Below are 57,671 nucleotides of genomic sequence, written 5' to 3' on the forward strand. Positions count from 1 at the left end.
CGCCGCACCCCCGCTCCACTCCCGCGCCCGTCGACGGAACGTTCCGGCGACGGGCGCGTCACATCCACGGATACCCTTGAGCGGTGACCGACGCCCAAGAGACCGCAGCAGACCTGCGCACCACCACCGGGGGCGGCCCCCCGGACGACGTCGAAAAGGCGCCGATTCCCTTGCTCGAACCCCGCGAGGGGATCCCTCCGGTGGTCGCCGACGAGGACGCCCTGGCCCGGGTGGTCGCGGCCTTCGCCGCGGGCACCGGACCCGTCGCCGTCGACGCCGAACGCGCCTCCGGGTACCGCTACGGCCAGCGCGCGTACCTGGTGCAGCTGCGCCGCGAAGGTGCCGGATCGGCGCTGATCGACCCGGTGGGCTGCCCCGACCTGTCCTCGCTGGGCGACGCCCTGACCGGTACGGAGTGGATCCTGCACGCCGCCACCCAGGACCTGCCGTGCCTGCGTGAAATAGGCATGACCCCCACCTCCCTGTTCGACACCGAGCTGGCGGGCCGGCTGGCCGGCTTCCCGCGGGTCGGACTGGGCGCGATGGTCGAGGGCGTGCTGGGCTACGTGCTGGAGAAGGGCCACTCCGCCGTCGACTGGTCCACCCGGCCGCTGCCCGAGCCGTGGCTGCGGTACGCCGCGCTCGACGTGGAGCTGCTGGTGGACCTGCGGGACGCGCTGGAGAAGGAACTGGACCGGCAGGGCAAGCTGGAGTGGGCCCGCCAGGAGTTCGAGGCCATCGCCTCGGCGCCGCCCGCACCGCCGCGCAAGGACCCGTGGCGCCGTACGTCCGGCATGCACAAGGTGCGCCGGCGCCGGCAGATGGCCGTCGTACGGGAGCTGTGGGAATCGCGCGACCGGATCGCCCAGCGCCGCGACGTGTCACCGGGCAAGGTGCTGGGGGACGCCGCGATCGTCGAGGCGGCCCTGGCACTGCCCGCGAACGCCACCGCGCTGTCCGCGCTGCCCGGCTTCGGGCAGCGGATGGGGCGCCGGCAGCTGGAGCAGTGGATGGCCGCGGTGGACCGGGCGCGGGCGCTGCCCGAGAGCGAGCTGCCGCAGCCCGGGGCGACCCCGGCCGGCCCGCCGCCGCCGCGGTCCTGGGCGGACAAGGACCCGGCCGCCGCGGCGCGGCTGTCGGCGGCCCGCGCGGCCGTCTCCGCATTGGCGGAGGGGCTGAACCTGCCGCAGGAGAACCTGATCGCCCCGGACACGGTCCGCCGGCTGTGCTGGGAGCCGCCGCAGCGGCTGGAGCCGGAGGCGGTGTCCGAGGCCCTGACCGGCTACGGCGCCCGCCCCTGGCAGGTCGAGCAGGTCACCCCGGCCCTGGTCGAGGCCCTCACGGCGACCGCGGCCTGAGCCTCCCGCCCCGTACGGATGTCCCGAGAGCCCCCGGCCGCCCGGCCGGGGGCTCTCCGCGTCCCCGCGGCGCCGGGCACTACACGGGCAGGGGCGAGTGGTTGTCGGCGTTGTCCACGTAGTAGCTGCCGCCCGTCAGCCCGGGGTCTGTGGCTGCGTCCCGTCCTCCGACCGGCCGCCGCCCGAGTGTGACCTTCGCCGCTGTTCGGGGTGGGGGTGTGCACATTGGTTACCCGCAAGTAGCATGGGCCGGGTGAGCGGCCGCTCAGTGAGCGGCGCACACGCGCAGTAGTGCCATCCCGCACCTGGAGGAGAGCCAACGTGCCTCGTACCGTCAGGGACGTCGTCTTCGTCGACGGCGTCCGCACCCCGTTCGGCAAGGCGGGCCCGAAGGGCATCTACCACGAGACCCGCGCCGACGACCTCGTCGTGAAGGCGATCCGGGAGCTGCTGCGCCGCAACCCGGACCTGGACCCGAAGAAGATCGACGAGGTCGCCATCGCCGCGACCACGCAGATCGGCGACCAGGGCCTGACGCTGGGCCGCACGGCCGGCATCCTCGCCGGTCTTCCGCAGTCGGTCCCGGGCTATTCGATCGACCGCATGTGCGCCGGTGCGCTGACCGCCGTGACCGCCGTCGCGGGCGGCGTGGCCTTCGGTGCCTACGACGTCGCCCTCGCCGGCGGCGTCGAGCACATGGGCCGCCACCCCATGGGCGAGGGCGTCGACCCGAACCCGCGCTTCGTCTCCGAGAAGCTGGTCGACGAGTCCGCCCTGTTCATGGGCATGACCGCCGAGAACCTGCACGACCGGTACCCGACGATCACCAAGCTCCGCGCCGACGAGTACGCCGTGCGCTCGCAGGAGAAGGCCGCCAAGGCGTACGCCGACGGCAAGATCCAGCAGGACCTGGTCCCGATCTCGGTGCGCAACACCAACGAGGCGGTGGGCGAGACGGGCTGGGGCCTGGTCACCTCCGACGAGCCGATGCGCCCGGGCACCACGCTGGAGAACCTGGCGAACCTCAAGACCCCGTTCCGTACCCACGGCCGGGTCACCGCGGGCAACGCCGCCGGTCTCAACGACGGCGCCACCGCCGCGATCATCGCGTCCGAGGACTTCGCCCGGGAGAACAACCTCCCGGTCAAGATGCGCCTGGTCGCGTACTCCTTCGCCGGTGTCGAGCCGGAGGTCATGGGCTACGGCCCGATCCCGGCCACCGAGAAGGCCCTCGCCCAGGCCGGTCTGACGATCGACGACATCGGTCTCTTCGAGATCAACGAGGCGTTCGCGGTCCAGGTCCTCGCCTTCCTGGAGCACTACGGCATCGCCGACGACGACGCCCGGGTGAACCAGTACGGCGGCGCCATCGCCTTCGGTCACCCGCTCGCCTCCTCGGGCGTGCGCCTGATGACGCAGCTGGCCCGCCAGTTCGAGGAGCAGCCGCACGTCCGCTACGGCCTGACCACCATGTGCGTCGGCTTCGGCATGGGCGCCACGGTCATCTGGGAGAACCCGAACTTCAACGCCGAGGGAGACTCCAAGTGAGCACCACCGCTGAGCTCCTGAAGGGTGCGGCCGAGCTGTTCCCGGACGAGGTCGTGACCCAGGCGCACGTGCGCCACCTGGACCTGCCGTTCGGCGCCGGGCGCTTCGCGCTCATCACGCTGGACAACGGTTTCGACCACACCAAGCCGACCACCTTCGGCCCGCAGTCCCTCGCCAACCTGAACGCGGCGATCGACCAGGTCGAGCAGGAGGCCACCGCCGGCTCCATCGTCGGCGCGGGCATCACCGGCAAGCCGTTCATCTTCGCGGTCGGCGCCGACCTCAAGGGCGTCGAGCTGCTCAAGAACCACGACGAGGCGCTCGCCATCGGCAAGGGCGGCCACGACGTCTTCAAGCGGCTGTCGGCCCTGGCCGTCCCCACCTTCGCGTACTACAACGGTGCGGCGATGGGCGGCGGCGTCGAGGTCGGTCTGCACTGCACCTACCGCACCGTCTCGAAGGCCATCCCGGCCTTCTCCCTCCCCGAGGTCTTCCTCGGCCTGGTCCCCGGCTGGGGCGGCTGCGCCCTGCTGCCGAACCTGATCGGCCCGGAGCGCGCCGTCTCGGTGATCATCGAGAACTCGCTGAACCAGAACCGACAGCTGAGGGGCAAGCAGGTCTTCGAACTCGGCATCGCGGACGCGCTGTTCGAGGGCGCGGACTTCCTGGAGCAGTCGCTGCTGTGGACCGCCCGCGTCCTGAACGGCGAGACCGAGGTCGTCCGCGCCGAGATCGACCGCGGCGACGCCTGGGACGCGGCCGTCGCCAAGGGCCGCTTCATCGCGGACTCCAAGGTGCACGGTGCGGCCCCGGCCGCCTACCGCGCGCTGGAGATCATCGCGGCCGCCAAGGACGGCGACCTCCAGGCCGGTTTCGACGCCGAGGACAAGGCGCTGGCCGACCTCATCATGGGCGGCGAACTGCGCTCGGGCATCTACGCCTTCAACCTGGTCCAGAAGCGCGCCAAGCGCCCGGCCGGCGCCCCGGACAAGTCCCTGGCCCGCCCGGTCACCAAGGTCGGCGTGGTCGGCGCGGGCCTGATGGCCTCGCAGCTGGCGTTGCTGTTCCTGCGCCGCCTGGAGGTGCCGGTGGTCCTCACCGACATCGACCAGGAGCGCGTGGACAAGGGTGTGGGCTACGTCCACGCCGAGATCCAGAAGCTGCTCGGCAAGGGCCGCATCAACCAGGACAAGGCCAACCGCCTGACCGCCCTGGTGACCGGTGTCCTGGACAAGGCCGAGGGCTTCGCGGACGCGGACTTCATCATCGAGGCCGTGTTCGAGGAGATGTCCGTCAAGCAGAAGGTGTTCGCGGAGGTCGAGGCGGTCGCCCCGGCGCACGCGATCCTCGCCACCAACACCTCGTCGCTGTCGGTGTCGGAGATGGCCTCCAAGCTCCAGCACCCGGAGCGCGTGGTCGGTTTCCACTTCTTCAACCCGGTCGCGATCCTGCCGCTGCTGGAGATCGTCCGCGGCGAGCAGACCGACGACGCCTCCCTGGCCACCGCCTTCGGCGTCGCCAAGAAGCTGAAGAAGACCGCGGTCCTCACCAAGGACGCCCCGGCGTTCGTGGTGAACCGCATCCTGACCCGCTTCATGGGCGAGATCCAGAACGTCATCGACGAGGGCACCCCGGTCGAGACCGCGGAGAAGGCCATCGAGCCCCTCGGGCTGCCGATGTCGCCGCTGGTGCTGCTGGAGCTCGTCGGCCCGGCGATCGGTCTGCACGTCTCCGAGACCCTGAACCGCGCCTTCCCGGAGCGCTTCACCGTCTCCCCCAACCTCAAGCGGGTCGTCGAGGCCGGCAAGCGCGGCTTCTACGTCTACGATTCCGGCAAGCCGGAGCTGGACCCCGAGGTCGCCGCCCTCCTGGTGCAGGGCGACTCGGTCCTGACCGAGGAGCAGGTGCGCGACCGCGTCCTGGACGCGGTGGCGCAGGAGATCGGCCTGATGCTGGAGGAGGGTGTCGTGGCCGAGGCCCAGGACATCGACCTCTGCCTCATCACGGGCGCCGGCTGGCCCTTCCACCTGGGCGGCATCACGCCGTACCTGGACCGCGAGGGCGTCTCCGAGCGGGTGAACGGCAAGAAGTTCCTGGCTCCCGGCCTGGCGAGCGTCCCGGCGTAACGGGTCACCCGTCGCGCGGACGGCCGATGCCGCACCACCCCGGCGGGGGTGGTGCGGCATCGGCCGTTGTCGGCGGTCGCCGCGCTCAGTGGTCGAAGAGCGCCAGTGCGTTGGCCACGGGCCGTTCCGTGACCGGCTGCCCCTCGGTCTCCCGGGGCCTGTTGCGCAGTTTCCCGCCCACGACCATGGTCGTGGATCCGCCGCCGTCGATGCCGACGGCGTTCTCGGCGCCGAGCGAGGCCATGAGGTCGGCGGCCTCGCTGAGCGTGGCCCCGGCGCTGACTCCGGATTCCCGGCCGTCGATCGTCACCAGCAGGAGGGTGCCGTCCGCGGTGACTCCGGCCGCCGTGCGCGGGGCCCTCCTGGTGAGCGCGGCGTCTTCCCCGAGCGCGGACACCCCGTCACGCAGCAGCCGGTAGCGTCCACCGACCGCCGTCTCGACGGGCCCGGGCACCATCCGCCCCGTCGGGTCCTTCATCTGCACCGAGCGCGTGATCACACTGCCCTTGGGTGCGTGGGTGCGCAGCCAGTCGACGCCGGACCCGATCGCGTAGAGCGTGCTGCCGTTCCTGGGCACGTTCCCGCCGGCCGGTTTGCGTACGCTCACCACCCGGCCGTCGGCGTCGAGCACCGCCTCCAGGCTGCCCGGGGGGCCGGCCGGAGTGCGCTCGCCCCACTCCTGCGTGAACGCCACGAGCTCGCTCGTGTCCGTGCACAGTCCGCCGTACGGCTCCTGCATCGGTTCTTCGGTGTCGGACAGCCGGTCGCCGCCGGCCCCTCCGCAGCCCAGTACGCGGCCCGGGACCCGGTTGAAACCGTCCAGTTCGTGGCCTTCACCGTCGTCCGACCTCACCTGGTCGTCGGTGGTGATCTCGTCGACCCGGGCGTCGAGCCGGCCGCCGGTGTAGCCGAGGAGCAGGGCCGGCCGGCCGTTCGTCGCCTCGCTGAGCACCTTGCCGCCCTCCGTGTAGAGGCCCAGCGGATCGCCTTCGTAGCCGCCGTAGTACTTGCCGGTGTGGATGTCGAAGTAGGAGGCGTTGACGGCGGCCAGCGCCCCGGCCGACTCGGCCATCTTCCGTACCGTCTCGGCGCGGGCGAGGTTGCCGCCGTGCAGGCCCCCCACCCGGGCCCGGGCGTCGGGGGCGATGGCCAGCACGTGGATGTGCGAGGGCGAGCGGCCGTCGAGTTTCCGGACGAACGCGCTGTACGAGACGCCCTGGGGCAGGGAGACGTCGTGGAGCTGCTCCTCCGAGGAGTTCCGGCCGTCCGGGGTGCCCGTCAAACCCGAACAGCCCGTCAGGGCGAGGGCCGTCGTCAGGACGACCGCCAGGGTGGTCCTTCTAGCCGTGGAAGACATTCAGCGCCCCCGGGGACGTGCCGAGGTCACCGATGTGGATGACCACCTCGGACGGATGGGTGTGCCCCGCGAGATCCTCGTAGGTACAGGTGAACCAGTCGTATCCCTGGAAGGACGCCGGTGCCTGGTAGGTGACCGACCCGTCGGGGGCGCAGCTGAGCATTCCGCGACGGGCGGGGGAGACCGCGCTCAGTTTCAGTCCGTCGGCGGTTCCTCCGGGGAGGGTGACGTGTGCGCCCGGGGCGAGGAGCAGGGGCCGGCCGGGGATCACCCGGCGGCGCACGTGGAAGCCGCGGTCCTCGATACCCGCGGAGGGGAGGAGCTTCTCGCCCTGGGCGGTCATGAGGCCGACCACGACGCGCGGCATCACGACGGAGCCGTCCGGGGCGTCGTCCCGCACCCTGACCACGCAGGTGGCGGTGATCGCCTGGGTCTCCGGGGCGAAGGCGGCGTACCGGCCGTTGGGCAGCCGGCGCAGTTGCTGCAGGTCCTCCAGGATCACCGCGTCGCCCAGGTCCTCGCCCAGGAGGTAGCCGTACGTCCGGTAGGCCCCGCCACTGGGCGTCACCGTCATGGCGAGCTGGAACCGCTGCCCGGGTACGAGCGCGAGCGCCGGGTCGGCGGTGGCCGCCAGGTCGAGCACACCCCCGTACGGGCCCTGCGCGACCCAGGCACGGACCAGCGGGAACCAGCCGCTCATCGCCTGCCTCCCGTGGTCCGGGTCTTGGTCAGGTACGCGAAGGCGGCGTCGTCGATGAACTCCACGGCCTGGTCGGGATCGAAGGCCGTCTCCAGGTTCCGGAAGCAGGCGGCCGGCAGCAGGACCCGCGCCCGCAGCTCGCTCGCGACGAAGCGGGCACACTCGATCGCGCCGGCGGCCCGCAGGTGGGTGTTGTCCGCCACGCCCTCCGGGTAGTTGGGGTGCTCTCCCGGTGCCAGGTGGAGGAAGATCGCCCTGGTTCCTTCCGGGCCGGCCTGCCGCCACCAGGCGACACTCCACTCGTTCAGGTCGATCAGCGGCACGGACAGCCGCACGGCCACCTCGCGCATCGCGGCCGGGTACAGGTGCAGCGGTCGGCGCATGTTGCCGAAACGGTCGAACACCCGCCGCTCGTGGGGAGTGACGAGCACCGGGTGCGCGCCCCGGTCCCGCGCCTCGTCCACGTAGTGCCGCAGATTGGACTGGAACCCCTCGAAGGGCGCGGCGAACACGTCCTCCTCCGGCTTCATGTCGTTGAGGCCGAAGGAGATCAGCAGCAGATCGCCGGGGGCGATGTGCTCCAGGATCCACCCCAGGCGCCCGCGCTGCACGAAGCTCGTGCTGCTCGCTCCGGCCCGGGCGCAATTGATCACCTCGGGCCCCTGGAGGAACAGGGGCAGGGTCTGGCCCCAACCGGCCATGGGGGCCCTGCTGCGCTGGCGACCGCACACAGTGGATTCGCCCGCCAGGAATACCGACGTCATGGTGCGACTGTCACGTACCTCTCAGAACTCCCCGAAGCCGCGTGCTCCGAGGTACAGCTGCGCCCGCTGGTCACCCACGGCGTTCGCATCCATCGTTTCGATCACCTGGTAGGCGCGCTCGCAGTTCGAGGTGTCGCGCAGGACGAAGAACTCCTCGGCGCGCTGCCGGTACCGGGGCTCCACCTCGAAGTCCCGCTCGATGATCGCGATGATCTCGTCGACCGCGTGGTCGACGGTCCGGCAGGCCGGACCGAAGCCGTCGCGCGCCAGGTCGAAGTAGCCCCGCTTGTAGTGCTTGCTGTAGAAGGACTCGTCGTCGAAGTTCGTGTAGACGATGGGCTTGCCCATGTAGGCCACGTCGAAGAAGACGGACGAGTAGTCGGTGACCAGCATCGAGCACTCCCGCATCGCGAGCTGCACGTCCCGGCCGGTCGAGGACACGGTGATCGACGGATGGTCGATCTTGAAGTGGTTGAGGTAGGGCCGGATCTCGTAGTGCGGCATGAACTCCAGCTCGGCGCCGTAGTACTGGAGCGCCTTCAGCAGCCGCTCGTTGCGCAGCAGCGAGGAGAAGAACCGGTAGTACTCGGACGCGGGGAACGGTATCTCGGGCTTGGCCGCCTTGTTGTAGGACGGTGCCACGATGTCCCGGCGCCAGGTCGGCATGACCAGCACCCGTCGCAGCCCGGGCACCGGCTCCAGGGCGTCGAAGCGGGGCAGGCCGGTCGCCGCGACGCGCTGGTATCCGTAGCCGCAGTGCTCGGCGTAGTAGGACCGCTCGCTGCGCCCGGTGGTGAGCACCATGTCGACGTTGGTGGCCTGGCCGTGGATCGAGGCGACGACGTCGTTGTAGACGACGCCGTGCTGGAGGAACACCCGCTTGTAGCGCAGCAGGTCGCCGTACCCCCGCAGGAAGGCGCGCTTGTGCAGGCCCGGGAAGCCGAGGTAGGCCTCCAGGTCGTAGGCGTTGATCAGGCGTTCCGCGTGGAGCAGGTACGCGCGGTGCTTCCACGACAGCCGGTCGATGACCTGCCCGTAGCGGGCGACCTTGTCCCAGTCGGGGGAGTCTCCGTTGATGGAATAGTAGATCTTGCACTTGGGCCGGTTCTGCCGGATCCACTTGAACAGGTGGTAGCTGTTGTCCTGCGCGGTGTCCTCGCGCTCGCCGATGATCCAGATGCCCCGGCCGTGCAGGCAGGGGTAGGTGAGCCAGTACATGAGGCGGGTGCGCCAGCCGGGGTGGCCCGGGAGCGAGTTGCCCACTTCCCAGCGGAACCGGCGCAGCTTGTCCTTGTGCCGGGCCAGGAAGCCGCGCACCCAGCGGACGGTGACCTGCTCGTCCGCGTCGATCGACAGGACGAAGCGCTGCCGCCCCGAGGTGTGCACCCCCTTGAAGCGGTGCAGCATCTGCCGGGCCGCCACGTGGATGTCGTGGTGGCGGTCACCGTTGAGCACGCGGATGGCCAGGGTCAGCTCCGCGTTGCGCAGGGTGTCGAGCGCCGACGGGCGGGCCGTGGCGCGCCAGCCGGAGAGCCAGTCCTGGTTCTTGCGGGTACGCCAGCGATCGCGCCGGTAGACCTGCTCCACGGGGACGGTCACCTCACGCACCCCGTCGGACAGCACCAGCTGGACGCGGTTGGTGAAGGCGGTGTCGATGTCCACACCGGAGAAGACGAGGAGCCCTTCGAAATGCATCTCGTCGTCGTCCCAGACGAACGTCTCCAGGACGGCGGTGGCCCGCTGGATGCGCAGCAGCTTCGTCTGGACCGGGTCGCTCGCGAGCCTGCGGTACATGCCCTCTTCGTCGAGGAAGAGGGTGGGCAGGTAGTCGGGTCTGCCGAGCGGGTCGGCGAAGAGGTCGAGGTTGCCCGTGACGAGCGCATGGTGCTGGACCTTGGACTGGGGGTGCGTCGCGTACTGCAGGATCACGTCGTCGGGGATCTGGCCGTAGACGGATCTCAGCAGGGGGAGGACCGCGGCGAGCTCCGGTCTGCTCATGATCCGGTGCATGTTGCGGACGTAGGGCTGGGTCGTACGGACCACGAAGCGCTGGGCCAGGCGCACGACGCGGGCCGGGGCTCCGCGGACCGAGTCCAGGACGAAAGCGGCCAGGCGGACCCGGTCCACCGCCTTGACGGGGTCGTTCCAGGGGTGGTCGAAGAGCGAGTCCTGCTTCTGCTCCTCGCGTTCGAAGAAGCGCGCGTCCGGTGCGATGGTCACCGACTTCGCGTACAGCAGGGCCGGGACGGTGAACCAGTCGTCCTCGGGGCCGGGGCCCGGGCCGCAGCGGAAGCCGTGCTCACGGACGTGGGCGGTCTTGAAGAGCTTCCCGCCGAGCAGCGTGGAGAAGACGAGGTACGGTGCGTCCGCCAGTGTGCGGACGGGCTGCTTCGCACTGAAGTACCGCTGCCACGGCTCGTCCGCGCCGCGCCACGGGCCCGGGAAGTTGTCCGCCTGGCCCACGACCACGTCGGCGCCCCGGACCCGGCGGGCCGCCGTGAGCAGCCTGCCGACGGAGTCCTCGCCGAGGATGTCCCGGGCGCGCGCGAACATCACGTAGGGGGCCGCGACGTACCGCAGCCCGTGGTCGAAGGCGGTGCGCACGCCGAGGCGGTGCTGGGTGACGACGACGGCGTTGCGGTAGTAGGCGGCGAAGGCAGCCAGTTGCTGCGCGGTGCTGTCGCTCGACCCGTCGTCGACGAACACCACCTGGGTGCCGGGGAAGCTGCGCTGGGCGACGAGCGAGGAGAGGAACTCGCGCAGGTGGTACTCGTCGTTGTGGCACTGGACCACGAGCGCCGCCTCGTACCGCTCGGGCGGTGCCACGGGGCCGGCCGGGGCGGCGTCCTGCCACCACAGCCAGGGGGTGCCCCGCTCGGATGTGGTGACCTGCCGCCGCTCGGTCTCCGGGCGAAGGCCCAGGTTGCCGCTGACGGTCTCGTAGACCTCCAGGACTCCGGCCTTGCCGGGGTGGCGCAGGCCGGTGACGTCGAGGCCGCTGATGTTGAGGGCGGTGGAGGCGCGTTCGCCGTCGTGGCGGAGCTGGACGAAGAAGTTCCAGTGACCCGCCTGGTCGGCCTTGTCCACGGCGGAGGCGAGGTCCACGGTGCTGTGGTAGCGGATCCAGTCCGCGTCGATCTCGACGCCGGAGACGGGGAAGTGGTGGTCCGTCTTGGTGCTGCGGCGCCGCAGCACCGCGATGAGCTCGACCTTGTCGTCGGGGCGGACCCGGCCGAACTGGTTGCGTATCGCGCCAGAGATGTGCAGTTCGCCGTCCACCAGCTCGACCGACGTCGCCTCGTTGTACAGGCGGGCGTCGGCGAGCTTCTGGCCGGTCAGCTCCAGCTCGGTGACCTCGAGGAACCGCTCGGCGTCGGGGCGGCCGAGCAGCGACGCCGACCAGAACACCCGGCCGTCCCGTTCGACGATGTCGGAGCTGATGACGCTGCGGCGGCGCATGTAGTCGGACGCCGAGACGGCGATGTCGACCCGGCCGTGCATCAGGCCGAAGGCGCGCACCCGCTCCATGGGTCCGCACAGCTCGAAGGCGGCGGGTTCGAGCGTGCGCAGGTACGGGGCCACGGCGGCCAGGAAACCGTTGTGGTAGGCGCGGTCGCCGGTGCGCAGCTCGGGGGTGTAGAGCCGCAGGTCGTGCGAGAGGAACTTGGCGGCCTTGCGGGCCAGCAGGTCCGGGCGGCCGACGCTGTACAGGAAGCTGTCGGTGTACTGGTGCACCAGGATGCGGTCGCGGATGCTGCGCAGCTCGCCCCGGCGGTTGGTGATCGAGGGCTGGTCCGACTCCCGCTCCCACATCCACCGGTAGACGGGGGTGGCGAGGACGGTGAGGGACCGGGCGTGGAAGTTCGCGACGGTGGAGAAGTACGTGTCCTCGAAGAAGACGCCCTCGGGGAAGCGGATGCCGAAGCTGTCGAGGAAGTCCCGGCGGTACAGTTTGCCGGCCGCGATCGGGTCCTCGAAGAGCTCCGGCATGGCGTCGAGGCCCCCCACCGTCTGCTCGGCGGGGTACAGCTGCGGCTGCCAGACGGTGACCTCGTCGGTGGCGAGGTTGATGCGCACGACACGGCCGGCGGTGACCTCGGAGCCCGTCGTGAGGGCGGACGAGAGCAGCGTCTCGACGGCCTTGAGCGGAAGCTCGTCGTCCGCGTCGAGGAACATCACGAACTGGCCGGAGGCGGCTTCGATGCCGTTGTTGCGGGGGGCGCCGCAGCCGCCGCTGTTGTGCGGTCGCTCGATGACGCGGACCCGGCCGTCCTGGCCGGCGAACTGGCGGGCGACCCCGAGGGTGCTGTCGGTGGAGCAGTCGTCGACGACGAGCACCTCGATGCCGCGGTGCGTCTGGGCCAGGGCCGACTGGAGCGCACGGGCGAGCGTGGCGCTCGCGTTGAAGGCCGGGATGACGATGGTGACGCGGTACTGCGAAGTGTCGACCGGGAAACTCATCTGGGGTGGCGCTCCGGTTCGGCGTAGTCACGTCGCGCCGACGGCTGGGACGGGATCTTGTGCAGCTGCATCGTGTCGGTCACACCGCCTGTGTACTCGTCCGTGTAGGGCCGCGGGTACGGCTGGAAGCCGGGGTCCTCGTACGGCTCGGGCGCGGGGAACATCTGGTCGGCCCGCATCGTGCCCGCGTCGTCCTCGCCGCGGCGGCGGTGGCGTCCGGCGTGCAGGTGCGGGGCGATGGAGCCGGCGCGCGAGGGGGTGTTGCCGGGGTCGAGCCGCTCCATCGTGCGCGTGAAGTCGCGGGTGGAGAGCCAGAACTTGAACATGATGACGAGCTCGAAGGCGCCCATCAGCACGGCCGATACGGCGGTGGTCCACAGCACGTGGCCGATGACCGGGCCGACGATGAAGATGAACATCTGGAACTCGATGCCGCTGATGAGGTGCGGCCGGATGCGGCTCTGCACCAGGGCGTGGCGGACCCGTGCGTACCAGGGGAAGCGCTCGCGGAACTGCTGGTGCAGGTCGATGACCTCGGCGTGGTCGGCCTCGGCCTTCTCCCGCTTGAGGGCGTCGGCCTCACCCAGGGGGTTCTCCCGCAGCAGGTCTTCGATGAAGACGACCTTCCGCTCCTCCTCCTCGAGCCCCTGCTCCGCCTGGCGGGCGAGGGTGACCGCCTCGATCTTGTTGCGCATGGACATGCGCATCTTGTAGATCTGGAGGGCGTCCACGTAGCGGAGCATGTCGAGGAAGATCACGGCGAGGGCCGCGAGCAGGTAGATCTCCTCGTCGTGGATCAGGAACTGACCGCCCATCAGGGCCAGCGCGCAGAAGAGCACGCGGATGCGGTCGAAGACGTAGTCGAGCCAGCCGCCGAATATGGTGCCGTTGCCCTTGAGGCGGGCGAGCTTGCCGTCGATGCAGTCGAGGATGAAGCTGACGTGGTAGAGGCCGGCGCCGATGCACAGGGAGGGCCAGTCGCCCTGGAGGAAGAACCAGGCCGAGCCCAGGCCCACGTAGAGCGCGGCCCAGGTCACTCGGTTGGGCGTCACGAAGTTCCAACGGGCGAACCGACAGACGAGGCGGGTCGCTATCGGGTCGACCAGAAGGACCGTCCACCAGGCGTCCCGTTTTTTGCAGGTCAGCTTCTGGACGGCCTTCAGTGACAGCTTGGACATAACCCCTCAGTCGTCAACGGCGTCGAACCTGGCCTACAGGGGCGCCAACGCTCGAACCCACGAGCACGGGCGACAGCAGGCGCCGCCACCGTGACGCCGAACGTTCACCTATGTTTTAGGTAAAGGGCGCTGAGCGACCATAACAAGTCACATGTGACGCCAGCCAGAGCGCAAGATGACAACTACTGACACCAAACCCCGTGTGAACCACCAGAATGGCCCTTACTGGACGTCCCAGCGAGTGAACTCCAAGCCAGATGGTCCCAGTTGCTGCCGGGCCACACGCAGTCTTCCGTCCGTTCCGACTGTGGCGATCACCACACGACCCCGGCTGTCGAATGCGGCTGCGGGTGGAACCAAAGAGGGCTCTCCGGACTCCGCCCACCACACGCCCGTGTCCGGCCGCCCGTCCGGGTGTGCGCCGATGGCCGCCACTCCCCCGGCGCCGCCGCGTACGAGGACCGTGCAGCCCCACCCCTGGATGTCCGCGCCCGTCACCCCGCCGATCGGACCGACCCCATCCGGTCCGCCGAGGCCGATCGGCGCCTGCGCACCCGGCCACCAGATGCAGACCTCGTTGCTGCCGGCGTAACGGAAGCGGATCTGGCCGGCCTCGGGGGCCGCGCAGAGGCTCCCCGGGTACGGGCTCACGGGGATCCGGCGGTCCTCCGCCCACCCCGAGGCCGCGTCCCGCCGGTACCAGTGCACCGCGGCCTGGGCGTCGCGCGCCCTCGCCACCATGTGCACCCCGCCGTCGGCGGCCGGGAAAGCGGTCAGTTCGTCGGCGGTCCGCATGCCGCCGAGCGTCTCCCAGCCGCTCAGGACACCCTTGGGCGACTGCCTCCGCGCGCTGACGCTGTGCCCGAAATTGCGGACGAAAAGGTGGAGAACGCCGACGGCGTCGAAGGTGGCCGCCGGAAAGCCGACTTCGCGGGCCTTCTGCCAGCTCGCGGCATTGGGATTGCCGATCGAGGTCCAGGGTCCGACCGGACGGCCCGTCTGGTACTGGGTGGCACAGACCACCTCGACCGCGAAACCGCCCTCCCTGCGCTTGGTCCGGCTCAGCCCTATCAGGTGCGCGTAGCCCTCGGGCCCCCGCAGCACGGTCAGCCCGGGCATCAGTTCCGGGCCCTCGAGCAGCTCCGGGCCGCGCCACCCCGCCGCTTCGGTGGCCCCCTCGGTCCAGCGGACGACGCCGGCGGCCGTGGGCAGGTAGGCGGACAGCCGGCCGTCCGTGCCGGCCACCAGCCACCGGGTGGGCAGCGGATAGCGGGTACACGCCTCGGCAGGCAGGCCGGCCTCCGCGCCGGCCCTGCGGCAGTCGACGAAGACCGGGGTGCCGGCGGCCAGCTGGTAGCGGCGGGCGGCCCTGAGCGCACTGCGGGCCACCCGGCCGCGCGCCTCCGGCTCGTTGACGACCGGCAGCTTGCGCTCCCGGTCGATGTCGTCGTGAACGGGATCCGGATCGAGGGTCCGCACGCGCAGCGGCCCGATGTCGTGGAGGGCGTCGAGGATCTGGCCGGTGAGGTTGCCCGCCTCGGCATCGAGGAAGAACGGTTCCCCGGGGAAGACGCAGCCGCGCCGCCGCGCCTGGGTGACGGCCGCTTCCAACGCGCGGTACTCGGCGTCGCCGCCGCCGTCGAGGCAGATGACCTCGATCACGGAGCCGGCCGGTTCGGAACGGATGAGGGGAACGGCATCGGCGGGGCCGGCCACGACGATCGCCACCGGCGCCGCGCGGCCCGGCCGCGGATCGGTACCCGGCAGCGGTTCGCGGGACGTCCCACCGCGTCGCGCACGGCGTCTGGTTGCTCGGGCCACGGCTTCCTCTCCTCCTCCCTGGCGCCTCGCGGACTCCGGGATCTCCGCTTCACGACCGACCAGGAGGACGATAAGCGCTCTCCCATTCGACTCGGAAATCTGCTTATAGTGCAGCGGCATCCGGACGTCCGCCCCACTGACGCCCGCCCCAGGCCCCGAGGATTCGAGCAGTATGACCCAAGACACCGCCACCCGCAGGCGCCGCCGGACCGCGGACCGGGGGGCAGGCCCGCGCAAGCGCCGGGTGTTGCGGATCGTCCTGCTCGTGGTCGCCGTGCTGATCCTGGGCACCGCGGGCGCCGGCTGGTGGGCGTACAGCCACCTCAACGGCAACATCGACAGCGTGGACCTGGACCGGGCGATCGGTGACAACCGCCCGCCCAAGATGGTGGCGAACGCCCAGAACCTCCTGGTCCTGGGCTCCGATTCCCGGGCCGGGGCCAACGGCGAGCTCGATCACGGCGACGTCAGCGGAGCCCGCTCCGATACCGCCATGCTGGTGCACATACCCGAGGGCCGCTCCAGGGCCACCGCGGTCAGCATCCCCCGCGACACCCTGATCAGCCGGCCCGAGTGCAAGGACAAGGACGGCGCCACCGTGCCGGCCGCGAACCGGGTCATGTTCAACTCCGTCTACTCGGTGGCCGGCCCGGCCTGTGTGGTCAAGACCGTCGAGCAGCTCTCCGGGATCCGGGTGGACCACTTCGTCGAGGTCGACTTCGCCGGTTTCAAGGAGCTGGTCGACGCCCTCGGCGGGGTCACCGTCACCCTCGACAAGCCGATGAGCGGGGCCAAGGGCGGCCTCAAGCTCGACGCGGGCACCCACCGGCTGAACGGCACCGACTCGCTCAAGTTCGTCCGCACCCGCTACGGCTACGGCGACGGCAGCGACCTCGGACGCATAGGCCTCCAGCAGAAGTTCATGCTGGCCATGCTGGCCGAGATGAAGAAGCAGGACGCCCTCGGCAACCCGGCCCGGCTCTACAAGCTCGCCGACGCCGGGACCAAGTCGCTCACCACCGACTCCCAGCTCGCCTCGCTGACCGCGCTGGCCGACTTCGCGCAGAGCATGAAGGGCGTCGACCCGGAGACGATGGAGACCATCATGCTGCCGGTGGCCTACGACAAGGTCGACCCGAACCGGGTCATCGTCGCCCAGCCGCAGGCGACCCAGTTGTGGGACGCCCTGCGCGCCGACCAGAAGATCCCCGCTTCGGCGAAGGACTCCCCGGCCAAGGGCTGACCCGTCGGTGCGGCCGTCGGGCACGACGGCCGCACCGCAGTGGCGTCCGTCAGTACTCGGCGTCCGCTCCCACCTTGGCCAGCCGGCTGTTGTGGCGCCCGTAGAGGAAGTAGACGAAGAAGCCGATCACCATCCAGACGGCGAACCGCAGCCAGGTCTCGGCCGGCAGGTTGAGCATCAGCCAGAGCGACGCGGCGATCGACAGGATGGGCACCACCGGCACCCACGGAGTGCGGAAGGACCGGTGCAGGTCGGGGCGGGTGCGGCGCAGGACGATCACGCCGAGGGCCACGACCACGAAGGCGAACAGCGTGCCGATGTTGACCAGTTCCGCGAGCTTCTCCAGGCTCGTGAAGCCCGCGACGACGGCGATGATCACGCCGAGCGTGATGGTCGCGCGGTAGGGCGTGCGGTACTTCGGGTGCGTGACGGAGAAGAAGCGGGGCAGCAGTCCGTCACGGCTCATCGCGAAGAACACCCGGGTCTGGCCGAGCAGCAGGATCATGCACACGGTGATCAGGCCCACGGACGCCCCGAGGCTGATGGCGCCGGAGAAGAAGGGCTGGTTCACGGACTTGAAGGCTTCGGCGAGCGGGGCGGTGGCCGACATCTCCGTGTACTTCTGCATGCCGGTGACCACCAGCGTCACGGCGACGTAGAGCACCGTGCAGATGATCAGGGAGCCGATGATGCCGCGCGGCATGTCCCGCTGGGGGTTCTTGGTCTCCTCTGCCGCGGTGGCCACGACGTCGAAGCCGATGAAGGCGAAGAAGACGAGGGAGGCCGCGGTGAAGATGCCCATGACGCCGAAGTTGGTGGGGGCGTAGCCGAAGAGCAGCTGGACCAGCGGCGCCTTCCAGCCGCTCCCGGCGGGCTGTGCCACGGCCGGCGGGATGAACGGCTTGTAGTTGTCGGCCTTGATGAAGAACAGGCCGCCGATGATGACCAGCAGCACCACCGTGACCTTGATGGCGACGACGATCGCGGTGATCCGGGCCGACAGCTTCGTCCCCACCACGAGGATCGCGGTCAGCACCAGGACCAGCAGGAAGGCCAGCAGGTCGAAGGTCCCTCCGCCATCCGGCCCGGACAGCGCGGCCGGCATGTCCCAGCCGAGGTTGGTGCTCATCAGCTGGCGCAGGTACCCGGACCAGCCGACCGCCACGACGGCGGTGCCGAGCGCGAACTCCAGCACGAGGTCCCAGCCGATGATCCAGGCGGGCAGCTCGCCGATCGAGGCGTACGAGAAGGTGTACGCCGAACCGGCGACCGGAACGGTGGAGGCGAACTCCGCGTAGCAGAGCGCGGCGAGGGCGCAGACGATGCCCGCGGCGACGAAGGCCAGGGCGGTGGCGGGTCCGGCGTTGTTCCGCGCCGCGATGCCCGTGAGCACGAAGATGCCGGTGCCGATGATGACGCCCACCCCGAAGACCGTCAGGTCCAGGGCGGAGAGGGACTTCCGGAGCGCGTGTTCCGGCTCTTCCGTGTCCCGGATGGACTGCTCCACCGTCTTGGTCCGGAAGGGACTTTTCAGATCCTTGCTCACCGACGCACCTCCGGCTGGTGACGAGGCACACGAACGGGCCGGGAGGCCCACCCCTCCAAGGGTGATCTCCCGGCCCGTCGCGTGCAACCGCGCGCGTCCCGCCCGTCAGTCGACGGTCGCGGCGGGTTCGCTGTCGTAGCGGCCGTCCAGCTTGGCGACCAGACCCGTCACCTGGCGGGCGATGTCGGGCGCGGTGAGCCCGATCTCGGCCAGGATCTCCTTGCGCAGCGCGTGGTCCAGGAAGCGCTGCGGGATGCCGAAGTCACGCAGCGGTACGTCCACACCCGCGTCGCGCAGGGCCTGCGCGACGGCCGCGCCCACACCGCCGGTACGGCCGTTGTCCTCGACGGTGACGACCACCCGGTGCTGCTCCGCGAGCGGGGCCAGCGCCTCGTCGACGGGCTTGACCCAGCGCGGGTCGACGACGGTGGTGGAGATGCCCTGCTTGTCGAGCAGGTCGGCGACTTCCAGGCACATCGGGGCGAGCGCGCCCACCGAGACGAGCAGCACGTCCGGCCGGGTGACTTCCGGGGCCGGGGTGCGCAGTACGTCCATGCCGCCGATCCGGCCGACCGCGGGAACGGCCGGGCCCACGACGCCCTTGGAGTAGCGCACGACGGTCGGCGCGTCCTTGACCTCGACGGCCTCCCGGAGCTGGGCGCGCAGCTGCTCGGCGTCGCGCGGGGCGGCCAGCCGCAGGCCCGGGACGACTTGGAGGATGGACATGTCCCACATGCCGTTGTGGGAGGCGCCGTCGTCGCCGGTGACGCCGGCCCGGTCCAGGACGAAGGTGACCCCGCACTTGTGCAGGGCGACGTCCATCAGGACCTGGTCGAAGGCCCGGTTGAGGAAGGTCGCGTAGACCGCGAAGACGGGGTGGACGCCGCCGGTGGCGAGGCCGGCCGCGGAGGTCGCGGCGTGCTGCTCGGCGATGCCGACGTCGTAGATCCGGTCGGGGAAGGTATCCGCGAACTTCTTGAGGCCGACCGGGTGGAGCATGGCCGCGGTGATGGCGACGATGTCCCCGCGCTCGTGGCCGAGCTTGACCATCTCGTCGGCGAAGACGGAGGTCCAGCTGGCGGCGGCGGTCTTCACCGGCAGGCCGGTGTCCGGGTGGATCGGGCCGATGCCGTGGAAGCGGTCGGCCTCGTCCTGCTCCGCGTGCGTGTAGCCGCGGCCCTTCTGGGTGAGGCAGTGCACGATCACCGGGCCGCTGAACCGCTTGGCGCGCTGGAGGGCGGACTCCAGGGCCTCGATGTCGTGCCCGTCGATGGGGCCGATGTACTTCAGGCCCAGGTCCTCGAACATGCCCTGCGGGGCGATGAAGTCCTTGAGGCCCTTCTTGGCGCCGTGCAGGGTCTCGAAGAGCGGCTTGCCCACGACCGGGGTGCGCTCCAGGAGTTCCTTGCCGCGGGCCAGGAAGCGCTCGTAGCCGTCCGTGGTGCGCAGGGTGGCCAGGTGGTTGGCCAGGCCGCCGATCGTGGGGCCGTACGAGCGCTCGTTGTCGTTGACGACGATGACGAGCGGACGGTCCTTGGCGGCGGCGATGTTGTTGAGCGCCTCCCAGGCCATGCCGCCGGTCAGCGCGCCGTCACCGATGACGGCGGCGACGTGGTGGTCCTCGCGGCGGAGCACCTCGTTGGCCTTGGCCAGGCCGTCGGCCCAGCCCAGCACCGTGGAGGCGTGGGAGTTCTCGATCACGTCGTGGTCGGACTCGGCGCGCGAGGGATAGCCGGACAGGCCGCCCTTGGAGCGCAGGTTAGCGAAGTCCTGGCGGCCCGTGAGCAGCTTGTGGACGTAGGCCTGGTGGCCGGTGTCGAAGAGGACCTTGTCCCTGGGCGAGTCGAAGACCCGGTGCAAGGCGATCGTCAGTTCGACCACGCCGAGGTTGGGGCCGAGGTGCCCGCCGGTCTTGGAGACGGCGTCGACGAGGAAGGACCTGATCTCGTCGGCGAGCTGAGTGAGCTCCTCCTGGCTGAGCCGGTCCAGATCGCGCGGTCCCTTGATGCGGGTCAGCAGCACCCGTGCCTCCTTGCAGTTGCTTGCTGGTCTGTCGAGTCTAATGTTCCGCTCGCGACGAGCATCATCGGGCGGTACCGGGGCGGTCACGCCGTTGTCATACCTGTACACGTCCTCGCACCCTCACACATCCCAAACGGGCGCATACCCGCACAGGCGTACGCACACATGTACGCACACGTGCCCGGCGCCACACGAAGTGGCACCGGGCACTGTGACGGTTCTTACCGCCGGGTCTCGGCCTCCGGCCGCGCCGTCAGGCGCGGCCGGCGGTCTTCTGGGTCTTGCGGGTGACCGAGTCGATGACCACGGTGGCCAGCAGGACCGCGCCGGTGATCATGTACTGGATCGGCGTCGCGATGCCTTCCAGGGCCAGACCGTACTGGATGGAGGTGATGACCATGACGCCGAGGAGCGCGTTCCAGGTCCGGCCCCGGCCGCCGAAGAGGCTGGTGCCGCCGATGACGGCCGCCGCGATCACGTTCATCAGCAGGTCGCCGGCACCGGCGCTCTGGTTGGCCGCCGCGATCTTGGAGGCCCAGAAGAGCCCGCCGATGGCGGCGAAGGTGCCCGCGATGGAGAAGACCGCGATGCGGATGCCGGTGACGTTGATGCCCGCTCGCCGGGAGGCCTCGACGCTGCCGCCGAGCGCGAAGATGTTGCGGCCGAAGGAGGTACGGCGCAGAACGAAGTCCGTGCCGACCAGCACGACCAGGAAGAGCACCACCGCGAGCGGGAGGCCCTTGTACTGGTTGAACACCACGGCAGGGCCGAAGGTGAACACCGCGAGCACGGCCGTGCGCAGCACGATCTCGCCGAGCGGCCGGGACGGGACGCCCGCGGCCTGCCGGCGGCGGTTGTCGAAGAAGGAGGCCAGGAAGTAGGCCGCCACCGCGATCGCCGCGAGGCCGTAGGCAGCCGCCACGTCCGTGAAGTAGTACGTGGTGAGCTTCCCGACGACGCCGTCGGGGTCGAGGTTGATCGTGCCGTTGCTGCCGAGGATCTGCAGCATCGCGCCGGACCAGAACAGCAGGCCCGACAGGGTGACGGCGAAGGCCGGGGCGCCGATCCGGGCGAAGAAGAAGCCGTGGATGGCACCGATCAGCGCGCCGCCCGCGACGGCGACGAGGATCGCGAGCCACTCGTTCACCCCGTGGGTGACGGCGAGGACGGCGACGATCGCGCCCGAGACACCGCTGACCGAGCCGACCGAGAGGTCGATCTCGCCGAGCAGCAGCACGAAGATGATGCCGACGGCCATCATGCCGGTGGCGACCATCGTGATGGCGATGTTGGTGAGGTTCTCCGGGGAGAGGAAGTTCGCGTTCAACCCCTGGAAGATGCCCCAGATGATGATCAGGCCGAGGACCACCGGGATGGAGCCCAGGTCGCCGGCCTTCATCTTGCGGCCGAACTCGTTGAGGTAGCCGGAGAGGCCCTGCTCGCGCACGAGCAGGCGGGGGTCGACGGCCGGGATGGCGTCCGCCGCGGCGGCCGGGTTGACCGGATCGACGTGCTGCGCCTGGCCGGCGGGACCCTTGTCCAGCGGACCGGCGGGAGGGTTCTGGGTGCTCACTTGCGGGCCTCCCCGGTACGGGCCGCCCGGCGGGTCACGGCGTTGTCCGTGGCCCCGGTGATGGCGGAGATGATCTCTTCCTGCGAGGTGTCGGCGACGCTGAAGACGCCGTTGTTGCGGCCCAGCCGCAGGACCGCCACCTTGTCGGCGACGGCCTTCACATCGGCCATGTTGTGGCTGATGAGGATGACGGCGTGACCGCGCTCGCGCAGCCGCTCCACCAGGTCGAGGACCTGGGCGGTCTGCTCGACGCCGAGGGCCGCCGTGGGCTCGTCGAGGATCACGAGCTTGGGCTCGCCCAGCATGGAGCGGGCGATCGCCACGGTCTGGCGCTGACCGCCGGACAGCGAGGCGATGGGGATCCGGACACTGGGGATCCGGATGGACAGGGTGGTCAGGAGCTCGCGGGCGCGGCGCTCCATCTCCACCTCGTCGAGGATGCCGCGGCGCTTGAGCTCGCGGCCGAGGAAGAGGTTGCCGACGACGTCGATGTTGTCGCACAGCGCGAGGTCCTGGTAGACCGTCGCGATGCCCAGGTTCTGGGCGTCGTGGGGCTTGCCGATGGAGACCGGGCGGCCCTCCCACTCGATGACTCCGTCATCGATCGGGTGCACGCCGGCGATCGTCTTGACCAGCGTGGACTTGCCGGCGCCGTTGTCACCGACGAGGGCGACCACCTCGCCGGAGTGGATCTCGAGTTCTACGTCGGTCAGGGCCTGAACGGCGCCGAACCGCTTCGAGACCCCTCGCAACGCCAGCACGGGCGCAGCGGACACATGAACCATCTCCTTCGCCGCCTGACCGGCGGGGATGTCGTGCAAAAGAGCAGGAACGCGAATGGGGCTATGGGGGAAATCAGAGGAAACGTTTCTGTACGGCGCCCCGCGGATGGCGGGGAAAGGAGGCGGGGCGCCGTACAGGCGCGGGGGCCGCCCCGTCCGGGGCGACGGGGGCCTTACTTCAGGCCGAGGCTGGCGCAGGCGGCCGCGTACTTGTCGGTGCAGATCTCGTCGGCCGTGTAGACGCCGTCCTTGATGACGGTGTCCTTGATGTTGCTCTTGGTGAGCGAGACGACCGGGATCAGCACGGACGGGACGCCCTTGGTGGTCGGGCTGTCGACGTTCTGGTTGACGATGTCGCTGGTCTTCTCGTGCTTGGCGAGGGCCACGGCCATCTCGGCGGCGGCCGAGGCCTCCGGCGCGTACGGCTTGTAGACGCTCATGAACTGCTCACCCGCGACGATGCGCTGCACACCGGCGAGCTCCGCGTCCTGGCCGGTCACCGGGGGCAGGGGGGACAGGCCGGCCGCCTTCAGGGCGGTGATGATGCCGCCGGCCATGCCGTCGTTGGCGGAGTAGACGCCGACCACCTTGTCCTTGCCGAGCGCCGAGAGCGCGCCCGCCATGTTGGTGTTGGCGTTCTCCGGCTTCCACTCCTTGGTGTCGTACTCCTTGCCGATGGTCACCTTGCCGTCGAGGACGGAGTGCGCGCCCTTCTTGAACAGGGCGGCGTTCGGGTCGGTGACGGAGCCGTTCATCATGACGATCTGGCCGTCCTTGGCCTTGTCGCCCAGCGCGTCGAGCAGCGCCTTGCCCTGGACCTTGCCGACCTCTTCGTTGTCGAAGGAGGTGTAGGCGTCGATCGGGCCCTCGGCGAGGCGGTCGTAGGCGACGACCGGGATGCCGGCGTCCTTGGCCTTCTTGACCGAGCCCGCGATGGCCTTGGCGTCGACCGCGTCGACGATCAGGACGTCCACCTTGTTGGTGATCATCGTGTCGACCTGCGAGTTCTGCGTGGTCGCGTCCTGCTTGGCGTTGGCGTAGACGACCTTGGCCTTGCCGCCGGTGAGGTCGGCGACCTTCTTCTCGATGAGCGGCTTGTCGAACTTCTCGTAACGGGCCGTCTGGTTCTCCGGCAGGAGCAGGCCGACGGTGATCGCGTCACCCTTGGCGGCGCCGGACTCCTTCGTCTTGTCGCCGGACTCCTTCGCGCTCCCACATGCGGCGAGGGAAACGGCCATGGCGCCGGCGGCGACGGCAACAGCGGCTCTGCGCATACGAGTGTTCATTGGTTGAACCTCCCTGACGAGGCCGCGACAGTGCGGCCGAGGTGGATGCGAGTCAACCCCGGCCACAGTTTGCCGTCAAGGAGTGAATCCTTAACGAGATGACAACGGTGCCATCCGTTATCTAACTGAAGACATCAGGGCGGGAGCCCGTACTCCGATTCCATTTTCCGCCAAAAGCGTCGAATCGCCCATCTCGCTCAGTACGAGAGCCAGTGCGCCGAGTACTTCCGCGCGGCCGCCCAGGGAGCCGGTGAGCACCGAGAGTTGCCGGGCCGCGCTGGGGATCGCGTACCTCCCCACTGATTCACGGATGGGGGCCAGGACGAGTTCACCGGCTTCCGCGAGCGAGCCGCCGAGCACCACCCGGCTGGGGTTCAGCAGGTTGCACAGGCTGGCCACGCCGCTGCCGATGTGCCGGCCGACGTCGGTGATGACCCGGCGGCAGCCGGGGTCGCCCTCGCGGGCCAGCTCGACCACCCGCTCCATCGTCAACTCCGCGCCGTGGCTGCTCTGCAGGAGGGGCAGGACGTAGCGGGCGGCGGCGAAGGTCTCCAGGCAGCCGCGATTGCCGCAGCGGCAGACCGGGCCCGATTCGTCGAGGGTGATGTGCCCGATCTCGCCCGCCGTGCCGCCGGGTCCGCGGTAGATCTGGCCGTTGATCACCAGGCCGGCGCCGACACCGCTCGCGACCTTGATGTAGGCGAGGTCCTTGACCCCCCGGCCGCTCCCCCAGACCAGCTCGCCGAGCGCGCCGAGGTTGGCGTCGTTGTCCACGTACACGGGTACGCCCAACCGGCCGGACAGCTCCTGGCGGGGGTTGATCCCGGCCCAGCCCGGCAGGATCGCGGTGGAGCCGAGGGTGCCGGACTCCACGTCGATGGGGCCGGGGACGCCGAGGCCGACGCCGATGACCTTGTCGCGGCTCACGCCCACGCCTTCGATCAGCCGTCCGACCAGCGCTTCCGCGCGGTCGAAGCCCTCGGTCCAGGAGGCGTCCACGTCCAGCGGCTCGGAGTCCTCGGCGAGCACCTGGTGGGCGAGGTTGCCCACCGCCACCCGCAGGTGGGTGTGGCCGAAGTCGACGCCGATCACGATGCCGGCGTCCCCGCTGAGCGAGACGCTGCGGGCGCGCCGGCCGCCCGCCGAGGTGTCGGTGACCTCGACGGTCCCGCCCTCCTTCAGCTCGCGGACGATGTTGGAGACCGTGGCCGCCGACAGTCCGGTGGCGCGGGCGATCTCCGCCTGCGTCAGTGAACCCGCGAGCCGGACGGCCCGCACGACGCGTTCGAGGTTCGCGCGATGCAGCGACGACTGCGATCCGGGAGTCTGCACGACTCATCCACTCCTGCCCATAAGCGACGGCCGGCCGTCGCCCCCCGGCCGGCCATCAGGGCTGAGTGCTCCGAGACACCGGCGTCTCTCCAACTTGTGAACCTTAAGTCGAGCCTTTGGCCCGTCAGACGTCAAGAGGCTGACGCAGCACGAATCGGTCACTAAAGGGCGTATGGAGTGAAACAAGTCCGGCTACATCGTGCGGGCGGTGCTACTTGAGGGTGGCGGAGGTCAGGCCGGCCTGGATCTGGCGCTGGAAGGAGAGGTAGACCACCAGCATCGGGATCATCGCGATGGTCACGCCGGCGAACAGCACGGGCAGGTCCGTCTCGTAGCCCATCTGGTACTGGAGCTGGATCAGGCCCTGGGTGAGCAGGTAGCGCTCTGGGTCAGATCCGCTCTGGGGCTGCATCAGCACGGAGGGCAGGATGTACTGGTTCCACTGGCCCAGGACATTGAATATCCCGACGCTGATCAGGCCCGGCTTGGCCATCGGCAGCATCACCTGGAAGAAGATCCGGGTGTCGGAGGCCCCGTCGATCACCGCCGCCTCGTGGACGGCGGTGGGCAGCGTCCGGAAGAACGAGTGCATGAAGAAGACGGTGAACGGCATCGAGTACGCCACGTAGACGAGGATCAGGCCCTGGTACGTGTTGAGCATGTCCAGGCGCTTGACCATGAAGAACAGCGGGACGAGCGCCAGGAAGACGGGGAACATCGCCCCGCTGACGAAGAAGTAGTAGACGACCCGGTTGCCCGGGAAGGGGTAGCGGGCCAGTACGTACGCCGCCATCGAACCGAGCAGCATGGTCAGCGGGACCGAGAACACCAGCACGATCAGCGTGTGGGCGAAGTAGTCGCCGATGCCCTTGTCCCAGGCGCGGGAGAAGGCGTCGAGGTGCCAGTGGGAGGGCCAGCTCAGGGCCGAGCCACCGATCTGCGAGTCGGTCTTGAAGGAGCCGAGCGCGAGCCAGATCAGGGGCAGGACGATCAGTATCGCCCAGACGGCCAGGAACCCGTGCGAGAAGACGTTGAGCACCGTGCCGTCGGAGCGGCCGGTGCCGCGCTCCTTGGCGCGGCCGGCGCGGCCGGCGCCGCCGGGCCGCTCGGCGGCGGCCTCTCCGGGAGCCTTGATCACTGTGGTCATGGGTGTCTCCCGCTCAGAACTCGATGCGCTCGCGGCGGGTGGCGCGCAGCGTGACGATGGAAAGGATCATGGTCAGGACGAGCATGACCACGCCCATGGCACAGGCGTATCCGCTCTTGCCGAAGTAGAGGAAGTTGCGCATCAGCACCGTGGCCATGACCTCGCTGTGGTGGTCCGGGCCGCCGCCGAACTGGCCCGAGGTCATGGTGGACACCAGGACGAACATGTCCATCGCGGCGATGCCCAGGTAGACGGCGGAGGTCTGCACCGAGTCCCACAGCAGGGGCAGGGTGACCTTGAAGAAGGTCTGGGCGCGTCCGGCGCCGTCCAGCAGCGCGGCCTCGTAGATGTCCTTCGGGATGGACTGCATCGCGGCGGAGAAGAGCACCAGGTAGAAGCCGACGCCGTGCCAGACGACCACCAGGAGCAGGCACCAGAGCACCAGGTTCGGCTCGTTGAGCCATTCGACGGGGCGGGTCGGGTCGACGAACCCGAGTTTGGTCAGGAAGCCGTTGAGCAGGCCGCCCGCGTCGCTGCGGTACACGGCGCCGAAGAGCACGGCGAGGATGGCCAGGGAGAGGACCTGCGGGAAGAAGTAGACGATCTTGTAGACGCCCGACCCTCGTACGCCCCGCACCCCGCCGGCGCCGCTGCGGCCGCCCGCGTTCACCATGAAGGCGAAGAACAGGGCGAGCAGGATGGTGATCACCGGGACGAACACCAGGAGCAGCAGGTTGTGCCACAGGGCGCCGCGGAAGACCTCGTCCTTCATCAGCGCCGCGTAGTTGTCCAGGCCGACGAATCCGAACGTCGGGGACTGCCCCGACCAGTTGGTGAAGGAGTAGCCGAACGTCTGGATGTAGGGCCAGATGACGAAGGTCAGGTACAGCGCGAGCGGCAGGATCAGGAAGCCGGTGATGAAACCGCCCCGTCCTCTGCTGCGGGCAACGTGGCTCATGGTGTCCGTCCCGTCCGGTGACGTCAGCTGCGGCGGTTGTTCTTCGCGTTCGGGTCCTTGGCAGCCTTGTCTACCGCAGCCTGGGCCCGCTTGATCCATTCCTTGGGCTGGATCCGCTGGGCCATCAGCTCATTGGACGCGTTCTGGATCTCGGTGTCCATTTCGCTGTACCAGTCGGGGTACAGGTAGTTGAAGGTGTTGGTCCCGGCCGCCTTGACCGCCGCCACCGCCGACGCGGTGCCCGGCCGCAGCTTGACGCCGGGGTCCACCCCGTCCTTGACGACGGTGAGGGAGTTGGCCTGCTGGGCGAAGGTGGTCGACCATTCGCGTGACAGCATCGAGCGCAGGAATTCGAGTCCGCCGGCCTTGTTGGCGGCCTTCTCCGGGACGATGAAGGGTTCCCCCGCCCCCGCCCGGATGGCCTCGAAGGGCAGCTTGCTGTCGGCCAGCAGCGGGACCGGCAGGAACTTCATGTCGAAGTCCTCCGGGGTCTGCTTGAGCTGCTCGTTCTCCAGCCAGGAGCCGGAGGGGATGAAGGCGGCCTTGTACTGGTTCCAGGCGGTCTGGGATTCCGTGTGGGTGAGGCCGTTGGTGCCCGGCATCAGCAGGCCCTTCTCCACGACCTCGTACACCGCCTCGACCGCCGCTAGGGCGGCGGGGTTGCCCTCGAAGGCGTTCGGTTCGAGGTTGTCGATCGCCTTCATCGCGTCCAGGCCGCCCTTCTTGGCGATCAGGTCCATGATGACGACGTTGATGTAGTACGGGTACTTGCCCTGGTGGGCGAGGCCGCCGAGGCCGGCCTCCTTGGCCTTCGTGCAGACGGCCAGGAACTCGTCCCAGGTCTTGGGCTCGGTCCAGCCCTTCTCCTTGAAGAGCTTGCCGGAGTACCAGAACCCGAACACGGTGTAGACGTAGTAGAGGGCGACGAACTTGCCGCCCTGGGTACCCTGTTCGACGGTGCCGGGGATCAGCATGTCCCGGACCTTCCTGGCCGGGTCGTCCAGGGAGGGCGCGTCGAGGACCTGGGTGAGGTCGGCGAGCTGGCCGCCCTTGGCGAGGACGTCGACCTTGATCTGCTGGGCACCCGAGTCGTCGATGACGTCCGGCGGGTTGCCGCCGTTGAAGCGCGGCTGGAGCTTCCCGGTGATCTCCTGGGTGCCCAGGTGGGAGCTGGTGGTGCCCCACTTCTTGTCGAAGGCGGCTTCCCACGCCTTGGCGTAGTCGTCGCCGAACCCGCCCTTGAAGACGACGACGTCCATCTTGCCGCCCTTGGCCACGCCGAAGGGGTTCTCCTTGGAGACGGCTCCCTTCGCGGGGCCGTTCGTCGTCGTGTCGCCGCCGGAGGCGCAGGCGGAAAGGAAGCTCATCGTCGGGACGGCGATCAGGCCGAGTGCCGCGGAGCGCTTGATCAGGTCCCGGCGGCCGAGGCCCTCACCGGTGCTGTGCTCGCCGTGGGCGGAGGTGGATCCCATGCTCAAGTCCTCGCCTTCGTCAGGAGTGTGAAGGAGGAAGGAACACCACGGCGGCTGCCGTGCCCGCGGCATCGCCGCAGGTCCCCACCGTCCCCCCGTCCGGGGCCGCACGTCTCGCGGCGGCCCGGACGGCCACAGGTATAGTCCACTTCCGCTCGGGTGAGCAAGATCGTGCACAAGTATCTGCCCCGGCTTTTCCGAGTTGAGACCTCACCGTCACCTGGCTGGCCGATACCCGACGGTCCGAAAAAGCGGAAGGGCCGTACCCCCTTTCGGGGATACGGCCCTCGGGTGCCGCTCGGCGTCCGCGTGACTAGCCGCGGATCAGGTTGCGGAGCACGTACTGCATGATGCCGCCGTTGCGGTAGTAGTCCGCCTCACCGGGCGTGTCGATGCGCACGACCGCGTCGAACTCCACACCGGTGTCGGTGGTCACCTTGACCGTGCGCGGGGTGGTGCCGTTGTTCAGCTCCTCCACACCGGTGAAGGAGAAGGTCTCCTCGCCGGTGAGGCCCAGCGCGGCCGCCGAGGCGCCCTCGGGGAACTGGAGCGGGAGCACGCCCATGCCGATCAGGTTCGAGCGGTGGATGCGCTCGTAGGACTCGGCGATGACGGCCTTGACGCCGAGCAGCGCGGTGCCCTTGGCCGCCCAGTCGCGGGACGAGCCCGAGCCGTACTCCTTGCCCGCCAGGATGACCAGCGGGATGCCGGCGGCCTGGTAGTTCTGCGAGGCGTCGTAGATGAACGCGACCGGCGCGCCGTCCTGGGTGAAGTCGCGGGTGAAGCCGCCCTCGGTGCCCGGCGCGATCTGGTTGCGCAGGCGGATGTTGGCGAACGTACCGCGGATCATGACCTCGTGGTTGCCGCGGCGGGAACCGTAGCTGTTGAAGTCGCGGCGCTCGACGCCGTGCTCCGTGAGGTACTTGCCGGCCGGGGTGTCGGCCTTGATCGCACCGGCCGGGGAGATGTGGTCGGTGGTGACCGAGTCGCCCAGCTTCGCCAGCACCCGGGCGCCGGCGATGTCGGAGACCGGGGTGGTCTCCATCGTCATGCCCTCGAAGTAGGGGGGCTTGCGCACGTAGGTGGACTGCGGGTCCCACTCGAACGTGTTGCCGGTCGGGATGGACAGCGCCTGCCACTGGGCGTCGCCCGCGAAGACGTCCCGGTAGGACTTGTTGAACATGTCCTCGCCGATGGCGTTCGCCACGACGTCGTTGACCTCGGCCTCGGAGGGCCAGATGTCCTGGAGGTAGACCGGCTTGCCCTCGGTGTCGATGCCGATGGCGTCCTTGGTGATGTCCACCTTCATGGAGCCCGCGATGGCGTACGCGACGACCAGCGGCGGGGAGGCCAGGTAGTTCATCTTGACGTCGGGGTTGATCCGGCCCTCGAAGTTGCGGTTGCCCGAGAGCACCGAGGTGACCGCGAGGTCGGCCTCGTTGATCGCCTTCGAGATCTCCTCGTCCAGCGGACCCGAGTTGCCGATGCAGGTGGTGCAGCCGTAGCCGACCAGGTTGAAGCCCAGCTTGTCCAGGTACGGGGTCAGGCCGGCCTTGTCGAAGTAGTCGGTGACGACCTTCGAGCCCGGGGCCAGGGTGGTCTTGACCCACGGCTTGCGGGTCAGGCCCTTCTCGGCCGCCTTCTTCGCCACGAGCGCCGCGGCGACCATGACGTAGGGGTTCGAGGTGTTGGTGCAGGAGGTGATCGCGGCGACGGTGACGGCGCCGTGGTCGATCTCGAACGAGGTGCCGTCGGCCAGCGTGACCAGGGTCGGCTTGGTCGGGATGCCGTTGGCGGAGGCCGGGGCGTCGGACGCCGGGAAGGACTCCTTGCCGGCCTCCTCGTCGTCGCTGACGTAGTTGCGCACGTCGACGGCGAACTGCTCGGCGGCGTTCGCGAGGACGATGCGGTCCTGCGGGCGCTTCGGGCCGGCGATGGAGGGGACGACCGTGGAGAGGTCGAGCTCCAGCTTCTCGGAGAAGTCCGGCTCGGCGGCCGGGTCCAGCCACAGGCCCTGCTCCTTGGCGTACGCCTCGACCAGCGCGACCTGCTGGGCGTCGCGGCCGGTCAGGCGCAGGTACTTCAGCGTCTCGTCGTCGATCGGGAAGATCGCGGCGGTCGAGCCGAACTCCGGCGACATGTTGCCGATGGTGGCGCGGTTCGCGAGGGAGGTGGCGGCGACGCCCTCACCGTAGAACTCGACGAACTTGCCGACGACGCCGTGCTTGCGCAGCATCTCGGTGATGGTCAGCACGAGGTCGGTGGCGGTGGTGCCGGCCGGCAGCTCGCCGGTCAGCTTGAAGCCCACGACGCGCGGGATCAGCATGGAGACCGGCTGGCCGAGCATCGCGGCCTCGGCCTCGATGCCGCCGACGCCCCAGCCCAGCACGCCCAGGCCGTTGACCATGGTGGTGTGCGAGTCGGTGCCGACGAGGGTGTCGGGGTAGGCCTGGCCGTTGCGGACCATGACCGTGCGGGCCAGGTGCTCGATGTTGACCTGGTGGACGATGCCGGTGCCCGGGGGGACGACCTTGAACTCGTCGAAGGCGGTCTGGCCCCAGCGCAGGAACTGGTAGCGCTCCTTGTTGCGGCCGTACTCCAGCTCCACGTTCTGGGCGAACGCGTCGTTGGTGCCGAACTTGTCAGCGATGACCGAGTGGTCGATGACCAGCTCGGCCGGGGCCAGCGGGTTGATCTTCGACGGGTCGCCGCCGAGGGCCTTCACGGCCTCGCGCATGGTGGCGAGGTCGACGACGCAGGGGACGCCGGTGAAGTCCTGCATGATCACGCGGGCCGGCGTGAACTGGATCTCCTCGCTGGGCTGCGCCTGCGAATCCCAGTTGCCGAGGGACCGGATGTGGTCGGCGGTGATGTTCGCGCCGTCCTCGGTACGGAGCAGGTTCTCCAGCAGCACCTTCAGGCTGTAGGGAAGGCGGGCCGCGCCCTCGACCTTGTCCAGCCGGAAGATCTCGTACGACTCGTCGCCCACCTGCAGCGTGCTGCGGGCGTCGAAGCTGTTCGCCGACACGACAGTCTCCTTCATGCATGATTTCGCGCGTATAACCGCATCCTGCCGCCACGCCCCATGGCCAATCCGCTAAGGTAAGGCTAAGTTAGGTAACCCTTACCAGCGGGGGCGGCTGCGGTACGCCTTCGGCAGATATCTCGATGTCGAGATAACTCTAGTACATGTCCGGGGGAAGGGACGAGGCACGCACCCGCAGTCCTGCCGCCACGGCCAGCTGGCCGGGCGGTTCCGCTTCCCCGGACTCGACCAGCGCCACCAGCGCGGACACCGCACGGACGGCGATCCGCTCCGGATCCAGGGTGACGGTGGTCACGGGCGGTTCGTTCTCGGCGTACGCGGGATCCTCGCTGGCGCAGACCAGCAGCAGGTCGTGGGGCGTACGGATGCCGTGGCGCGCGGCGGCCGCCAGCGCCTGCCGGCCTCCCGGGTCGTACACGCAGTAGACGGCGTCGGGCCGGGCGGCGGCCCCGAAGGCGCCGTCGAAGGCGTGACCTGCACGGTCGTCGGGATCGAAGGGGATCACCAGCGGGTCCGCGCCGCGCCGCGCGCACCACTGTTCGTAGGCGGATGTGACGGCCCCGGTGTAGAACTCCCGGCCGTAGCCGGAATGCAGCGCGATCCGGCGGGCTCCCGAGGTCGCGAGGTGGTCGAGCACCTCTCGCGTGGTGCTCGCGTGGTCGTTGTCCACCCATATGTCCGACGGCCACGGGTCCGGCGGGCGGCCGTCGAAGACCACCGGCAGGCCCCGGGCCCGCAGGGACCGCAGCACCGGGTCCCCGGCCGGGCTGTCCAGCAGCAGCATCCCGTCGACGGCGAGGGTGTGCCACAGCGGCTCGCCGCCGCGGTCTGCGGGCAGGGTGGTCAGGGCGTAGCCGCGGGCGTGCGCGGCGGAGGTGGCCGAGGTCAGCAGCCGGGAGAAGTAGGCGATGCCCGCGAAGTCCCAGGCGGAGCCCGCGTACGTGGTCACCGCCACCCCGAGGGTGCGGGTGCGGGGGCCGCGCCGGGAGCCGTAGCCGAGGCCGGCCGCCACCTCGCGGACCCGGCGGCGGGTGCCGTCGGCGAGGCGGCCGGTGCCGTTGAGGGCGTGCGAGACGGTCGCGGTGGAGACCTCCGCGGCGCGCGCGATGTCGGCGATGGTCGGTCCGGGGCCGGGCACGGGGTCATCGTACGGGTGCGGCCGGGCGGGCCCCCTGGCGGCGGGGTGCGCTCCGCTCGGGGGCGTGGTGCGGAATCCGTCGCTCGGGGCGGCTTCTGGTTAACGGGTTAATCACCCAATGTCCACGCCACGTACCGACACCGCCGTACCGATGTCTGGAGTGGCCATGACCCCTTCCCCCCTGTCCCGCCGAGGGCTCCTCGCGTCCGCCGGGGCCGCCTCGGCGGCGACGCTGCTCGGCGCCGGCGCGGCCTCCGCCGCCGCCTCCGGGCCTTCCGGGGGCCGGGGCTCCGCCGCCCTGGTGTTCCACAACGCCCGGGTGTACACGGGCCGGGCCGGCGGCCCGCCCGCGGACGCCGTCGCGGTGGGCCGGGACGGCCGGATCCTGGCCACCGGTACGAGTGCGTCCGTACGCCGGCACGCCGGGCGGGACACCGAGGTGGTCGACGCCCGCGGCAACACCGTGATGAGCGGGATCCACGACGGGCACGTCCACCCGCTGGGCGCCGGGGAGCGGTCGCTGCGCCCGTCGCTGGCGAGCGCGGAGACCACCGTGGCGGAGCTCACCGCCCTGCTGACCGGTTTCCTCGCCGACACCGGCGGGCCGGGCGCCGAGCCCGGCGGCTGGCTGGTGGTGGAGGACTGGAACCCGGTCGGGCTGCTGCCCGCGGGGACCGCCCCGCACCACGCGGTGCTGGACGCGCTGCCCACGCGGCGCCCCGTCGTCCTGGTCGGCGGCGACGGGCACAACCTGTGGGCGAACCAGCGGGCCCTGGACATCGCCGGGATCACCGCGGCCACCCCGGACCCGGTCGGCGGCAAGGTGGTCAAGGGGAACGACGGGCAGCCGACGGGCGTGCTCAAGGACGACGCGCAGGAGCTGGTGAAGCGGCACCTCCCGGAGCCGTCCGCGGCCGAACTGGTGGCGGCCTGCGCGAAGGTGCTGGAACTCGCGGCGGCGTCCGGGGTCACGACCATGATGGACGCCCTGGCCGGCCGGCACGAGCTGGAGCTGTACCGGGCCCTGTCGGCGGCGGGGAAGCTGCCGCAGCGGATCGTGCCCGCCATCCGGCTGGACGCCGCGCAGGCCAAGGACCCGGCGGCCTCGCTGGCGTACGCGCGCGGGCTGCGGCGGGAGTTCGAAGGCGTCCGGGGGCTCCGGTTCGGGATGATCAAGGTGTTCCTGGACGGGGTCATCGAGTACCCGGCGCAGACGGCCGCACTGCTGGAGCCGTACCTGGACGGAGCGGGCGGGCCGACCGGCAACCGGGGCGAGCTGTACACGTCGGCGGCGGACTACGGCCGGCTCGCCGCGGCGTTCAACGCGGCGGGCTGGCAGATGCACGCCCACGGCCTGGGCGACCGGGCGGTCCGTACCGCTTTGGACGGGTACGAGTACGCCAAGCGGGTGACGGGGCATCGGGACGCGCGCAACGCGATCGCACACCTCCAGATAGTCGATCCGGCCGATCTGCCCCGTTTCGCCCGGCTCGGCGTGGCCGTCTGCATGCAGCTCCAGTGGGCCTCGCGCGACACCTGGACGATGGAGGCGCTGCTGCCCTACATCGGCCCCCGCCGCCACCGTTGGATGTATCCGGCACGGAGCATCGAGAGGGCGGGGGCGCGGCTGACCGGCGGCTCGGACTGGCCGGTGGACGTCCTCCAGGTGTGGAACCAGCTGCGGACGGCGATCGACCGGCAGGGCGCGTTCGGCGAGGGTGAGCTGTACCGGGAGCTGGAGGGGCTGAGCCGGGACTCGGTACTGCGGATGCACACCTCGGGCACGGCCTGGCAGTTGCGCCAGGAGGAGCTGACGGGCACGGTGGAGGCCGGCAAGGCGGCCGACCTCGTACTGCTGGACCGGGACGTGACCCGCTGCCCGGTGGCCGACATAAGCGACACCGGCGTACGAATGACCCTGGTCGGCGGGCGCGTGGTGCACGACGCGGAGTCGGCGACGGGCCGGGCGGCCACCGCCCGCGCGCAGCGCGCCCGGTCGGCCCCGCGGCCGGCCTCGTACGCGGCGGTGCACGGCGGCCGGCACCACGCCTGCGGGCACTGAACGGGCCCGCGACCCGGGCCCGGTCGGCTGACTCGGGGTCAGCCGGCCGGGCCCCCGGCCACGGTGGGTAACACCCGTCCGCCACACCCCGTTCGGCCCCCATCTCATATCTGAGATACGGTGCACCCATGGCAGACGACTACCTCGTACGCATCGGCAAGCTCATCCGTGACGCCCGTCAGCACCGGGGCTGGACACAGAGTCAGCTTGCCGAAGCGCTCGGCACCAGCCAGAGCGCCGTCAACCGGATCGAACGCGGCAACCAGAACATCAGCCTTGAGATGATCGCCCGAATCGGCGAAGCTCTCGACAGCGAAATCGTCTCGCTGGGCTACGCCGGACCCATGCACCTGCGGGTCGTCGGCGGCCGCCGCCTCTCCGGTGCCATCGACGTCAAGACGAGCAAGAACGCGTGCGTCGCGCTGCTGTGCGCCTCGCTGCTCAACAAGGGCCGTACGGTGCTCAGGCGGGTCGCCCGCATCGAAGAGGTCTACCGCCTCCTCGAAGTCCTGAACTCCATCGGGGTGCGCACCCGCTGGATCAACGACGGCGTGGACCTGGAGATCGTCCCTCCGGCCCGCCTCGACATGGACGCCATGGACGCGGACGCGGCCCGCCGCACCCGCAGCATCATCATGTTCCTGGGCCCGCTGCTGCACCGCATGGACCAGTTCCGGCTGCCCTACGCCGGCGGCTGCGACCTCGGCACCCGCACCATCGAGCCCCACATGATCGCCCTGCGCCGCTTCGGCCTGGAGATCACCGCCACCGAGGGCATCTACCACGCCCAGGTCGCCGCCGGGGTCAGCCCGGACCGCCCGATCGTCCTGACCGAGCGCGGGGACACGGTCACCGAGAACGCGCTGCTGGCCGCCGCCCGGCACGACGGCGTCTCCGTCATCCGCAACGCCTCCTCCAACTACATGGTCCAGGACCTCTGCTTCTTCCTGGAGACCCTGGGCGTCAAGGTGGAGGGCATCGGCACGACCACCCTCACCGTCCACGGCGTTCCGAACATCGACGTCGACGTGGACTACTCGCCCTCCGAGGACCCGGTCGAGGCGATGAGCCTGCTGGCCGCGGCCGTGGTCACCGAGTCCGAACTGACCATCCGCCGGGTGCCGATCGAGTTCATGGAGATCGAGCTCGCGGTCCTGGAGGAGATGGGCCTCGACCACGACCGCTCGGCGGAGTACACCGCCGACAACGGCCGCACCCGCCTGGTCGACCTGACGGTCCGCCCGTCGAAGCTCGAAGCGCCGATCGACAAGATCCACCCGATGCCGTTCCCCGGGCTGAACATCGACAACGTCCCGTTCTTCGCGGCCATCGCCGCCGTCGCCCAGGGCCAGACCCTGATCCACGACTGGGTGTACGACAACCGGGCCATCTACCTGACCGACCTCAACCGCCTCGGCGGCCGGCTCCAGCTCCTGGACCCCCACCGGGTCCTGGTCGAGGGCCCGACCCGCTGGCGCGCGGCGGAGATGATGTGCCCGCCCGCCCTCCGCCCGGCGGTGGTCGTCCTCCTGGCGATGATGGCGGCCGAGGGCACCTCGGTCCTGCGCAACGTCTACGTCATCAACCGCGGCTACGAGGAACTTGCGGAACGCCTCAACTCGGTCGGCGCCCAGATCGAGATCTTCCGCGACATCTGAGCGCGCTGTGGATCTGGGACGGTGGACGGGACCTGTCCCAGATCCGCACCCACTCCACGGGCGGGCCCCGCCCGACGGAAGCCGCCGCGTTCTCGCGGCCGTCCACGGCGGGCCACCGGGCAGCGTCGGGATTCGGCCATATTGGGGCGGACCGGGGTCGGGGGAAGCGGCAGAATCGGGGGTTCGGGACGGCGTCGAGGGGGCGGCCATGGCAGTGGACGGTACGACGGGAACACGCGCGGGTACGGAGGTTCCGGTACTGGCCGGGGCGCCGTTGCTGGGGTCGCTCTTCGACCTGACCTCGGATTCGCTCGGCACCTACCTGCGCGCCCAGCAGCGGCACGGTGACGTCGTGCGCGTCAGCGCCGGGCCGCCCGGGTTGCGCACCGAGCTGTACTGCGTCTTCTCCGCGGAGGGCGCGCAACAGGTCCTGGCATCGGAATCGGCCAACTTCCGCAAGGACAACCCCTTCTACCAGGAGATCCGGGAGTCCCTCGGCAACGGCCTGCTGACCAGTCAGGACGAGGAGTACCTGCGCCAGCGCCGGCTGGTCCAGCCGCTGTTCACCCGCCGCCGCGTCGACGGCTACGCCGACGCCGTCGTGGCCGAGACCCGGGCGACGCTCGACGCCTGGGCGGAGGCGGCCGACGGGATGGTCGACGTCTCCGCCGAGATGATGCACCTCGCCCTGCGCGCGGTGGCCCGGATCCTGTTCGGCACCGATGTGGACGCCACCGTCGACGTCATCGACCGGTCCTTCCCGGTCATCACGGAGTACGTGCTGCGGCGCGGCTACTCCCCCGCCAACATCCCGCGCGGCTGGCCCACGCCCGGCAACCGGCGGGCGGCCGCCGCGATGCAGGAGCTGTACGCGGTCTGCGACCGGATCATCGCCGAGCGGCGGGCCGCACCGGCCGGCCGGGACGGCAAGGACGGTGACGACCTGCTGACGCTGCTCGCCGCCGCGCAGAGCGCGGACGACGCCGCCTTCGACGCCACCGAACTGCGCGACCAGGTACTGATCTTCCTGCTCGCCGGCCATGAGACGACGGCCACCTCGCTGGCCTTCACCCTGCACTTGCTGGCCCGCCACCCCGAGCACCAGGAGCGGGCGCACGAAGAGATCTCCCGGGTGCTCGGCGGCCGCGCGCCCGAGGCCGCCGACCTCGACCGGCTGCCGTACCTCACGCAGGTGCTCAAGGAGGCGATGCGCCTCTACCCCGCGGCGCCGGTGATCGGCCGCCGCGCCGTCGCCGCGAGCCGGGTCGGCGGACTCACCGTCCCGGCCGGCGCCAACGTGATCCTCGCGCCGTGGGTCACGCACCGCCACCCGGCCTACTGGCCCGACGCCGACCGCTTCGACCCGGAGCGGTTCACCCCCGAGGCCGAGGCCGCCCGCCCGCGTTACGCCTGGTTCCCCTTCGGTGGCGGACCGCGCGCCTGCATCGGGCAGCACTTCTCCATGCTGGAGTCGGTGATCGCGCTCGCGGTGCTGCTCCGGGAGTACGAGTTCGAGGCCGTGGACCAGGAGGTCCCGGTCGGCGTCGGCATCACCCTGCGCGCGGACGGCCCGGCCCGCTGCCGGCTGCGCCGACGGGCGCGGGAGTCCTAAACGGCCGCCGTCGGGGTGTGGTTGCCCTGGAGGCGGGCCAGGTCCGAGGGGCGGACCTGGATGACCAGCAGGGCGATCACCGCGGCGATCAGGGCGAACGCGGCCCCGACGATGAACGCCGCGCTCACGCCGGAGGCCAGCACCTGGTCGCCCCAGGGGTCCGGGAGCCGGCCGGTGCGCAGGAAGAGGGCGCGCTGCCCCGGGTCGGCGGTGGCCAGGAAGGCCGGGACCTGGGTGTGGGCCTCGTTCCGGCTGGCGGTGCCGAAGACGGTGACCAGGATCGACAGGCCGAGCGACCCGCCCACCTGCTGCGTGGTGTTGAGCAGTCCGGACGCCGCTCCCGACTCCCGGTCGGGGACGTTGGACAGGGCCATCAGGGTCAGCGAGACGAACTGCATGCCCATGCCGATGCCGAAGATGAGCATCGGGCCCAGGATGCTGCCGAGGTACGTCGAGTCGACGTCGGTCTGCGTCAGCCAGGCCAGTCCGGCCGCCGTGCAGAGCGCGCCGCCCACCATGAAGGGTTTGGGCCCGAACTTCGGCAGGAGCTGGGAGGCGAGGCCCGCGCCCATCCCGATGACCACGCTGATCGGCAGGAACGCGAGGCCGGCGCGCAGCGGGCTGAATCCCAGCACGTTCTGTACGAACAGGGTCAGGAAGAAGAACATGCCGAACATCGCGCAGGCGAGGAAGAGCATGATGCCGTAGGTCCCGGCCCGGTTGCGGTCGGCGAACATGTGCAGGGGTGTGATCGGCTGCGCCGAACGCCGTTCGTTGATGATGAAGAGGGTCAGCAGGACCACGGCGACGCCGAACGAGCCGAGGGTCAGGCTGTCGCGCCAGCCTTCCTGGGACGCGCGGATGAATCCGTAGACGAGGGCGACCATGCCGGTGGTGCACAGCAGCGCGCCCGCGAAGTCGAAGTGCCCCGGGTGGCGCTCGGACTCCCGGATGACCTTGACGGCCGTCAGGGCGATGGCCAGCGCGATCGGGACGTTGACGAAGAACACCCAGCGCCAGTCGAGCCATTCGACGAGGACACCGCCGGCCAGCAGTCCGATCGCGCCGCCACCCGCCGAGACGGCGGCGAACACGCCGAAGGCCCGGTTGCGGGCCGGTCCTTCGCGGAAGGTCGTGGTGATCAGTGCCAGAGCGGTCGGGGAGGCGATGGCGCCGCCGATCCCCTGGAGTGCGCGGGCCCCCAGCAACTGCCCTTCGCTCTGGGCGAGTCCGCCGAGCAGGGAGGCGAGGCCGAAGAGCAGCACGCCGAAGATGAAGACCCGTTTGCGGCCGAGGATGTCGCCCGTGCGGCCGCCGAGGAGCAACAGGCCGCCGAAGGTGAGGGTGTAGGCGCTGACGACCCACGACAGGCTCTCCGTGGAGAACCCCAGGGCGGTCTGGATGTGCGGCAGCGCGATGTTCACGATGGTGATGTCGAGGACCACCATGAGCTGGCAACTGGCGATGACGAACAGGGCGAGCCGGTTCCCGCCGCTTTCCCGGACCTTGCCGTCGGTCCCCGTGCTGGTCGGCAATGTGTTCCCGTCCACCCCTCCGACGCTAAACCTGCCACCAGGGGCCCACCACTCGAATGGCCTAACAGAAAAGCGCTATACCGTGTGATATTTCACATGGCAGACTGGGATCATGGACGACTTCCTCCGACTCTCCGCCGCCACCGGCCGGTTCACGTACGGGACCCCGCGCGCCTTCCGCTTCGGCGACGACGGGCGGCTGCTCTGGTTCCTGCGCTCGACAGGACCCACCGACCCGGTCGACGCCCTCTGGGTCCTCGACACCGCGACGGGCACCGAGACCCGGCTCGCCGACCCCCGGCAGCTGCCGCCCGGTGCCCTCCCCACCGCCGAACGCCGGCTGCGGGAGCGGATCCGGCTCGTCGCCGACGGCATCGGCTCGTACGCCCTCTCCGGCGACGGTCTCCGCGCCGTGTTCGCGCTCCACGGGCGGCTGTACGAGGTCAGCTGCGACGGAGCCGCACCGCCCGCTGAACTCCGCGCGGCCGGACCGGCGTTCGACCCGCGCCCGAACGCGGACGGCAGCCGGGTCGCGTACGTCACCGCCGACGCCCTCCACACCGTGCCCGGCGGCCGCGTCAGCCCCGACGACGGGGCGCGCTGGGGCGTCGCCGAGTTCGCGGCCGCCGAGGAGCTCGACCGGGACCGCGGGCACTGGTGGTCCCCGGACGGGCGGACCCTGCTGGCCGCCCGGGTCGACGAGTCCGCCCTGCAACGGCGCTGGATCGGCGACCCGGCGCACCCGGAGCTCCCGGTGGAGGACTTCGCTTACCCGCAGGCGGGCGGGCCCAACGCGGACGTCCAGCTGTGGGTGCTCGGGCCGGGCGGGGAGCGGGTACGGCTCGACTGGGACGCGGAGACCTACCCGTACGTCTCGGACGCCGGGTGGGAGTCGCCCGCGGAGATCCTGCTGACCGTCCAGGACCGGCTCCAGCGCACGGTGCTGCTGCTCGGCGCCGACCCGGTGACCGGCGCGACCCGCGAGCTGTCCCGCACGACGCACCCCCAGTGGGTCGACCCCCTGCCCGGGACCCCGGCCCGGCTGCCCGACGGGCGGATGCTCACCGCCGCCGACACCCCGGGCGGGGCCGCGCGCGCCCTCGCCGTCGACGGCGAGCTCCTGACCGGCGACGGGATCCAAGTCCGCCGGGTGGCCGGGTCGTACGAGGGCCGGCTGCTGGTCGAGGCCGGGCAGCGCGACCCCGCCGAGCAGCAGGTGTTCCTCATCGATCCCGACTCCGGTGGGCTGACCGCGCTCGCCGACGGTCCGGGGGTGCACGGCGTGCTCGCTTCGTCCGGGGCGCTACTGCTGACCAGCGCGGACGCCGACGGGATACGCCGGACCGTACGCACCGCCGCCGGGCGCGAGTTCAGCCCCGCCGACCTGGCCGAACCGCTGCCCCACCGGGTGGTCCCGGTGCTGCAGCGGGTCACCGAGCACCGCGTCCCCACCGCGCTGGTGCTCCCGCGCGGGCACGTCCCGGGCACCCGGCTGCCGGTTCTGGTGGACGGCTACGGCGGACCCGGCTTCCAGGACGTCTCCGCGGAACCGCGCCGGTGGCAGCACCGCCAGTGGTGGGCCGACCAGGGCTTCGCGGTGGTCACCATCGACAACCGGGGTACCCCGTACGTCTCACCGGACCACACCCATGCCATGTACCGGGGCTTCTCGGACGTCACCCTGGAGGACCAGGCCGCCGCCCTCCAGGCGCTCGGCGCCCGCCACCGGGACCTCGACCTCACCCGGGTCGGGGTGCGCGGCTGGTCGTACGGCGGCTACCTCGCGGCCCTCGCCGTACTGCGCCGCCCGGACCTCTTCCACGCGGCCGCCGCGGGAGCCGCGCCGACCGACTTCCGGCACTACGACACCGCGTACACCGAGCGCTACCTGGGTCTCCCCCAGGAGCACCCCGAGGTGTACGAGCGGGACTCGCTGATCCCGGACGCGCCCCGGCTGACCCGGCCCCTGCTGCTCGTCACGGGTCTGGCCGACGACAACGTCCACCCGTCCCACACCCTGCGCCTGTCGCGGGCCCTGACGGACGCGGGCCGCCCGCACCGGCTGCTGGCGCTGCCGGGCGTCACGCACATGACGCCGAACGGCACGCGGGAGAAGGTCATGCTCCAGGAACTGGACTTCTTCCGGAGTGAACTGGGCCTGTGACGGGTGAGGGGCCCCGGAGCCGATCGGGTCGGCTCCGGGGCCCCTTCTTCTCCCGGGGTCCCCGTCAGTCCCCCGGGAAGTGGCAGGCCACCTCGCGGGAGGCGGCGATCCGCAGCAGCGGGCGTTCGGTCCGGCAGACCTCCTGCGCCTTGGGGCAGCGCGGGTGGAAGGTGCAGCCGGGCGGTGGCGCGGCCGGGCTCGGCGGGTCGCCGAGCAGGACGATCCGCTCGCGCCGGCGCTCCGCCGCCGGATCGGGCAGTGGGACGGCAGACAGCAGGGCCCGGGTGTACGGGTGCTGGGGGTCGTCGTACAACAGGTGCTTCTCGCCGGTCTCCACGATGCGGCCCAGGTACATCACGGCCACCCGGTCGCTGACCCGCTTGACCACCGACAGGTCGTGGGCGATGAACACGTAGGCCAGGCCCAGTTCGCCGCGCAGCCGCTCCATCAGATTGACGATCTGGGCCTGTACGGAGACGTCGAGGGCGGAGACCGGTTCGTCGGCGATGACCAGCCGGGGGCTGGTGGCGAGCGAGCGGGCGATACCGATGCGCTGCGCCTGGCCGCCGGAGAACTCGTGCGGATAGCGGTCGATGTGCTCGGGGATCAGCCCGACCAGTTCCATCAGTTCCGCGGCCCGGCGGCGGGCGTCCCCCGCCGTCCAGCCCTGGACCAGCAGCGGGTCGCAGATGATCCGGGCCACCGTCTGGCGCGGGTTGAGGGAGGAGTGCGGGTCCTGGAACACCATCTGGATGTGCTTGCGCAGCGGCCGCAGGGCGCTCTGGGACAGCCGGCTGATGTCCCGGCCGTCGAACTCGACGCTGCCCGCGGTCGGTTCCAGCAACCGCACCAGCATCCGGCCCGTCGTGGACTTCCCGCAGCCCGACTCCCCGACCAGCCCGAGGGTCTCCCCCTCGCCCAGGTCGAACGAGACCCCGTCGACGGCGCGCACGGGCGCCCCCCGGCGCCCGGTCACCGACCGCCGGCCGGGGAAGGTCATGGTCAGGTCGCGTACGGCGAGCAGCGGTCGCGGTGTGGCGGTCATCGGGTCACCTCGGCGGGGGCGCCGGCTCCGGCGAAGTGGCAGGCGACGGCGCGCGCGGGTCCTTCCCCGTACGGTTCGAGCTCCGGGCGTTCGCCGGTGCAGCGCGCGGCCGCCTTGGGGCAGCGCGGCGCGAAGGCACATCCCGGGGCGGGGGTCAGCAAGGACGGCGGGGAGCCGGGGATGGCCCGCAGGGGCGCGTCGTCGGCGTCGTCGAGCCGGGGCAGGGAGTCCAGCAGCCCCCGGGTGTAGGGGTGGGCGGGTTCGGCGAACAGCTGGTCGACGTGGGCCTGTTCCGCGGCCCGGCCGCCGTACATGACCAGCACCTCGTGGGCGACCCGGGCCACCACCCCCAGGTCGTGGGTGATCAGTACGACACCGAGTCCGCGGTCCTGCTGGAGGCGGGCGATCAGCTCCAGGATCTGGGCCTGCACGGTGACGTCGAGTGCGGTGGTCGGCTCGTCGGCGATCAGCAGGTCCGGTTCGCAGGCCAGCGCCATGGCGATCATCGCCCGCTGCCGCATGCCCCCGGAGAACTGGTGCGGGTACTCGCCCGCGCGGCGGGCGGGTTCGGGGATGCCGACCTCGCCGAGCATGTCCACGGCCCGCTTGCGGGCTGCGGCGCGGCCTGCTTTGAAGTGCACCCGGAAGTGCTCGGCGATCTGCTCGCCGACGGTGTAGTAGGGGTGCAGGCTGGACAGCGGATCCTGGAAGATCATTGCCATCTTGCGGCCGCGCAGCCGGGACAGTTCCCGCTCGGACAGGCCGGTGAGTTCCCGCCCGTCGAGGGCCACGGACCCGCCGATCTCGGCCCCCCGGTGCAGGCCCATGACGGCGAGCGAGGTGACGGACTTGCCGGAGCCGGACTCCCCGACGATGCCGAGGGTGCGCCCGGCCTCGACGGTGAACCCGAGCGAGTCGACGGCGCGGACGGTACCGCGCGGGGTGCTGAACGTGACGTGCAGGTCGCGTACTTCAAGGAGAGCGGCCATCAGTACCTCACCCTCGGGTCGATGACGGCGTACAGGAGGTCGACGGCGAGGTTGGCGACGACGATGAAGAACGCGGCGAGCAGCGTGACGCCGAGCACCACCGGCTGGTCGGAGCTGACGAGCGCCCCGTAGAAGAGCCTTCCGATGCCCGGGAGGCCGAAGATGGACTCGGTGATGACCGCGCCGGCGAGGAGCCCGCCGAGGTCCATGCCGAAGATGGTGAGGATCGGGGTCATCCCGGAGCGCAGGCCGTGCTTGACCACGACGGTGCGTTCGGGCATGCCCTTGGCGCGCGCGGTACGGATGTACGGCTCGGCCATCGCCTCGATCATGGAACCGCGGCTCTGGCGGGCGTACATGGCGGCGTACAGCAGGGCGAGCGCGGTCCAGGGCAGCAGCAGGTTCGAAGCCCAGCCGAGGGGGTCGTCGCCGAAGGACTGGTATGCGGGGTAGGGCAGCAGCCCGGCGATGCGGATGACCCCGTAGATCAGCATCACGGAGGTGAAGTAGACGGGCAGCGAGGCCGCGGCGACGGCGCCGACCATCAAGGCCTTGTCGGTGGCGGTGTCCTTGCGCAGGGCGGCGGTGACCCCGGCGCCGAGGCCGAGCAGCAGCCACAGCGCCGCGGCGCCGAGGGCGAGGGACGCGGAGACCGGCAGCCGGTCCATGAGCAGGTCCCAGACGGGCAGGGAGTTCTCGTACGAGTAGCCGAGGCAGGGGAAGTCGCACTGGACGGCGTACTGGCCGCTGCCCAGGGTGCGGCCGGTGAAGATCCCGCTCAGGAAGTCGAGGAACTGCCGCCACAGGGGCAGGTCGAGCCCGAGGTACTCCCGCACGTCGGCCAGCCGTTCGGGGCTGCAGGTCTTGCCGCAGGCGGCCGCGGCGGGGTCGGAGGGCAGGACGTAGAAGATGAGGAAGGTGACGGCGGCGATGGCGAGCAGCACTCCGGCGAGGGCGACCAGCCGGCGGACCAGGTAGAGGATCACGTCCGGCCGCCCCTCGGGTCGAGGATGTCGCGCAGCGCGTCGCCCAGGAGGGTGAAGGCGAGTACGGCCAGGAACAGGAAGACGCTCGGGATGACGAAGTACATGGGGTCGGTCTCGTAGTAGGCCACCGACTCGGCGATCATCTGGCCCCAGGACGGGGTGGGCGGGCGGACGCCGACGCCGAGGTAGCTGAGGGCGGCCTCGGTGCTGATCATGCCGGGGACCAGCAGGGTGGTGTAGGCGATGACCGGGCCCGAGACGCCGGGGAGGATGTCGCGGGTCAGGATCCGCCAGGCCCCGGAGCCGCCGACGCGGGCGGCGTCGACGTATTCGCGGTGTTTGAGGGAGAGGGTCTGGCCGCGCACGACGCGGGCGACGCCGGGCCAGCCGAAGAGGCCGATCACGGCCGTCATGAGCACGATGCGGTTGACGTCCTTGGCCACCGAGAGCATCGCGATCATGAAGATGAGCGACGGGAAGGACATGGTCAGGTCCATCAGGCGGGAGAGCACCGCGTCGGTGCGCCCGCCGAAGTAGCCGGCTGCTGTTCCGGCCGCCGTGCCGGTGACCACGACGATCGCGGTGGCGGCGAAGGCGATCAGGAGGGAGACCTGGGCGCCGTTCACGACGCGGGAGAAGAGGTCGCGGCCGGTGACGGGTTCGACGCCGAGCCAGTGGGCGGGGCCGATCCCGCCGAGGGGGCCGAGCGGCTGCCCGCCGAGGTAGGGGTCGATGGCGGTCTTGTCGAACTCGTCCGGGGCCCAGCCGCCGAGCGTGCCCAGCCAGGGGGCGGTGACGGCCATCAGGACGAAGAGGAGGACGACGCAGAGGCTGACGCGGACGGCGGGGCGGCGGCGGAGTTCCCGCCGGGCGAGCTGCCAGGGGCTGCTGCCCGGGGGGACCTCCTTGACCGGTGCGCCCGCCGCCGGAGCGGTGGTGGTGGTCATGGGTTCGGGGCCCTCGCGGTCTCTCAGCCCTGGCTCTTCGAGGGGTCCTTGAGGCCGACCGTGGCGTAGTCGATGGTGCCGGTCCACACGGGGTGGCCGAAGGCGCCGGCGATGTTGGGGCCGACCAGCAGCGGCTTGCGCTCCAGCAGGACCGGCACCGAGGGGGACTTCTTCATGACCTCCGCGTCGAGGTCGGCCCAGGCCCGGGCGGCCTGCTTGGCGTCGGACATGGCGTTGATCCCGTCGATCCGCTTCATGGTCGCCTCGTCGCGGAACTGGCTGTAGTTGCCCTGGTTGCCCTTCTCCTTGATGGTGCGTCCGTCGAAGACGAAGGGCATCCAGGTGGAACCGGAGGGGTAGTCGGGGCACCAGCCGGCGAGGGTCATGTCGGGGGTGGTGGACAGGTCGCCGATGACGTCGTAGTAGGCGCCCGGGTCGACGGTGTCGATGACGACCTCGATGCCGACGCGGGCCAGGCCCTGCTGGATGGCCTCGGCCTTGCCCTTGTCGCCGGTGGACACGGCGAGCGACACCTTCAGCTTGTCCTTGCCGGCCGCGGCGAGCAGTTCCTTGGCCTTGGCCGGGTCGCCGGTCGGGGCGATCTTGAGGGTGTCGGCCTGCTTGCCGCCGGTGAGGGCCGGGGGGAGGTAGGCGGTGGCGACCTCGTTGAGGGCCGGGCCGCCGCCCGCGGTGATCACCGATTCCTTGTCGACGGCGTACTGCATGGCCTCGCGGACCTTCGGGTCGTTGAAGGGGGCACGGGAGTTGTTCAGGTGGAGCATCTCGGTACAGCCCTGGGACTCGGCGAGCAGACGGGCCTTGACGTCCGGCTTGGGCAGCACCTTCGGGGCGCTTTCCGGGCGCATGTCGGCGTACTCGATCGCGGAGGCGTCCACGCCCGCGCCAGCGATGATCCGGTCGTCGATCTGGCCGCCCTTGAGGCCCATGACGACCACGAACTTGTCCGGGTAGGCCTTGCGGACGGTGTCGGTCTTGGCGTCCCAGTGCTCGTTGCGGACCAGGACGAGCTTCTTGTCCCGGTCGTACGACTCGATCTTGTACGGGCCGGAGGAGAACGGACGGGCGTCGTACTGGGTGCCCTTCTCCTGGGACTGGGGGACGGGCGCGAAGGTGGGCAGGGTGGCGGTGGCGGAGAACTCCGCGACGGGCCGCCTGAGTTCGAAGACGATCGTGCGGTCGTCGGGGGTCTTGACGGAGTCGAGGTGCTGCCCTTCGAGCGGGCCCTTGTACCCCTCGGTGCCCGCGAGGTACTGGGCGGCGTAGTCGGGGCCGCCGGTGAGGTCGGGGGCGAAGGAGCGCTCGACGTTGTACTTGATGTCCTGGGCCCTGACGGGCGAGCCGTCCTCGTACTTCACGCCCTCCTTGAGCGTGAAGGTCCACGTCTTGCCGCCGTCGGAGGGGGTGCCGAGGTCGGTGGCGAGGTCGGGGACGAGTTCGCTGCCGGCCTTGCCGGGCTCGGCCTTGAAGGTGACGAGCGTGCGGTAGAGGAGCCGGGTGCCGAAGTCCATCGTCGGCATGACCCAGTTGCGCGCGGGGTCGAGGTGGGCGAAGTCCTGGTTGGACAGGACCGTGAGGGTGCCGCCCTTGACCGGGGTCCCGCCGAGGGTCTTGCCGTCGTTGGCGGCGGCGGGATTGGCGGCACCCGAGCCGCCGGCCGAGCCCTTCCTGGTGTCGGAGCAGCCCGAGGCACCGAGTGCGAGGGCGGCCACCAGGGCTGTGGCGAGGGCGAGTCGGGTGCGCTTGGTCATGGTCACTCCAGTGAAGGGCCGCGCTGATGTGACCGGTAACATAGTAATGTGAAATTGTACTGACAAGAGGTTGGCGCCCCCGTTATCCAGCCGTGCCCAAAAAGGGCCTGCCGCTAGGGAGTTGGGGACATCAGACGCCGGATCCCAGACCGCCGGACGGGCGGCCGACCGGCTCGTCGCGGCCCTGCGCCCACAAGGAGCGGACGTGCCCGAGGTGGCGGACCATGCAGGCCTCGGCCGCCGCGGCGTCGCCGCTGATCATCAGGTCGAGCAGCTCGATGTGCTCCTCCGCCGAGGAGACCAGCTTGCCGGCCTCGTCCAGGCCGGTCAGGCCGTAGAGCCGGGAGCGCTTGCGCAGGTCGCCCACCGTCTCCACGAGCCGGTCGTTCCCCGAGAGCGCCAACAGGCTGAGGTGGAAGCGGCGGTCCGCCTCCAGGTAGCCGATCAGATTGTGCTCGCGGGCGCTGCTGACGATCTCCTCCGCGACGGGACGCAGGGCCTCCAGCTGCTCCGGGGTCGCGAGTTCGGTGATCCGGCCGATGGTCGGCACCTCGATCATCGTGCGCAGTTCTGTGTACTGGTCCAGATCCCGCTCGCTGACCTCGGTGATCCGGAAACCCTTGTTGCGGACGGGCTCGACCAGCCCCTCGCGGGCGAGGTCGAGCATGGCCTCGCGCACCGGGGTGGCCGACACGCCGAGTTCGGCCGCCAGGCCGGGGGCCGAGTAGACGCTCCCGGGGCGCAGTTCACCCGCGATCAGGGCTGCTCGGAGGGCGTGACCGACCTGGTCACGGAGCCGTTCCTGGGCCTTGATGAGGCTGTGCTGCTTCAGGTCACCCATTGCTGTTCCTCCGAGGATCGCAGGGGAACAGCGTACAATGTCACGTTGCTTCGCCGGCCCCCACCGTCCGGTACAGGGCGACCGCCACGGCCAGATCCTCCCAGGCCATGCCCACGCTCTTGAAGAGCCGCGGACCGCTTTGCCGGCCCGGCGCCGGATGGCGGCCGGCGACGAGGTCGGCGAGGGTGCCCGCGATGTGACCGGGGCGGACCGCGCCCTCCGCCTCCGGGATCAGCAGGTCGCCCGCCTCCCGCAGGGCCGCCGCGCGCGACTCCACGTACACGGCCGACCGGCGCACCAGCGCGGTGTCGGTCTCCCGGGCGTCCGGCTCGTGCGAGCCCACCGCCACGACCGTCGCACCGTGACGGACGAGCCGCCCGTCGAACAGCGGCGTACGGGCCGTGGTACAGCAGAGCACCAGGTCGGCGCCCGACACGTCCTCGGGCGTACCGGTCCGGGCGGCGAGCCCCAGGGCCCGGGCGTGCGCGACGAGCCGCCCGGCCCGGTCCGGCGTCCGGGCGACGACGGTGACCCGCGCCAACTCCAGCTCCGCGCGCACGGCTTCGAGGTGCCCGTACGCCTGCGGGCCGGCCCCGAACAGGACCAGCGTCAGCGGGTGGTCCCGGGGCGCGAGGTGGCGCAGGGCCAGCGCCGACACCGCCGGGGTGCGCAGCGCGGTCAGTGCCGCGCCGTCGAGCAGGGCCAGCGGGCGCAGGGTGGGGCCGTCCAGGAGGAGGTACGAGCCGGTGATCCGGGGCAGTCCGAGCGCGGCGTTGCCCGGCGCGACCCCGGCGATCTTCACCCCGGCGTACGCACCGGCCGCGGCCGGCATCAGCAGCAGCTCCCCGCCGGGCACCGGTACGGCGCTGCGCTGCGGGCAGGCCTCCGGGTCCAGCCCGGCGCGCAGCACTCCGGCCAGGGCGTCGGCGGCTGCGGCCGGGGTGAGCAGCCCGGCCGTGTCCTCGGCGGAGAACTGGGCGATCACAGCAGGAACCCGGCGCCGAGCGGGTCGTACGGATCGACGGTGAAGGCGTGCTCGCCGGTCCGGTAGGCCGTCCCGGTGACCTCCGTGACCGGGTCGTCCGCGCCGCCGCCGGGTACCACCCGGCCGGTGAACACCGTGCCGATGACCGACTCGTGCAGCAGGTCCTCCCCTTCCCCCAGCCGTCCGTCCTGCGCGAGCAGGGCGAGCCGCGCGGAGGTCCCGGAGCCGCAGGGCGAGCGGTCGGTCTGCCCGTCGGCGAAGACCGTGACGTTGCGCTGGTGCGGCCCGAAGGGGGTGTCGGGCAGTTCCTCGTACAGGATCACCCCGTACACCCCCGAGAGCAGCGGCCCGCCGGGGTGCCAGGTGCCCGGGTGCGTCGCCAGCGCCGCCCGGATCTCCTGCCCGGCGCGCACCAGCGAGGGCAGGGCGGCCGTGGAGACGTCCAGCCCGAGGTCCCGGGCCGCGACCGAGGCATAACAGGCCCCGGCGTGTGCGATGTCCGCCTCCGCCAGGCCCAGGGTGGTCGCCACCGGCACCTTGCGGGCGCCGACCCGGGCGGGGACGTTGCGGAACGTCACCCCGGTGGTGCGGCCGCCGGAGCGGTGCACGGTGGCGGTGACCCGCCCGGACGGCACGTCGATGCGGACCTGCGCGCTGCCGTCGTCCGGGGCCGGGACCCGGCCGCAGTCCACGGCCCAGGCGCCGAGGGCCATGGTGCCGTGGCCGCAGGCGGTGGAGTAGCCGTCCTTGTGCCAGAACAGCACCCCGAAGTGGGCCCCGTCGTCGTCCGGCGGCACGACGAACCCGCCGTACATGCCGGCGTGCCCGCGCGGTTCCTGCACGAGGAGGCGCCGTACGTCGTCCAGTGCGCCGCGGCGGGGGGCCGTGGCCGAGCCTCCGGGGCCGATGGCGGTGGCGCAGCGCTCCGCGACGGTGTCCCCGGGTACGGCGGGCAGCCCTTCGGCGGCGGTGTCGACGATGCGGAAGGGCTCGCCGGCCGCGTGGTAGTCGGTGGTGCGGACGGTGGCGGGGGCGGCGCTCACAGCAGGAACCCTCCGGGGAACGGGTCGGCGGGGTCGAGGAAGTACTGGGCGGTGCCGGTGATCCAGGCCCGCCCCGTGACGGTCGGGATCACCGCGGGGAGGCCGCCCACCGTGGTCTCCCGCACGAGCCGGCCGGTGAACTCGGTGCCGATGAAGGACTCGTTGACGAAGTCGGCGCCGAGCGACAGCAGCCCCCGGGCGTGCAGCTGGGCCATCCGCGCGCTGGTCCCCGTACCGCAGGGCGAGCGGTCGAACCAGCCGGGGTGGATGGCCATGGCGTGCCGGGAGCGGCGGGCGTCCGAGCCGGGAGCGGCCAGGTAGACGTGCTTGACCCCGGCGATCGAAGGGTCCTCGGGGTGGACGGGCCGGTCGCCGGAGGCGTTGACGGCGTCCATGACGGCGAGTCCGGCCGCGAGCAGGTCGGCCTTGCGGGCCCGCTCGAAGGGCAGCCCGAGGGCGTCGAGTTCGACGAAGGCGTAGAAGTTGCCGCCGTAGGCGAGGTCGTAGGTCACCGTGCCGAACCCGGGCACTTCGGCCTTCAGGTCGAGTCCGGCGCAGAAGGAGGCGACGTTGGTGAGGGTGACGGCGGTGGCCGCGCCGTCCTCCACCCGGACGTCCACGCTCACCAGCCCCGCCGGGGTGTCGAGCCGGACGGTGGTGACCGGTTCGACGGCCGGGACCATGCCGGTCTCGACCAGCACGGTGGCCACCCCGATGGTGCCGTGCCCGCACATGGGCAGCAGGCCCGACACCTCGATGTAGAGCACGCCGAAGTCGGCGTCGGGGCGGGTGGGCGGCTGGAGGACGGCGCCGCTCATCGCGGAGTGGCCGCGCGGTTCGTACATGAGCAGGGTCCGGACGTGGTCCAGGTGCTCCATGAAGTAGAGCCGTTTGTCGGCCATGGTGGCGCCGGGGACGACCCCGACTCCCCCGGTGATCACCCGGGTCGGCATGCCCTCGGTGTGCGAATCCACCGCGTGGTAGATGTGGCGCGTGCGCATGGGTCCCCCAACAGGTGCTAGTTGAGGCCCTCGGCGAGGGCCTTCTCGGTGGCGGCGCGGACGGCCGCCTCGGTCTCGCCGGTGAGCGGGAAGCGCGGCGGGCGGGTGGCGCCGCCGGGGCGGCCGGCCAGGTCCATGGAGAGCTTGATGGCCTGCACGAACTCGGTCTTGGAGTCCCAGCGCAGCAGCGAGTGCAGGGACTTGTAGAGCGGCAGCGCGGTCGCGAGGTCGCCCGCGACGGCGGCCCGGTACAGGGTGGCGCAGGACCGCGGGAGGGCGTTGGGGTAGCCGGCGATCCAGCCGACGGCGCCCGCGAGGGCGAGCTCCAGGAGCACGTCGTCGGCGCCGATCAGCAGGTCCAGGCCCGGGGCGAGTTCGGCGATCTCGTAGGCCCGGCGGACGTCTCCGCTGAACTCCTTGACGGCGACGATGCTGCCGTCCCCGTGCAGCCGGGACAGCAGCGCGGGTGTCAGGTCCACTTTGGTGTCGATGGGGTTGTTGTACGCGACGACGGGCAGACCGGCCCCGGCCACCTCGGCGTAGTGGGCGCGGACGGCGGCCTCGTCGGCGCGGAACGCGTTCGGGGGCAGCAGCAGGACGGATCCGGCACCGGCCTCGGCGGCCTGCTCGGCCCAGCGGCGGGCTTCCGCGCTGCCGTAGGCGGCGACCCCGGGCATGACGCGGGCGCCGTCGCCGGCCGCCTCGACGGCGGTGCGCACGACACGGGCGCGCTCCTCGTCCGTCAGGGTCTGGTACTCGCCGAGGGAGCCGTTGGGGACGACGCCGTCGCAGCCGTTGTCGATCAGCCAGGCCACGTGCTCGGCGTAGGCGTCGTAGTCGACGCCGAGGTCCTCGCGCAGGGGCAGCGCGGTGGCGACCATGATGCCGTGCCAGGGGCGGGTGCGGGGCACGGTGGGCGCGGGGGTGTGCGCGTGGGTCATGTGGACTCCCTAGGGTGATGTGTGACATTTTACTAAGCGACGCAAGGTGGCCACAAGGGTCCGGACCTGCCGGATCCGGATCAGATCAGAAGGTGTCCGGCGGCAGTTCGGCCAGCCGGCCCAGTGGGACGGGACAGGACAGCGGCCGCCGGTCGGGGGCCGCACCCGCGGCGGAAGCGGTCTCGCCCGCCAGGGCGGCGACGGCGGGGCCGCACATCCGGCCCTGGCACCAGCCCATGCCGGCCCGGGTGAGCAGTTTGACGGTGCGGGCGTCGCGCGCACCGAGGTCCCGGACGGCCTCGCGGATCCGGCCCGCCGGGACCTCCTCGCAGCGGCACACGTCGGTGTCCTCGCGCAGCCAGCCGGGCCATCCTGCGCCGGGGCGGTGCGCGGCGGCCATCGCCCCGGCGAATGCGCGCAGCCGCGCGCGGCGGCGAACCAGCGCGGCGGGCGCGGGCCGGCCGGCCAGGTCGAAGGCGGCCAGTTCCCCCTCGATCAGGGCCAGTCGGGCGCCGCCGATGCCGCCGGTCTCACCCGCGGACCAGATCCCTGGGACGGAGGTGCGCTGCCGCGCGTCCAGCTCCAGGGCGACGGTCCCGTCCGCCCCGGGCCGGGTGGCGCAGCCCAGGGCGGTCGCCAGCTCCAGCTGGGGCACGAGCCCGTGGCCGACGGCGAGGGCGTCGCACGGGATCCGGCGTTCCGTGCCGGGCAGCGGCCGCCAGTCGCCGTCGAGGCGGGCCACGGTGACGGCCTCGACCCGGCCCCGGCCGTGGGCTTCGGTGACGGCGCGCCGGGTCAGGAGGCGGACGCCGTGGCGCAGCAGCGCGCCGCCGTACACGGCGCCCTCCGCGAGCTTGCCGGGGTTGCGCAGCAGGGCGGGCAGCCGCCCGGCGTACGCGGTGTACGAGGCGGCTTCGACCACGGCCGGGACGGTGGCTCCGGCCGCCGCGAGCGAGCCGGCCACGGCGAGCAGCAGCGGCCCGCTCCCGGCGACGACCACCCGCTTGCCCGGCAGCACCAGGCCGCCCTTGAGCATGGCCTGGGCCCCGCCGGCCCCGACGATCCCGGGCAGGGTCCAGCCGGGGAAGGGGAGTTGCCGCTCGTAGGCGCCGGTGGCCAGCAGCACGGCACGGGCCCGGACCGTGACGGACCGCTCCTCGGGGCCCGCGACGCCGTGCAGGGTCCAGCGGTTCCCGGCCGGCACCACCGTCCAGACGTGGTGGACCGGCAGGTACGTGATCCGGCCGGCCGACTCGTGGGCGCGCAGGGCGGCTTCGCGGGAGGCGAAGGCGGCCCACCCGTGGTGCAGGGCTTCGGGGCGGGCGGCCCCGAGGCCCGGTGCGGGGTGGCGGTAGAACTGCCCGCCGGGCCGCTCCCCCGCGTCGAGGAGGACGACCCGCAGGCCGAGGCCGGCGGCCGTGACGGCGGCGGCGAGCCCGGCGGGCCCGGCGCCGACGACGGCGAGGTCGTACTCCGCGCGGTCAGACGGCGAGGTCGGCACGGCCGGTCCCTTCCTGGGTGGTGACGCAGTCCCCGGGGCGGGCGGGGACGAGGCAGGCGCGCTGGTTCGGGCGGCCGTTGACGGTGACGAGGCAGTCGTAGCAGCTGCCGATCCCGCAGAACGCCCCGCGGGGGGCGCCGCCTTCCCGGGTGGTCCGCCAGGCGAGGATCCCGGCGCCCCACAGCACGGCGGCGATGCTCTGCCCCGCCTGCGCGGTGAGCTCGCGCCCGTCGAAGCGGAGCACGTACGAGGCGGTGGGGGCTCCGCCGACGAGGGTGCGGGGGGTCTGGCTCATCGTCCGTTCTCCTTCACGTGCGCGTGCGGTCGGTCGACCCGGTTCCAGCCCGGTGGGGGCACCTCCCAGCGGTAGCCGGGGGAGTTCGAGGCGCGGGCGTCCGGGGGCAGCGGCGCCGCACCCGGGCGGGGTCCGGGGCGGAGCTCCGGTGAACGGGAGAAGGGCGGGGCGGGGAGACCTGCACCGCGCAGCGGCAGTCGGCCGGCCTGGACCGGGTCATCGGGAGTCCGGCCGGACGGACGGGCCGAAGCGGTCCGGGCGGAACGCCCCCAGCGGCAGCGGGGGTTCCGCGCCGGTCAGGGCGGCCGCGATCAGGACCCCGGTGGCCGGGGCCAGGCCGATGCCCGCGCCCTCGTGCCCGCACGCGTGCAGCAGGCCGGGCACCCGGGGGTCGGGGCCGATGGCGGGGAGGTGGTCGGGGAGGTAGGGGCGGAATCCGTGGTAGGTGCGCAGCACCCGTACGTCGGCCAGCACCGGGAACAGCGCGGCCGCCTGGGACGCGAGCCGGCGCAGGGCGTCGACGGACAGGGCGCGGTCGAAGCCGACCCGCTCCCGGGTGGCCCCGATGAGCACCGGGCCCGAGGGGGTGCCCTCGACCACCGCCGAGGACTGGAGGGCGGCGGATCCGCTGGCCACGTCCGCGATGTAGTCGGCGGCGTAGACCTTGTGCCGGACCACCCTCGGCAGCGGCTCGGTCACCAGGACGAAGCCGCGGCGCGGGAGCACCGGCAGGACGGTCCCGGCGAGTTCCGCGATCCGGCCGCCCCAGGTGCCGGCGGCGTTGACGACGGCGGGGGCGAGGAGTTCCCGGGTGCGGGTCCGCACTCCCCGGACCGTCCCGCGCTCCACCACCAGCGCCGTCACCTCCTCGTGGAGGTGGACCAGGGCCCCCGCCGCGGCCGCCGCCGCCAGGAGCCGGGCCGCCGCCTGGGCGGGCTGGACCTGGGCGTCCTGGGGGTAGTGGAAGCCGCCCGCGAGTCCCGGTGCCAGATGCGGCTCCAGCTCGCGCAGGTCGTCCGCGCCCGCCTCGACGGCGGTGACGCCCGCGGCGCGCTGGCCTTCCGCGAAGCTCCGCAGCGCCTTGAGCGAAGCCTCGTCCGGGGCGACGACCAGGCCGCCCTTGTCCTCGTACTCCATCTCCGCTGGCAGGAGGACGGCGAGTTCGCGCCACAGGCCCGCCGACAGCAGGGCCAGGTCGAGTTCGGGTCCGGCTTCCTTGTCGGAGACGAGCAGGTTGCCCTCGCCCGCGCCGGTCGTGCCGCCGGCCACGCCGCCGCGGTCGACGACGGCCACGCGCAGTCCCGCGCGGGTGGCGTAGTACGCGCACGCGGCTCCGACGACACCGGCGCCGACGATGACGGCGTCCAGGCTGCTTCTCTTGGGCACGGCAGTAATATGTCACATTCTTTATCGGGTGCCTAGGGTCGCCCGGGGCTCGCCGGGGTCGCCCCCCGGACCGGTCCCCTCCCCCGCTGCGGCGGGGACCGGTCCGGGGCCGCGGTCAGCTGCGCAGCGGGCCCTCGCAGCTGTAACTGGACGTCCCCGCGACGTGGTTGGTCCAGATCTCCACGGGGCTGAAGGAGCAGTTCATGTCGGCGAGGTTGTTGGAGGCCGGGGCCGACCGGTCGAGGATGAAGTAGTCCACCGTCTCGGACATGTCCTTGAAGTTCTGGTCGTCGTTGCGCCAGTTCTTCAGGTTGGCGGTGATCCGGCCGGTACAGGTGAACCGGCGCTTGCCGGGGTCGCCGTTCTCCACGCAGTCCGGGGTGTTGTACGTGGCCGTGGCGAACGAGGACTTCACGTTCGCCAGCGTGGAGTCGCGCAGCCGGTCGTTGGCGGTGAAGCTGGTGTTCGGCACGTACAGCTGGTCGACCTTGGCGATCTGGGCGTCCAGGAACTTGTCGTAGTCGCGCTGGAGGTAGGTGTCCGCGCCCATCCGGTGGCGCCAGGCGTCGTATCCGGCTACGTCGTTCGCGCGCAGGTGGGCGTACATCTCGCGGAGCAGGGTGGGCTTCTCGGTCCAGAGGAACTCGAAGAACGTGCCGGCGTAGTTGTAGAAGCGGAACCCGTCGCCGTCGTAGGTGGCGTTGAGCAGTTGCTCGACCGACATCCGGGGGCCGCCGCCCGCGGTGTCGGCGATGACGCCCTTCACCAGGGACTTGCGGACGGCGATCCCGTTGTCCCGGGTGGCGCCGTCGAAGAACTCGGCGGTGCCTTCGTCCATGGCGGTGGTGCGGTCGCCCTCGTACCAGGGGCCTTCGCCGAAGAAGCCGGGAACGGCGAACCGGCCGTTGAGGTAGTGCGTGTACTCGTGGCGGAAGAGCTCTTCGAGGGTGAGGGAGGAGTCCTGCGGGACCCGGCGCTGGTAGGTGTAGAACGTGGCGCCGTTCTCGATGTACATGCCTCCGTTGTTGGTGCCGTAGCCGTTCAGCATCGTCTGGTAGGTGACGTAGTCGGCGCGGGAGGCGTACAGCACGATGTTCAGCGTGGTGTTGGGGTCGCCGGCGAGCGGCTGGTCGGTGCCCAGGACCCGGTGGAACTGCGTCTTGACCTGCTTGCTCGCGTAGTAGAGCTGGTCGACGGTGGCCCGGTCGAGGGCGGTGCGTACCTTGATGCCGCCGTTGTCGTAGGTGTAGGTGTTGGGGAAGAGCATCTTCTCGATGTCCTCCTTGCACACCCCGTACGGCTTGCAGGCCTCGTAGGTGTTCAGCCAGGAGACGATTTTCGCCCACTGCTCGCTGCCGGTGCCCCACCCGGTCTTGACCGGCCCGAGGAGGGTGCCGAGGTCGGCGACGACCTGGTCCTTGAGGCCGTCTATCTGACCGAAGCGGCCGTACTCGCCGAGCGCGTCGCGGGCCGCCCAGGCGTTGGCGCCGTCCTTGAGGTGGGTGTAGCCGGCGAAGGCCTTGAAGTTCGCCCGGTAGGACGGGTCGGCGGACACCGCCGCGTGGAAGGCGCTGTCCTCGTTGCCCGGGTACACGCCGAGGTAGTTGATGGTGAGGGCCGCGAGGACGGCGCCGCCCCAGGAGGCGTCCTGGTTGGTCGCGGGGTGTGAGGCGTCCAGGGTGGCCAGCACCTTGGTGATGAGGCCGAGCTGGTACTGGCGCAGGCCGGGGCCGGTCGCGTAGAGGGCCTCGCGCAGCGTCCGGGCGTTGGCGGGCGTGGCGTCGAAGGTGTGGGCGGCATTGCCGAAGTCGGCGATCGCCCTGCGCATCGCGTCCACGGTCTGGGCGTCGGTGAGGTCGATCTCGTCGCGCGAGAAGTCGTGGTACACGGCGGCGTGCAGGAAGGTGAACATCTCCTCCAGGTGGGAGGAGTTACGGCCGTCGTGGGCGGCGGCCAGGCCGGATATCCGGCGGGAGACGGCCTGGACGTGGGCGTCGTCCATGACGGGCGCCAGGCGGGCGTCCCAGTTCCAGATCAGGCCGCGCAGGCAGCC

At 71.2% G+C, this 57,671-nt stretch carries 40 protein-coding genes (1 of these 40 cut by a window edge); 8 read left to right on the top strand and 32 right to left on the bottom strand.

The window, feature by feature from the left end; all coding sequences use genetic code 11:
- Nucleotides 1-83: 83 nt before the first annotated feature.
- From ACWGH1_RS04180 to ACWGH1_RS04190, 3 genes are all read left to right on the top strand, one after another.
- Entirely contained in the window at nucleotides 84-1,358 is a 1,275-nt protein-coding gene (locus ACWGH1_RS04180) for an HRDC domain-containing protein (protein ID WP_453357777.1), read from the top strand.
- Between the two features lie 321 nt (nucleotides 1,359-1,679).
- A complete protein-coding gene (locus ACWGH1_RS04185) occupies nucleotides 1,680-2,906 on the top strand; it encodes a thiolase family protein (RefSeq protein WP_453356722.1) in 1,227 nt (408 codons plus the stop codon).
- Nucleotides 2,903-5,032 carry a 3-hydroxyacyl-CoA dehydrogenase NAD-binding domain-containing protein gene (locus tag ACWGH1_RS04190; RefSeq protein ID WP_453356721.1) on the top strand — a complete coding sequence of 710 codons (2,130 nt, stop codon included), beginning with the start codon at nucleotides 2,903-2,905 and terminating at the stop codon, nucleotides 5,030-5,032. The genes ACWGH1_RS04185 and ACWGH1_RS04190 overlap by 4 nt, the downstream gene beginning before the upstream one ends.
- An 85-nt stretch (nucleotides 5,033-5,117) precedes the next feature.
- Here ACWGH1_RS04190 and ACWGH1_RS04195 read toward each other — a convergent pair whose 3' ends face one another.
- The 6 genes from ACWGH1_RS04195 to ACWGH1_RS04220 all read right to left on the bottom strand — a co-directional run bounded on the left by ACWGH1_RS04195 (nucleotide 5,118) and on the right by ACWGH1_RS04220 (nucleotide 15,313).
- The gene (locus ACWGH1_RS04195) at nucleotides 5,118-6,389 is read right to left on the bottom strand and encodes a phosphodiester glycosidase family protein (protein ID WP_453353607.1); all 1,272 of its coding nucleotides are present in this window, start codon (nucleotides 6,387-6,389) and stop codon (nucleotides 5,118-5,120) included.
- Nucleotides 6,373-7,089 (bottom strand): Ig-like domain-containing protein, encoded by a 717-nt coding sequence (locus ACWGH1_RS04200; RefSeq protein ID WP_453353606.1) that lies wholly within the window; start codon nucleotides 7,087-7,089, stop codon nucleotides 6,373-6,375. The genes ACWGH1_RS04195 and ACWGH1_RS04200 overlap by 17 nt, the downstream gene beginning before the upstream one ends.
- Entirely contained in the window at nucleotides 7,086-7,853 is a 768-nt protein-coding gene (locus ACWGH1_RS04205; RefSeq protein WP_453353605.1) for a rhamnogalacturonan acetylesterase, read from the bottom strand. Before ACWGH1_RS04205 ends, ACWGH1_RS04200 begins: the two co-directional genes overlap by 4 nt.
- A 21-nt stretch (nucleotides 7,854-7,874) precedes the next feature.
- The gene (locus ACWGH1_RS04210) at nucleotides 7,875-12,314 is read right to left on the bottom strand and encodes a bifunctional glycosyltransferase/CDP-glycerol:glycerophosphate glycerophosphotransferase (protein ID WP_453353604.1); all 4,440 of its coding nucleotides are present in this window, start codon (nucleotides 12,312-12,314) and stop codon (nucleotides 7,875-7,877) included.
- Nucleotides 12,311-13,492, bottom strand: a complete 1,182-nt coding sequence (locus ACWGH1_RS04215; RefSeq protein ID WP_453353603.1) for a CDP-alcohol phosphatidyltransferase family protein — start codon at nucleotides 13,490-13,492, stop codon at nucleotides 12,311-12,313. Before ACWGH1_RS04215 ends, ACWGH1_RS04210 begins: the two co-directional genes overlap by 4 nt.
- Before the next feature lie 222 nt (nucleotides 13,493-13,714).
- Nucleotides 13,715-15,313 (bottom strand): hypothetical protein, encoded by a 1,599-nt coding sequence (locus ACWGH1_RS04220; RefSeq protein ID WP_453353602.1) that lies wholly within the window; start codon nucleotides 15,311-15,313, stop codon nucleotides 13,715-13,717.
- Nucleotides 15,314-15,485: 172 nt separating this feature from the next.
- Between ACWGH1_RS04220 and ACWGH1_RS04225 the strand changes: the two genes are divergently transcribed.
- Nucleotides 15,486-16,556: an LCP family protein gene (locus tag ACWGH1_RS04225; RefSeq protein ID WP_453353601.1), complete on the top strand. Its 1,071-nt coding sequence runs from the start codon at nucleotides 15,486-15,488 to the stop codon at nucleotides 16,554-16,556.
- Nucleotides 16,557-16,605: 49 nt separating this feature from the next.
- Here the strand turns inward: ACWGH1_RS04225 and ACWGH1_RS04230 are convergent, their stop codons facing one another.
- The 11 genes from ACWGH1_RS04230 to ACWGH1_RS04280 all read right to left on the bottom strand — a co-directional run bounded on the left by ACWGH1_RS04230 (nucleotide 16,606) and on the right by ACWGH1_RS04280 (nucleotide 32,858).
- Nucleotides 16,606-18,102, bottom strand: a complete 1,497-nt coding sequence (locus tag ACWGH1_RS04230; protein WP_453352094.1) for an amino acid permease — start codon at nucleotides 18,100-18,102, stop codon at nucleotides 16,606-16,608.
- A gap of 105 nt (nucleotides 18,103-18,207) precedes the next feature.
- Nucleotides 18,208-20,124 carry a 1-deoxy-D-xylulose-5-phosphate synthase gene (dxs, locus tag ACWGH1_RS04235; protein WP_453352095.1) on the bottom strand — a complete coding sequence of 639 codons (1,917 nt, stop codon included), beginning with the start codon at nucleotides 20,122-20,124 and terminating at the stop codon, nucleotides 18,208-18,210.
- Between the two features lie 253 nt (nucleotides 20,125-20,377).
- Complete coding sequence (locus ACWGH1_RS04240) at nucleotides 20,378-21,667, bottom strand: sugar ABC transporter permease (protein WP_453408421.1); 1,290 nt, start codon at nucleotides 21,665-21,667, stop codon at nucleotides 20,378-20,380.
- 26 nt (nucleotides 21,668-21,693) lie between these two features.
- Nucleotides 21,694-22,482, bottom strand: a complete 789-nt coding sequence (locus tag ACWGH1_RS04245; RefSeq protein ID WP_053684862.1) for an ATP-binding cassette domain-containing protein — start codon at nucleotides 22,480-22,482, stop codon at nucleotides 21,694-21,696.
- 170 nt (nucleotides 22,483-22,652) lie between these two features.
- The gene (locus tag ACWGH1_RS04250; protein WP_453353286.1) at nucleotides 22,653-23,765 is read right to left on the bottom strand and encodes a sugar ABC transporter substrate-binding protein; all 1,113 of its coding nucleotides are present in this window, start codon (nucleotides 23,763-23,765) and stop codon (nucleotides 22,653-22,655) included.
- 117 nt (nucleotides 23,766-23,882) lie between these two features.
- Complete coding sequence (locus ACWGH1_RS04255) at nucleotides 23,883-25,097, bottom strand: ROK family transcriptional regulator (RefSeq protein WP_453353287.1); 1,215 nt, start codon at nucleotides 25,095-25,097, stop codon at nucleotides 23,883-23,885.
- A 211-nt stretch (nucleotides 25,098-25,308) separates the two neighbouring features.
- The gene (locus ACWGH1_RS04260; RefSeq protein ID WP_453353288.1) at nucleotides 25,309-26,244 is read right to left on the bottom strand and encodes a carbohydrate ABC transporter permease; all 936 of its coding nucleotides are present in this window, start codon (nucleotides 26,242-26,244) and stop codon (nucleotides 25,309-25,311) included.
- Between the two features lie 13 nt (nucleotides 26,245-26,257).
- On the bottom strand, nucleotides 26,258-27,202 hold the full coding sequence (locus ACWGH1_RS04265; protein ID WP_453353289.1) for a carbohydrate ABC transporter permease: 945 nt from the start codon (nucleotides 27,200-27,202) through the stop codon (nucleotides 26,258-26,260).
- A gap of 23 nt (nucleotides 27,203-27,225) precedes the next feature.
- Nucleotides 27,226-28,674: an N-acetylglucosamine/diacetylchitobiose ABC transporter substrate-binding protein gene (gene ngcE, locus ACWGH1_RS04270; protein WP_453353290.1), complete on the bottom strand. Its 1,449-nt coding sequence runs from the start codon at nucleotides 28,672-28,674 to the stop codon at nucleotides 27,226-27,228.
- A gap of 313 nt (nucleotides 28,675-28,987) precedes the next feature.
- Complete coding sequence (gene acnA / locus ACWGH1_RS04275; RefSeq protein WP_453353291.1) at nucleotides 28,988-31,702, bottom strand: aconitate hydratase AcnA; 2,715 nt, start codon at nucleotides 31,700-31,702, stop codon at nucleotides 28,988-28,990.
- A gap of 154 nt (nucleotides 31,703-31,856) precedes the next feature.
- Nucleotides 31,857-32,858 carry a LacI family DNA-binding transcriptional regulator gene (locus ACWGH1_RS04280; RefSeq protein WP_453353292.1) on the bottom strand — a complete coding sequence of 334 codons (1,002 nt, stop codon included), beginning with the start codon at nucleotides 32,856-32,858 and terminating at the stop codon, nucleotides 31,857-31,859.
- Nucleotides 32,859-33,024: 166 nt separating this feature from the next.
- On the opposite strand from ACWGH1_RS04280, the gene ACWGH1_RS04285 reads away from it, so the two are divergent.
- The 3 genes from ACWGH1_RS04285 to ACWGH1_RS04295 all read left to right on the top strand — a co-directional run bounded on the left by ACWGH1_RS04285 (nucleotide 33,025) and on the right by ACWGH1_RS04295 (nucleotide 38,190).
- Nucleotides 33,025-34,920 carry an amidohydrolase gene (locus ACWGH1_RS04285; protein ID WP_453353293.1) on the top strand — a complete coding sequence of 632 codons (1,896 nt, stop codon included), beginning with the start codon at nucleotides 33,025-33,027 and terminating at the stop codon, nucleotides 34,918-34,920.
- Between the two features lie 128 nt (nucleotides 34,921-35,048).
- A complete protein-coding gene (locus tag ACWGH1_RS04290) occupies nucleotides 35,049-36,578 on the top strand; it encodes a helix-turn-helix domain-containing protein (RefSeq protein WP_453355103.1) in 1,530 nt (509 codons plus the stop codon).
- 208 nt (nucleotides 36,579-36,786) lie between these two features.
- Nucleotides 36,787-38,190 (top strand): cytochrome P450, encoded by a 1,404-nt coding sequence (locus ACWGH1_RS04295; protein ID WP_453408407.1) that lies wholly within the window; start codon nucleotides 36,787-36,789, stop codon nucleotides 38,188-38,190.
- On the opposite strand, the gene ACWGH1_RS04300 is transcribed toward ACWGH1_RS04295, so the two are convergent.
- Nucleotides 38,187-39,740: an MFS transporter gene (locus ACWGH1_RS04300; protein ID WP_453355101.1), complete on the bottom strand. Its 1,554-nt coding sequence runs from the start codon at nucleotides 39,738-39,740 to the stop codon at nucleotides 38,187-38,189. The genes ACWGH1_RS04295 and ACWGH1_RS04300 overlap by 4 nt on opposite strands.
- Before the next feature lie 97 nt (nucleotides 39,741-39,837).
- Between ACWGH1_RS04300 and ACWGH1_RS04305 the strand changes: the two genes are divergently transcribed.
- Nucleotides 39,838-41,889 carry an alpha/beta fold hydrolase gene (locus ACWGH1_RS04305; RefSeq protein WP_453355100.1) on the top strand — a complete coding sequence of 684 codons (2,052 nt, stop codon included), beginning with the start codon at nucleotides 39,838-39,840 and terminating at the stop codon, nucleotides 41,887-41,889.
- Between the two features lie 64 nt (nucleotides 41,890-41,953).
- Here ACWGH1_RS04305 and ACWGH1_RS04310 read toward each other — a convergent pair whose 3' ends face one another.
- The 14 genes from ACWGH1_RS04310 to ACWGH1_RS04375 form a co-directional block, all read right to left on the bottom strand.
- Nucleotides 41,954-42,934, bottom strand: coding sequence for an ABC transporter ATP-binding protein (locus tag ACWGH1_RS04310; protein ID WP_453408408.1), 981 nt, complete (start codon nucleotides 42,932-42,934; stop codon nucleotides 41,954-41,956).
- Nucleotides 42,931-43,923: an ABC transporter ATP-binding protein gene (locus ACWGH1_RS04315; protein WP_453352940.1), complete on the bottom strand. Its 993-nt coding sequence runs from the start codon at nucleotides 43,921-43,923 to the stop codon at nucleotides 42,931-42,933. Before ACWGH1_RS04315 ends, ACWGH1_RS04310 begins: the two co-directional genes overlap by 4 nt.
- Nucleotides 43,923-44,909, bottom strand: a complete 987-nt coding sequence (locus ACWGH1_RS04320) for an ABC transporter permease (protein ID WP_453352939.1) — start codon at nucleotides 44,907-44,909, stop codon at nucleotides 43,923-43,925. Before ACWGH1_RS04320 ends, ACWGH1_RS04315 begins: the two co-directional genes overlap by 1 nt.
- Nucleotides 44,906-45,856 carry an ABC transporter permease gene (locus ACWGH1_RS04325; protein WP_453352938.1) on the bottom strand — a complete coding sequence of 317 codons (951 nt, stop codon included), beginning with the start codon at nucleotides 45,854-45,856 and terminating at the stop codon, nucleotides 44,906-44,908. Before ACWGH1_RS04325 ends, ACWGH1_RS04320 begins: the two co-directional genes overlap by 4 nt.
- Nucleotides 45,857-45,879: 23 nt before the next feature.
- Nucleotides 45,880-47,625 carry an ABC transporter substrate-binding protein gene (locus tag ACWGH1_RS04330; RefSeq protein ID WP_453352937.1) on the bottom strand — a complete coding sequence of 582 codons (1,746 nt, stop codon included), beginning with the start codon at nucleotides 47,623-47,625 and terminating at the stop codon, nucleotides 45,880-45,882.
- A gap of 130 nt (nucleotides 47,626-47,755) precedes the next feature.
- Entirely contained in the window at nucleotides 47,756-48,466 is a 711-nt protein-coding gene (locus ACWGH1_RS04335) for a GntR family transcriptional regulator (RefSeq protein ID WP_453352936.1), read from the bottom strand.
- 40 nt (nucleotides 48,467-48,506) lie between these two features.
- Entirely contained in the window at nucleotides 48,507-49,451 is a 945-nt protein-coding gene (locus ACWGH1_RS04340) for an ornithine cyclodeaminase family protein (RefSeq protein WP_453352935.1), read from the bottom strand.
- On the bottom strand, nucleotides 49,448-50,494 hold the full coding sequence (locus tag ACWGH1_RS04345) for a proline racemase family protein (RefSeq protein ID WP_453352934.1): 1,047 nt from the start codon (nucleotides 50,492-50,494) through the stop codon (nucleotides 49,448-49,450). The genes ACWGH1_RS04340 and ACWGH1_RS04345 overlap by 4 nt, the downstream gene beginning before the upstream one ends.
- Nucleotides 50,491-51,495, bottom strand: coding sequence for a proline racemase family protein (locus tag ACWGH1_RS04350; RefSeq protein ID WP_453352933.1), 1,005 nt, complete (start codon nucleotides 51,493-51,495; stop codon nucleotides 50,491-50,493). The genes ACWGH1_RS04345 and ACWGH1_RS04350 overlap by 4 nt, the downstream gene beginning before the upstream one ends.
- Before the next feature lie 17 nt (nucleotides 51,496-51,512).
- Nucleotides 51,513-52,436, bottom strand: coding sequence for a dihydrodipicolinate synthase family protein (locus ACWGH1_RS04355; protein ID WP_453352932.1), 924 nt, complete (start codon nucleotides 52,434-52,436; stop codon nucleotides 51,513-51,515).
- Nucleotides 52,437-52,521: 85 nt separating this feature from the next.
- Nucleotides 52,522-53,937, bottom strand: a complete 1,416-nt coding sequence (locus tag ACWGH1_RS04360; RefSeq protein ID WP_453352931.1) for an FAD/NAD(P)-dependent oxidoreductase — start codon at nucleotides 53,935-53,937, stop codon at nucleotides 52,522-52,524.
- Nucleotides 53,918-54,232, bottom strand: coding sequence for a (2Fe-2S)-binding protein (locus ACWGH1_RS04365; protein WP_453352930.1), 315 nt, complete (start codon nucleotides 54,230-54,232; stop codon nucleotides 53,918-53,920). The genes ACWGH1_RS04360 and ACWGH1_RS04365 overlap by 20 nt, the downstream gene beginning before the upstream one ends.
- Nucleotides 54,233-54,448: 216 nt before the next feature.
- Nucleotides 54,449-55,618 carry an NAD(P)/FAD-dependent oxidoreductase gene (locus tag ACWGH1_RS04370; protein WP_453408409.1) on the bottom strand — a complete coding sequence of 390 codons (1,170 nt, stop codon included), beginning with the start codon at nucleotides 55,616-55,618 and terminating at the stop codon, nucleotides 54,449-54,451.
- A 115-nt stretch (nucleotides 55,619-55,733) separates the two neighbouring features.
- Nucleotides 55,734-57,671, bottom strand: the 3' portion of a protein-coding gene (locus ACWGH1_RS04375; protein WP_453356623.1) for a collagenase. The gene runs 477 nt beyond the window's last position; only the last 1,938 of its 2,415 coding nucleotides appear in the window; the start codon falls outside the window, past its right edge — the gene reads right to left on this strand; the stop codon is at nucleotides 55,734-55,736.

The sequence above is a fragment of the Streptomyces sp. NPDC054883 genome (assembly GCF_053610645.1).

Excerpts from the sequence above, each read along its gene's own strand:
- ACWGH1_RS04285 (WP_453353293.1), top strand. The coding sequence starts at position 33,025 with ATGACCCCTTCCCCCCTGTCCCGCCGAGGGCTCCTCGCGTCCGCCGGG.
- ACWGH1_RS04355 (WP_453352932.1), bottom strand. The coding sequence starts at position 52,436 with ATGACCCACGCGCACACCCCCGCGCCCACCGTGCCCCGCACCCGCCCC.
- ACWGH1_RS04205 (WP_453353605.1), bottom strand. The coding sequence starts at position 7,853 with ATGACGTCGGTATTCCTGGCGGGCGAATCCACTGTGTGCGGTCGCCAG.
- ACWGH1_RS04335 (WP_453352936.1), bottom strand. The coding sequence starts at position 48,466 with ATGGGTGACCTGAAGCAGCACAGCCTCATCAAGGCCCAGGAACGGCTC.
- ACWGH1_RS04350 (WP_453352933.1), bottom strand. The coding sequence starts at position 51,495 with ATGCGCACGCGCCACATCTACCACGCGGTGGATTCGCACACCGAGGGC.
- ngcE (WP_453353290.1), bottom strand. The coding sequence starts at position 28,674 with ATGGGATCCACCTCCGCCCACGGCGAGCACAGCACCGGTGAGGGCCTC.
- ACWGH1_RS04315 (WP_453352940.1), bottom strand. The coding sequence starts at position 43,923 with ATGGCCGCTCTCCTTGAAGTACGCGACCTGCACGTCACGTTCAGCACC.
- ACWGH1_RS04295 (WP_453408407.1), top strand. The coding sequence starts at position 36,787 with ATGGCAGTGGACGGTACGACGGGAACACGCGCGGGTACGGAGGTTCCG.
- ACWGH1_RS04260 (WP_453353288.1), bottom strand. The coding sequence starts at position 26,244 with ATGACCACAGTGATCAAGGCTCCCGGAGAGGCCGCCGCCGAGCGGCCC.
- ACWGH1_RS04310 (WP_453408408.1), bottom strand. The coding sequence starts at position 42,934 with ATGACCGCCACACCGCGACCGCTGCTCGCCGTACGCGACCTGACCATG.
- ACWGH1_RS04330 (WP_453352937.1), bottom strand. The coding sequence starts at position 47,625 with ATGACCAAGCGCACCCGACTCGCCCTCGCCACAGCCCTGGTGGCCGCC.
- ACWGH1_RS04305 (WP_453355100.1), top strand. The coding sequence starts at position 39,838 with ATGGACGACTTCCTCCGACTCTCCGCCGCCACCGGCCGGTTCACGTAC.
- ACWGH1_RS04225 (WP_453353601.1), top strand. The coding sequence starts at position 15,486 with ATGACCCAAGACACCGCCACCCGCAGGCGCCGCCGGACCGCGGACCGG.
- ACWGH1_RS04215 (WP_453353603.1), bottom strand. The coding sequence starts at position 13,492 with ATGTCCAAGCTGTCACTGAAGGCCGTCCAGAAGCTGACCTGCAAAAAA.
- ACWGH1_RS04245 (WP_053684862.1), bottom strand. The coding sequence starts at position 22,482 with ATGGTTCATGTGTCCGCTGCGCCCGTGCTGGCGTTGCGAGGGGTCTCG.
- ACWGH1_RS04200 (WP_453353606.1), bottom strand. The coding sequence starts at position 7,089 with ATGAGCGGCTGGTTCCCGCTGGTCCGTGCCTGGGTCGCGCAGGGCCCG.
- ACWGH1_RS04290 (WP_453355103.1), top strand. The coding sequence starts at position 35,049 with ATGGCAGACGACTACCTCGTACGCATCGGCAAGCTCATCCGTGACGCC.
- ACWGH1_RS04365 (WP_453352930.1), bottom strand. The coding sequence starts at position 54,232 with ATGAGCCAGACCCCCCGCACCCTCGTCGGCGGAGCCCCCACCGCCTCG.
- ACWGH1_RS04195 (WP_453353607.1), bottom strand. The coding sequence starts at position 6,389 with ATGTCTTCCACGGCTAGAAGGACCACCCTGGCGGTCGTCCTGACGACG.
- ACWGH1_RS04265 (WP_453353289.1), bottom strand. The coding sequence starts at position 27,202 with ATGAGCCACGTTGCCCGCAGCAGAGGACGGGGCGGTTTCATCACCGGC.
- ACWGH1_RS04210 (WP_453353604.1), bottom strand. The coding sequence starts at position 12,314 with ATGAGTTTCCCGGTCGACACTTCGCAGTACCGCGTCACCATCGTCATC.
- ACWGH1_RS04325 (WP_453352938.1), bottom strand. The coding sequence starts at position 45,856 with ATGACCACCACCACCGCTCCGGCGGCGGGCGCACCGGTCAAGGAGGTC.
- ACWGH1_RS04250 (WP_453353286.1), bottom strand. The coding sequence starts at position 23,765 with ATGAACACTCGTATGCGCAGAGCCGCTGTTGCCGTCGCCGCCGGCGCC.